59 protein-coding genes (2 of these 59 running past the window's edge) are annotated in these 53457 nt (G+C 63.4%); 33 read left to right on the top strand and 26 right to left on the bottom strand.

What is annotated here, in order from left to right:
- The 12 genes in view from AC07VS_RS15160 to AC07VS_RS15215 are tightly spaced (at most 32 nt apart) and all read left to right on the top strand, a layout consistent with a single transcriptional unit that may run on beyond the window.
- On the top strand, window positions 1–175 hold the final stretch of the coding sequence (locus tag AC07VS_RS15160) for a hypothetical protein (protein ID WP_494751357.1). 311 nt of this gene lie to the left of the window's left edge; only the last 175 of its 486 coding nucleotides appear in the window; its start codon lies off the left edge, out of view; it ends in the stop codon at window positions 173–175.
- Window positions 166–1119, top strand: a complete 954-nt coding sequence (locus tag AC07VS_RS15165; protein ID WP_494751358.1) for an AAA family ATPase — start codon at window positions 166–168, stop codon at window positions 1117–1119. Before AC07VS_RS15160 ends, AC07VS_RS15165 begins: the two co-directional genes overlap by 10 nt.
- Window positions 1116–1553: a hypothetical protein gene (locus AC07VS_RS15170; RefSeq protein ID WP_494751359.1), complete on the top strand. Its 438-nt coding sequence runs from the start codon at window positions 1116–1118 to the stop codon at window positions 1551–1553. Before AC07VS_RS15165 ends, AC07VS_RS15170 begins: the two co-directional genes overlap by 4 nt.
- On the top strand, window positions 1528–1767 hold the full coding sequence (locus AC07VS_RS15175; RefSeq protein ID WP_494751360.1) for a helix-turn-helix transcriptional regulator: 240 nt from the start codon (window positions 1528–1530) through the stop codon (window positions 1765–1767). Before AC07VS_RS15170 ends, AC07VS_RS15175 begins: the two co-directional genes overlap by 26 nt.
- Window positions 1767–2204, top strand: a complete 438-nt coding sequence (locus AC07VS_RS15180) for a hypothetical protein (protein WP_494751361.1) — start codon at window positions 1767–1769, stop codon at window positions 2202–2204. The genes AC07VS_RS15175 and AC07VS_RS15180 overlap by 1 nt, the downstream gene beginning before the upstream one ends.
- Window positions 2204–2638: a hypothetical protein gene (locus AC07VS_RS15185; protein WP_494751362.1), complete on the top strand. Its 435-nt coding sequence runs from the start codon at window positions 2204–2206 to the stop codon at window positions 2636–2638. The genes AC07VS_RS15180 and AC07VS_RS15185 overlap by 1 nt, the downstream gene beginning before the upstream one ends.
- Window position 2639: 1 nt before the next feature.
- Window positions 2640–3383: a hypothetical protein gene (locus tag AC07VS_RS15190; RefSeq protein ID WP_494751363.1), complete on the top strand. Its 744-nt coding sequence runs from the start codon at window positions 2640–2642 to the stop codon at window positions 3381–3383.
- Window positions 3383–3787, top strand: coding sequence for a hypothetical protein (locus AC07VS_RS15195; protein ID WP_494751364.1), 405 nt, complete (start codon window positions 3383–3385; stop codon window positions 3785–3787). The genes AC07VS_RS15190 and AC07VS_RS15195 overlap by 1 nt, the downstream gene beginning before the upstream one ends.
- Window positions 3788–3802: 15 nt before the next feature.
- Window positions 3803–5179, top strand: coding sequence for a hypothetical protein (locus tag AC07VS_RS15200; RefSeq protein ID WP_494751365.1), 1377 nt, complete (start codon window positions 3803–3805; stop codon window positions 5177–5179).
- Between the two features lie 2 nt (window positions 5180–5181).
- On the top strand, window positions 5182–7359 hold the full coding sequence (locus tag AC07VS_RS15205; RefSeq protein WP_494751366.1) for a hypothetical protein: 2178 nt from the start codon (window positions 5182–5184) through the stop codon (window positions 7357–7359).
- Window positions 7360–7391: 32 nt separating this feature from the next.
- Window positions 7392–7814, top strand: coding sequence for a DUF5681 domain-containing protein (locus AC07VS_RS15210; protein WP_494751395.1), 423 nt, complete (start codon window positions 7392–7394; stop codon window positions 7812–7814).
- Window positions 7798–8043, top strand: coding sequence for a hypothetical protein (locus tag AC07VS_RS15215; RefSeq protein ID WP_494751367.1), 246 nt, complete (start codon window positions 7798–7800; stop codon window positions 8041–8043). Before AC07VS_RS15210 ends, AC07VS_RS15215 begins: the two co-directional genes overlap by 17 nt.
- A gap of 88 nt (window positions 8044–8131) precedes the next feature.
- On the opposite strand, the gene AC07VS_RS15220 is transcribed toward AC07VS_RS15215, so the two are convergent.
- Window positions 8132–8494, bottom strand: a complete 363-nt coding sequence (locus tag AC07VS_RS15220) for a hypothetical protein (RefSeq protein ID WP_494751368.1) — start codon at window positions 8492–8494, stop codon at window positions 8132–8134.
- Window positions 8495–8607: 113 nt separating this feature from the next.
- Entirely contained in the window at window positions 8608–9216 is a 609-nt protein-coding gene (locus AC07VS_RS15225; RefSeq protein ID WP_494751369.1) for a hypothetical protein, read from the bottom strand.
- A gap of 499 nt (window positions 9217–9715) precedes the next feature.
- Here AC07VS_RS15225 and AC07VS_RS15230 point away from each other — a divergent pair, with 499 nt between their 5' ends.
- The 3 genes from AC07VS_RS15230 to AC07VS_RS15240 are packed head-to-tail and all read left to right on the top strand — an operon-like array spanning window position 9716 to window position 10490.
- Entirely contained in the window at window positions 9716–9922 is a 207-nt protein-coding gene (locus tag AC07VS_RS15230) for a hypothetical protein (protein ID WP_494751370.1), read from the top strand.
- Complete coding sequence (locus tag AC07VS_RS15235; protein WP_494751371.1) at window positions 9919–10251, top strand: hypothetical protein; 333 nt, start codon at window positions 9919–9921, stop codon at window positions 10249–10251. Before AC07VS_RS15230 ends, AC07VS_RS15235 begins: the two co-directional genes overlap by 4 nt.
- Window positions 10248–10490: a hypothetical protein gene (locus AC07VS_RS15240; RefSeq protein ID WP_494751372.1), complete on the top strand. Its 243-nt coding sequence runs from the start codon at window positions 10248–10250 to the stop codon at window positions 10488–10490. Before AC07VS_RS15235 ends, AC07VS_RS15240 begins: the two co-directional genes overlap by 4 nt.
- 108 nt (window positions 10491–10598) lie before the next feature.
- Here AC07VS_RS15240 and AC07VS_RS15245 read toward each other — a convergent pair whose 3' ends face one another.
- Window positions 10599–10826, bottom strand: coding sequence for a helix-turn-helix transcriptional regulator (locus AC07VS_RS15245; protein WP_494751373.1), 228 nt, complete (start codon window positions 10824–10826; stop codon window positions 10599–10601).
- A 621-nt stretch (window positions 10827–11447) separates the two neighbouring features.
- On the opposite strand from AC07VS_RS15245, the gene AC07VS_RS15250 reads away from it, so the two are divergent.
- The gene (locus AC07VS_RS15250) at window positions 11448–12092 is read left to right on the top strand and encodes a hypothetical protein (protein WP_494751374.1); all 645 of its coding nucleotides are present in this window, start codon (window positions 11448–11450) and stop codon (window positions 12090–12092) included.
- A gap of 1000 nt (window positions 12093–13092) precedes the next feature.
- Here AC07VS_RS15250 and AC07VS_RS15255 read toward each other — a convergent pair.
- The 3 genes from AC07VS_RS15255 to AC07VS_RS15265 all read right to left on the bottom strand — a co-directional run bounded on the left by AC07VS_RS15255 (window position 13093) and on the right by AC07VS_RS15265 (window position 16163).
- The gene (locus tag AC07VS_RS15255; RefSeq protein ID WP_494751375.1) at window positions 13093–13929 is read right to left on the bottom strand and encodes a hypothetical protein; all 837 of its coding nucleotides are present in this window, start codon (window positions 13927–13929) and stop codon (window positions 13093–13095) included.
- Between the two features lie 128 nt (window positions 13930–14057).
- Window positions 14058–14942: an integrase domain-containing protein gene (locus AC07VS_RS15260; protein WP_494751376.1), complete on the bottom strand. Its 885-nt coding sequence runs from the start codon at window positions 14940–14942 to the stop codon at window positions 14058–14060.
- Window positions 14943–15593: 651 nt separating this feature from the next.
- The gene (locus AC07VS_RS15265) at window positions 15594–16163 is read right to left on the bottom strand and encodes a DUF8453 domain-containing protein (protein WP_494751377.1); all 570 of its coding nucleotides are present in this window, start codon (window positions 16161–16163) and stop codon (window positions 15594–15596) included.
- Between the two features lie 268 nt (window positions 16164–16431).
- On the opposite strand from AC07VS_RS15265, the gene AC07VS_RS15270 reads away from it, so the two are divergent.
- From AC07VS_RS15270 to AC07VS_RS15280, 3 genes are all read left to right on the top strand, one after another.
- Complete coding sequence (locus AC07VS_RS15270; RefSeq protein ID WP_494751378.1) at window positions 16432–16848, top strand: hypothetical protein; 417 nt, start codon at window positions 16432–16434, stop codon at window positions 16846–16848.
- Between the two features lie 415 nt (window positions 16849–17263).
- Window positions 17264–18058, top strand: a complete 795-nt coding sequence (locus AC07VS_RS15275; RefSeq protein WP_492347906.1) for a glycosyltransferase family 2 protein — start codon at window positions 17264–17266, stop codon at window positions 18056–18058.
- Between the two features lie 119 nt (window positions 18059–18177).
- Window positions 18178–18990 (top strand): flagellin N-terminal helical domain-containing protein, encoded by an 813-nt coding sequence (locus tag AC07VS_RS15280; protein ID WP_492347907.1) that lies wholly within the window; start codon window positions 18178–18180, stop codon window positions 18988–18990.
- Between the two features lie 19 nt (window positions 18991–19009).
- On the opposite strand, the gene AC07VS_RS15285 is transcribed toward AC07VS_RS15280, so the two are convergent.
- From AC07VS_RS15285 to AC07VS_RS15295, 3 genes are all read right to left on the bottom strand, one after another.
- Window positions 19010–19618, bottom strand: coding sequence for an exosortase H-associated membrane protein (locus tag AC07VS_RS15285; RefSeq protein WP_492347908.1), 609 nt, complete (start codon window positions 19616–19618; stop codon window positions 19010–19012).
- On the bottom strand, window positions 19615–20151 hold the full coding sequence (gene xrtH / locus AC07VS_RS15290) for an exosortase H (protein ID WP_492347909.1): 537 nt from the start codon (window positions 20149–20151) through the stop codon (window positions 19615–19617). The genes AC07VS_RS15285 and xrtH overlap by 4 nt, the downstream gene beginning before the upstream one ends.
- Before the next feature lie 85 nt (window positions 20152–20236).
- Window positions 20237–20707, bottom strand: a complete 471-nt coding sequence (locus tag AC07VS_RS15295; RefSeq protein WP_494656935.1) for a YqaA family protein — start codon at window positions 20705–20707, stop codon at window positions 20237–20239.
- A gap of 169 nt (window positions 20708–20876) precedes the next feature.
- Between AC07VS_RS15295 and dusB the strand changes: the two genes are divergently transcribed.
- The 3 genes from dusB to purH all read left to right on the top strand — a co-directional run bounded on the left by dusB (window position 20877) and on the right by purH (window position 23821).
- Complete coding sequence (gene dusB / locus AC07VS_RS15300; protein WP_492347911.1) at window positions 20877–21929, top strand: tRNA dihydrouridine synthase DusB; 1053 nt, start codon at window positions 20877–20879, stop codon at window positions 21927–21929.
- The gene (locus AC07VS_RS15305) at window positions 21926–22162 is read left to right on the top strand and encodes a Fis family transcriptional regulator (protein ID WP_492347912.1); all 237 of its coding nucleotides are present in this window, start codon (window positions 21926–21928) and stop codon (window positions 22160–22162) included. The genes dusB and AC07VS_RS15305 overlap by 4 nt, the downstream gene beginning before the upstream one ends.
- A gap of 69 nt (window positions 22163–22231) precedes the next feature.
- Complete coding sequence (gene purH, locus AC07VS_RS15310; RefSeq protein ID WP_492347913.1) at window positions 22232–23821, top strand: bifunctional phosphoribosylaminoimidazolecarboxamide formyltransferase/IMP cyclohydrolase; 1590 nt, start codon at window positions 22232–22234, stop codon at window positions 23819–23821.
- 97 nt (window positions 23822–23918) lie between these two features.
- Here the strand turns inward: purH and AC07VS_RS15315 are convergent, their stop codons facing one another.
- Window positions 23919–24818 carry a DMT family transporter gene (locus AC07VS_RS15315; protein ID WP_494751379.1) on the bottom strand — a complete coding sequence of 300 codons (900 nt, stop codon included), beginning with the start codon at window positions 24816–24818 and terminating at the stop codon, window positions 23919–23921.
- Between the two features lie 163 nt (window positions 24819–24981).
- Between AC07VS_RS15315 and AC07VS_RS15320 the strand changes: the two genes are divergently transcribed.
- Both AC07VS_RS15320 and AC07VS_RS15325 read left to right on the top strand, forming a co-directional pair.
- Window positions 24982–25965: a quinone oxidoreductase family protein gene (locus AC07VS_RS15320; protein WP_492347915.1), complete on the top strand. Its 984-nt coding sequence runs from the start codon at window positions 24982–24984 to the stop codon at window positions 25963–25965.
- On the top strand, window positions 25962–26783 hold the full coding sequence (locus AC07VS_RS15325; RefSeq protein ID WP_492347916.1) for an NUDIX hydrolase: 822 nt from the start codon (window positions 25962–25964) through the stop codon (window positions 26781–26783). The genes AC07VS_RS15320 and AC07VS_RS15325 overlap by 4 nt, the downstream gene beginning before the upstream one ends.
- 6 nt (window positions 26784–26789) lie before the next feature.
- Here AC07VS_RS15325 and pip read toward each other — a convergent pair whose 3' ends face one another.
- Window positions 26790–27746 (bottom strand): prolyl aminopeptidase, encoded by a 957-nt coding sequence (pip, locus tag AC07VS_RS15330; RefSeq protein ID WP_494751380.1) that lies wholly within the window; start codon window positions 27744–27746, stop codon window positions 26790–26792.
- 69 nt (window positions 27747–27815) lie between these two features.
- Complete coding sequence (locus tag AC07VS_RS15335; protein WP_492347918.1) at window positions 27816–28724, bottom strand: LysR family transcriptional regulator; 909 nt, start codon at window positions 28722–28724, stop codon at window positions 27816–27818.
- 113 nt (window positions 28725–28837) lie between these two features.
- Between AC07VS_RS15335 and AC07VS_RS15340 the strand changes: the two genes are divergently transcribed.
- Both AC07VS_RS15340 and AC07VS_RS15345 read left to right on the top strand, forming a co-directional pair.
- On the top strand, window positions 28838–29821 hold the full coding sequence (locus AC07VS_RS15340; RefSeq protein ID WP_492347919.1) for a bile acid:sodium symporter family protein: 984 nt from the start codon (window positions 28838–28840) through the stop codon (window positions 29819–29821).
- A gap of 124 nt (window positions 29822–29945) precedes the next feature.
- Window positions 29946–30866, top strand: a complete 921-nt coding sequence (locus AC07VS_RS15345) for an SMP-30/gluconolactonase/LRE family protein (protein WP_492347920.1) — start codon at window positions 29946–29948, stop codon at window positions 30864–30866.
- An 8-nt stretch (window positions 30867–30874) separates the two neighbouring features.
- Here the strand turns inward: AC07VS_RS15345 and AC07VS_RS15350 are convergent, their stop codons facing one another.
- From AC07VS_RS15350 to AC07VS_RS15390, 9 genes are all read right to left on the bottom strand, one after another.
- A complete protein-coding gene (locus AC07VS_RS15350) occupies window positions 30875–31699 on the bottom strand; it encodes a phosphodiesterase (protein WP_494751381.1) in 825 nt (274 codons plus the stop codon).
- Window positions 31700–31740: 41 nt separating this feature from the next.
- Window positions 31741–32802: an ABC transporter ATP-binding protein gene (locus tag AC07VS_RS15355; protein ID WP_492347922.1), complete on the bottom strand. Its 1062-nt coding sequence runs from the start codon at window positions 32800–32802 to the stop codon at window positions 31741–31743.
- On the bottom strand, window positions 32792–33589 hold the full coding sequence (locus tag AC07VS_RS15360; RefSeq protein ID WP_494751382.1) for an ABC transporter permease: 798 nt from the start codon (window positions 33587–33589) through the stop codon (window positions 32792–32794). The genes AC07VS_RS15355 and AC07VS_RS15360 overlap by 11 nt, the downstream gene beginning before the upstream one ends.
- Window positions 33590–33593: 4 nt before the next feature.
- Window positions 33594–34430, bottom strand: a complete 837-nt coding sequence (locus tag AC07VS_RS15365) for an ABC transporter permease (protein WP_494656932.1) — start codon at window positions 34428–34430, stop codon at window positions 33594–33596.
- A gap of 21 nt (window positions 34431–34451) precedes the next feature.
- Window positions 34452–35465 (bottom strand): ABC transporter substrate-binding protein, encoded by a 1014-nt coding sequence (locus AC07VS_RS15370; RefSeq protein WP_494751383.1) that lies wholly within the window; start codon window positions 35463–35465, stop codon window positions 34452–34454.
- A 45-nt stretch (window positions 35466–35510) separates the two neighbouring features.
- Window positions 35511–36521 carry a LacI family DNA-binding transcriptional regulator gene (locus AC07VS_RS15375; RefSeq protein ID WP_494751384.1) on the bottom strand — a complete coding sequence of 337 codons (1011 nt, stop codon included), beginning with the start codon at window positions 36519–36521 and terminating at the stop codon, window positions 35511–35513.
- A 118-nt stretch (window positions 36522–36639) separates the two neighbouring features.
- Window positions 36640–37158, bottom strand: coding sequence for a signal peptidase II (lspA, locus tag AC07VS_RS15380; protein WP_492348123.1), 519 nt, complete (start codon window positions 37156–37158; stop codon window positions 36640–36642).
- Window positions 37159–37202: 44 nt separating this feature from the next.
- Window positions 37203–40049: an isoleucine--tRNA ligase gene (gene ileS, locus AC07VS_RS15385; RefSeq protein ID WP_494751385.1), complete on the bottom strand. Its 2847-nt coding sequence runs from the start codon at window positions 40047–40049 to the stop codon at window positions 37203–37205.
- A gap of 117 nt (window positions 40050–40166) precedes the next feature.
- Window positions 40167–41177 carry a bifunctional riboflavin kinase/FAD synthetase gene (locus tag AC07VS_RS15390; RefSeq protein ID WP_492347928.1) on the bottom strand — a complete coding sequence of 337 codons (1011 nt, stop codon included), beginning with the start codon at window positions 41175–41177 and terminating at the stop codon, window positions 40167–40169.
- 177 nt (window positions 41178–41354) lie between these two features.
- Here AC07VS_RS15390 and AC07VS_RS15395 point away from each other — a divergent pair, with 177 nt between their 5' ends.
- A complete protein-coding gene (locus tag AC07VS_RS15395; protein ID WP_494656930.1) occupies window positions 41355–41915 on the top strand; it encodes an HNH endonuclease in 561 nt (186 codons plus the stop codon).
- 70 nt (window positions 41916–41985) lie between these two features.
- Here the strand turns inward: AC07VS_RS15395 and AC07VS_RS15400 are convergent, their stop codons facing one another.
- The 4 genes from AC07VS_RS15400 to AC07VS_RS15415 all read right to left on the bottom strand — a co-directional run bounded on the left by AC07VS_RS15400 (window position 41986) and on the right by AC07VS_RS15415 (window position 46563).
- Entirely contained in the window at window positions 41986–43410 is a 1425-nt protein-coding gene (locus AC07VS_RS15400; protein WP_492347930.1) for an alpha/beta fold hydrolase, read from the bottom strand.
- A 96-nt stretch (window positions 43411–43506) separates the two neighbouring features.
- Window positions 43507–44622, bottom strand: coding sequence for an acyl-CoA dehydrogenase family protein (locus AC07VS_RS15405; RefSeq protein ID WP_492347931.1), 1116 nt, complete (start codon window positions 44620–44622; stop codon window positions 43507–43509).
- Between the two features lie 12 nt (window positions 44623–44634).
- On the bottom strand, window positions 44635–45813 hold the full coding sequence (locus AC07VS_RS15410; protein WP_492347932.1) for an acyl-CoA dehydrogenase family protein: 1179 nt from the start codon (window positions 45811–45813) through the stop codon (window positions 44635–44637).
- 81 nt (window positions 45814–45894) lie between these two features.
- Window positions 45895–46563: a YceH family protein gene (locus tag AC07VS_RS15415; RefSeq protein ID WP_494656926.1), complete on the bottom strand. Its 669-nt coding sequence runs from the start codon at window positions 46561–46563 to the stop codon at window positions 45895–45897.
- A gap of 184 nt (window positions 46564–46747) precedes the next feature.
- Between AC07VS_RS15415 and purN the strand changes: the two genes are divergently transcribed.
- From purN to AC07VS_RS15430, 3 genes are all read left to right on the top strand, one after another.
- Window positions 46748–47350 (top strand): phosphoribosylglycinamide formyltransferase, encoded by a 603-nt coding sequence (gene purN / locus AC07VS_RS15420; protein WP_492347934.1) that lies wholly within the window; start codon window positions 46748–46750, stop codon window positions 47348–47350.
- Between the two features lie 383 nt (window positions 47351–47733).
- The gene (locus AC07VS_RS15425; RefSeq protein WP_492347936.1) at window positions 47734–48468 is read left to right on the top strand and encodes a response regulator; all 735 of its coding nucleotides are present in this window, start codon (window positions 47734–47736) and stop codon (window positions 48466–48468) included.
- Window positions 48469–48566: 98 nt separating this feature from the next.
- Entirely contained in the window at window positions 48567–49667 is a 1101-nt protein-coding gene (locus AC07VS_RS15430; protein WP_494751386.1) for an ATP-binding protein, read from the top strand.
- A 3-nt stretch (window positions 49668–49670) separates the two neighbouring features.
- Here the strand turns inward: AC07VS_RS15430 and AC07VS_RS15435 are convergent, their stop codons facing one another.
- Complete coding sequence (locus AC07VS_RS15435) at window positions 49671–49934, bottom strand: DUF1653 domain-containing protein (RefSeq protein ID WP_492347938.1); 264 nt, start codon at window positions 49932–49934, stop codon at window positions 49671–49673.
- 78 nt (window positions 49935–50012) lie between these two features.
- On the opposite strand from AC07VS_RS15435, the gene AC07VS_RS15440 reads away from it, so the two are divergent.
- The 3 genes from AC07VS_RS15440 to AC07VS_RS15450 form a co-directional block, all read left to right on the top strand.
- Window positions 50013–51281, top strand: a complete 1269-nt coding sequence (locus tag AC07VS_RS15440) for an RsmB/NOP family class I SAM-dependent RNA methyltransferase (protein WP_492347939.1) — start codon at window positions 50013–50015, stop codon at window positions 51279–51281.
- A gap of 172 nt (window positions 51282–51453) precedes the next feature.
- Entirely contained in the window at window positions 51454–52656 is a 1203-nt protein-coding gene (locus tag AC07VS_RS15445; RefSeq protein ID WP_492347940.1) for a DesA family fatty acid desaturase, read from the top strand.
- A 553-nt stretch (window positions 52657–53209) separates the two neighbouring features.
- Window positions 53210–53457, top strand: partial view of an aminotransferase-like domain-containing protein gene (locus tag AC07VS_RS15450; RefSeq protein ID WP_494751387.1) — the 5' portion only. Its footprint extends 1258 nt past the window's final position; 248 of the gene's 1506 nt are visible here — the first part of the coding sequence; it begins with the start codon at window positions 53210–53212; its stop codon lies off the right edge, out of view.

Here is a 53457-nt window from a genome sequence, read left to right on the forward strand (position 1 = left end):
TGGCCGGATCGTTAGCACCCGCTGGCCCCAGGCCTTTGTGGATGACTGGTTGGGCACCCACACCCTGCACAGTGAGCTTGCCGAAATCAAAGCTCAGGCCGCTGCGGAAGCAAAGCGCAAGGCCGAAGAGGCCGCAATCGAAGCCGCGTTTGAAGTGGAGGCCGTATGGAGCTGATCCCCGACACCATCGACCTGACCAGCTACATGGCTGAGCCTGGCTTTCAGGCGTCTGTGCGCAGTGCTGCGGATTTCGCCGAGTTGGTGAAGGCAGACCTTGACCCCAACAAGCCCGCCGACACCGCGCCTGGCCTCCTGTCAGTCCGAAAGGCCAAGGGCTTGATCCACTTCCGACCGGGTGAGGTCACGGTCTGGACCGGCTACAACGGTCATCGTAAAAGTATGTTCACCAGTCAGGTGGCTATCGACCTTGCCGCCCAGGGGCAGCGGGTGCTGATCGTGAGCCTGGAAATGCTCCCTTGGCGCACCATGTCTCGGATGACTCGCCAAGCCTGCGGCATGGCTCAGCCAGCCCTCGGGTTGATCGATCGCTTCCACGACTGGACGAACGGACGCCTTTGGCTGTTCGACCATGTGGGCCGCATCGCGCCTGATCGTGCCCTGGCTCTGTGCCGCTACTTCGCCGACGACCTCAAGGGTGCTCACGTCTTCCTGGACTCTTGGATGATGGTCTGCGCCTCCGAGGAGAACCTGGACGAACAAAAGCAGTTCAGCACTGACCTGTGCCGCCTCGCTCAAGAGACGGGCCTGCATGTCCACGTCATTGCCCACTGCAAGAAGCCGGGCGGCAACTCAGGTGAGGACAAGCCTCCGGGTCGCTACGACATCCGGGGCTCGGGCGCGATCAGCGATCAGGCCGCCAACATCCTGAGCGTCTGGATGAACAAAGCGAAGTTCGCCAAGCTGGAGACGCATCCGGGCGACATGGACGCCCTGGCCGAGCCTTGTGCTGTCGTTCGCTGTGACAAACAGCGTAATGGTGCCTGGGAAGGATCGCTCAAGCTCTGGCTTGATCCGGCCAGCCTGCGTTTCTGCGACGACAGGACTTCTCCTGTGACGCCGTTCAAGTTCCTTCGTGAGCAGCAAGGAGTTTCGGAATGAAAGCAGATCGCCCCCTTGGAATCGCCGGCTTGATCAATGGCCTCCTGATCAAGTCCCCTGAGGAGCATGAAGCCTCGCCTGCTCGCCGCAAGGGTCGACCAAAGACCCGCACGAAATCGCACTACGAAGCTATTTGGCAGGAGTACGAGGCAATGCAGGCGTGGTTTCTCCGTGAGTTTGGCAGGGCCCAGAAGTCAGACCGCGAGTTGATCACCCAGTACGTGGCTAGCCAGTACGAGGCTAACGGCTTGAGGGTCAGCCGGGCTTGGTCAAACGAGGCGCAAGCCCGCATCAAGACCATGAGAAATGAGCTCGGCATTGCTCGTCGGTGCCTTGAATCTGTCCCTAAAAATGAGCTTTTACCGGGATGCGTTGGCAACGATATTGAAGGACAGAAAGGAACACTTCATGTCCAACCGCGCCGCATGCTCTGAGTTGCAAATCATCCGAATGGCCAAGCTGCCCGCCAAGGTTGGCTTGTCCAAGTCGGAGATCAGAAGCCGTATCAAGGACGGCGACTTTCCCAAGCCGATTCCGATGGGGCCGCGAGCAATGGGCTTCCTTGCCCATGAAATCGATCATTGGATCAATCAGCTTGTGATGGCCGCACGCAGTCCCGCGAAGCTGAGCCAAGCGGGGGCTCATTGATGACCGAGCAAACCAAGCCCCTGGCATCGATCGGCTTCCTGGCTGAGGTCGCCGCGAAAGACGCACCCAAGCTCTACCGCCCCCACGAAATCCCCAAGGTTTCAGATGAGGCTGTTGCGGCTCTGGCAAAGGCTCCTACAAGCCGACCAGGTGTCAGCGCGACCTTTGCGCTGTTTGAATGCTCGGCTGATCGGTTCCAACTCTGGCGGTCTGGCGATGTCTGGGCTGTGACCCTGGTCCGCGACGATCCGAACCTGGGCCGCTTCCTGCAGATCGAGATGGCATCAGCTGCGATCACTGGCCCCTTGCGAATCGCCATGGAGGAGCTGGGCAAGGACCTCGGCTGCCTTTCGATCATCTCGGCGGGCGTCGATATGGCTGAAGGCGAGGCTTCAGGCTTCTCTCCTGTGGCCACCGTCACCAGGAAGGCCTTGTGATGAATGACCTCTCTGTCCGGGATGAGGTTTTCAGGAAGGTAGATGCGCTGGAAACCTCGATCCATGAACTGCCTGCAGTCGAGATTCCGGTAACGCATCACTTCTCAAAAGACGTATACGCCCGCGAGATCTTCATCCCGAAAGGGACCGTCCTGACCGGAAAGATCCACAAGTACACCAACCTCAACATCATGAGCCAAGGCGAACTGTCGGTGCTCATGGAGGACGGAACGGTGCAGCGCATCAAGGCTCCTTTCACGGTCGTTTCGCCGCCCGGTACTCGCCGTGTGGCTTATGCCCACGAGGACACCATCTGGACAACCATCCACGGCACCGATGAAACAGACGTTGATGCCATCGAAATGCAATTCGTCGCCCAAACCGGGGACGCCTACAAATTGTTTCTTGAAGAACAACTGAAGATCGGAACTTGATATGGCATGGACAGCAGTAGCGGGAGCGGCAACGGCCACATTGGGCGGTGCGCTTCTTGGTGGCGCCAGTTCTGGTGGTACACAAACGAACTCCCAGGCACCTTGGGCACCTGTTCAGCCCTGGCTGCAAAACAACATCACCACTGGCCAGAATCTCCAGAACTGGTACCAGTCCCATCCCCTGAACTCCATGCAACAGCAGGGGTATCAGAACTTGGCCGGTAACCTGGACAACTGGAATAGCTCGACCGCACCGGCATTGCAGGCTGTGGCCAATCGACTGATGGGGTCGAACTACTCGCGCACCATCGGTCAATCCAACTACCAGCAGCCCTCAATTGGTACTCAGTTCCAATCTGGCGGCATGCAGGGCGGCGGTATGCAAGGTGGTGGCATGCAGGGCGCTATGGGTGGTTACATGGCTGGTCTGCCTGCTGGTGGTCCTCAATGGGGTAATGGCCCAAGCTACGGCCAAGCCATGGGCAACAACTCGACGATGAGCATGGGCGGCAATCAAGGCGGTTTGCTTGGCCCTGCGATTCAGCAGCAATTCACCCAGCCGCAAATGGATGTGACTCAGGGCCAGGGGTTGTATGGGCTGCTGAACTGGTCTGACCTGATGCCCGATGTCAACAAGCTCAACAAGGACGCCCAAGCCGTAGCTAACTCAAAGAAACCCAAAGCAGACGACTCGACTTCTACGACCAACCAATGGGTGGACAACACTGGCGGCGGGGGTATGTGATGAACGAAAGCCAAGCTCTGACAGGTCTTATCCCACGGCTCCTCCAGCCCCATGAAGTTGAAGCCATCCAGGCTGAAGCAATCCATGCCCTGGAGAACGATTTGATCAAGCGAGGTGGCCCGCCACCAGCCAGCTGGGTGAATGACTGCAAAAAGGAGAACCCTTTCCTTTGGCGTCACGGCGACAACTGGGCCATGACGGAATTGAAGGTTGATTCCCACCGAGGTCGATTCGCTGAGTTGATCGCCTCCAGTGGCCCCATAGACCCAAGCCTGCTGCTGGCAATCGAAGAATGGGCAAGGGATCACCAATGCAATTGCCTGATTCACTGGACCTTCAACCTGGCAAATCCGCCTGTCGCTGACTTCACCGTCATCGGCGCAATCCTTCAAAAAGAACTCTGAACACCAAGGAACCACATGCCCGGACTTCTCGATTTTCTCGACACCCCTGATGGCCGTCTTGGCCTGGGTCTTCTTGCTGCAGCTGGCCCCACGCGTCAACCGACCAGCGTCGGCCAACGGCTATTCCAAGGTATGCAGATGGGCAAGGACATGCAGGACTCCGCCGACGAAGCCGCATGGAAGAAGACACAGCGCGCACGCCAAGAACAAGCTTGGTCGGATCAGGACCAAATCAACGGATTGGCGAAGCAGTTCTACAACCCCGCCAAGCCTGCACTGGCTCCGCTGATGGGTGATTCGCTGTTGCCTCAGGACTTGCAAACGGGCATCCTGCCCAGCGCCGGCCGACCTGGGGCCCCTGCATCATTCGACATGCGAGGCTTTGCGAATGCCGCCGCAGGCATTAACCCGAGCCTGGCTGCACCCTACTTAGCGGCCATCCAGAAGGACAACCCCATCAGCAAGGTTGATCCTGAAAAGTTCACCCCCGGCAGCCTGCAGCGCTTTCATCAGACCAACAACTTCAGCGATCTGCAACCGGTTACCCAACTGAGCAACGTTGACGGGACTCTGGTAGATCTGCGAGACGCCGGAAACGTGAACCGAACGATCAACGATGTGAACCAACCGTTCATGCGCGGCAGCAATGGGCAGCCGGTCCCGAATATGGCCTATCAACAGTTCGCCATGGGAAAGGCACGGGCAGGTGCGCCAAACACCTCGGTGAGCATCGCAGGCCCCGAGAACCAATACAACAAGGACATTGGTGCTGGTCTGGCAAAGGATGGCTTGGATCTGGTTTCCCAGGCCCGTCAGGCTCCTGATGTGGTTCGGAATGCCCAGATGATCCGGGATGCTCTGCAAAACGGGGCTATCACTGGCACAGGCGCAAAGGCCCGGCTCGCGATTGAGCAGGCCATGGCCACGGCAGGCTTGACCGGCGAAGGGCGAGCAGCAAACACCCAGGCGCTGATTTCAGGGCTGGCAAATACGACCCTTGCAGGCGTGAAGGCCTCTGGCCTGGGCGCAGGGAATGGGTTCACCGACAAGGACCGCGATTTTCTGGAAGCTGCCCGAAGCGGCACGATTGAGAACACCCCGCAGAACATCCTGCGTGTGGCCGACCTCTCGGAGCGTGCGGCAGTCATCACGCACCAAAAGGGCTCGGCGGTTCTCGGCCGGTGGAAGACCGATCCAGCCCTGCGCAACGTCGCACAAGACACCTCGATTGATCCGCTCCCATCCCGCCAGCTCAGGCCCAAGAGTGGCCAGCAGGGCCCCGGCTCCAAGTCCGTGGCTCTGGAAGATGGAACAAAGGTCATCGCCATCCGAGGCGAGGACGGAAATTACTACGTAACCCGAGGCGGCAAGCGCTACCGGGTGGAGGAATAAGCATGGCTCGACTCGTTGAAGTTTCTGACGACGCCAACACTAAGGACACCATAAGGGTTTCAAGTGGCGCACGCCTTGTCCCCGTCGATGACGAGCCCGCTGCAGTCACGGCAGGACGTTCATTGAACAACTCGATGGGGGCCCTTCCTCGCCAACTTGGACTCACTGCCCGATATGCGCTGGAAGGCCCCGCCGAAGCACTCCAAGTGATCACCGAGCCCATCCGGCAGCACGTCACCGACCCGATTGCCCGCTTCTTCGGTGGACAGTCCGGCCGTCCGCTGGGGCAAGAGGCAACCCGCCTGGCTGATGCCATTGGGCTGCCAAAACCGGAAGGGGCGAATGAAAGGGTTGTTGGAGACGCCGCCCGCCTGATGGCTGGCTCCGTGGCTGGCAGCGGTTTGGTCAGCGGTGCCGGTCGATTGGCCGGGAGTGTCGCGCAGAGCTTGCCGAATGCGGCACCCGCCATGCTCCGGGCTCGATTGGTTGCGGCTGAGCCTGCACTGCAAGAGGCTGGGGCTGTAACGGCGCCCTTGCTGACCGCATCGGCTGGGGCTGGGCTGGCGTCCGGTGCCTCGCGAGAGGCTGGTGGCTCTGAATGGGGACAGGCAGGCGCAGCAGCGCTCGGGGCGTTGGCCGGTGGTGCGGTGCCCAGCTTGGCCGGGAAAGCCGCCCAGATGGGGCGCGGTGTTCTCAACGCCGGCATGAGTACCCAAGAAATGGATGCGCGAATCAGCGCTGCACTGGGCCGGGCCGGTATGGAATATGACCAGGTGCCGGAGCGAGTCCGTCAGGGGCTGCGTCAAGAACTTGGATCGGCCTTGAAGACAGGACAGGACCTTTCCGGGGACGCTGTACGCCGCCTGGCTGAGTTCAAGATGGTCGGTGTCACTCCGACCCGGGGCATGATCACCCAAGATCCCGTGCAGATCACCCGAGAGCGCAACCTGGCCAAGATGGGGGCGAACTCCATGGATGGCAGCTTGCACAGCCTTGCTCAGTTGGAGAACACCAACAACCGTGCTCTGATCCAGGGCCTGAACCAGGCAGGAGCAGATCGGGGTGATCCCTTCCGGGCTGGAGAACAGGTCATCGGTGCGATCCAGGGGCGCGACCAAGCCTGGAAACAAGCCGTATCGGGCCTCTACAACCAGGCCAGGGCAATGCCTGGGGGTGACGTGCCCCTGAACCGCGCAGAGGTTGTGAATGCCGTTTATGACCGCCTGAGCCGGGAAAACAAGCTGCACTTCCTGCCCGAGGGCATCAGCAACATGCTGGACACCATCAGCCAAGGGCAGATTACGCGGAACGGTCAGACCTTCCATGTGCCATTCACGGCCAACACTCTGGACAACTTGCTAACCGACATCGCGACGGCCCAACGAGGGACCTCGGACGGCAACGTCAAAGCAGCACTGAAGCTGGCCCGAGATGCAATTGGCGAGGTGGGCATCAAGCCGCTCAAGTCAGAAATGGGCGGTAGCCAGGTGGTCAACCAAGCCACTGCGGATGCGCTGAAGGCTGCCGACGGTTCGGCCGGCCAGTTCATGGACGCACTGAACCAAGCACGCAGCGAGGCCGCAAAGCGCTTCTCCTGGCAGGAAAGTGCGAAGCCCATTGAGGCCGCTCTGGGTGGTGGTCAGCCTGACAAGTTCGTGCAGAGGTTCGTGGTCAACGGGAGCTTGGCTGATGCCAAAGCCATTGCCGACAACGCCCCCAAAGCCCAGATCCGAGAGGCAATCCTGGCGCACCTGAAGGCAGACGCCTTGAGTGGAAAAGCCGATGAGGTTGGGAACTTCAGCGCTTCGGCATTCAACCGCTCGATGCAGAAGATCGGGGATCGCAAGCTGTCCTTGTTCTTCACCCCTGAGGAACTGGGCCGGCTGAAGATGACCGGCCGTGTCTCTGCCCTGGCCCAGAACCAGCCGGCAGGATCAGCGGTGAACAACAGCAACTCCGGTGCGTTGCTCCTGGGGCGCGGGTTGGATCTGCTGGACAAGATGCCGATTGCCGGCCCCATGTTGAGCCCTGCGCTTCGAAACATCGACATCGCCATGCGGAGCAGCCGGGCGATGAACCTGACGCCCGGTCTGGTCAAAACAAACCAGATGGTCCCGGCAACAAGTGGGCTGCTCGGGCCGTCGATGTACGAGGTTGGGTTGCTCTCTGAGCACCGCTAAGGCACTGATTGAGCAGGAAGAAAGCAGAAACGATGACTGGGAAAAGAAAGCCTCAGCAATGGGTCCCTGGGCAGTCCGGTAACCCCGCAGGACGTCCTAAGGGGGCTGGAAAGATCGGTGAATGGCGTGCAGCCCTGGCGGAGCACGTCCCCGACATCATGAAAAAGCTGGTCGAGCAGGCAAAGGCCGGTGACCCGGTTGCCGCCCGCCTGATCCTTGAGCGCGCATTGCCCGCTGTGAAGCCCGTAGAACAGCCTGTGAGTCTCGATCTGCCAGAAGGAAGCCTCACGGACCAGGGACGGGCGTTATTGGCTTCTGTGGCCTCTGGTGTCCTCTCGCCTGGACAGGGAGCCCAGCTCATGACGGCACTGGGAAGCCTCAGCAAGATCGCAGAAATTGACGAACTCGCGGCCCGGATCGCCGCATTGGAGAAGCACCATGAACGCACTGCTTAAACGGATTGAGGCCCTGGAGTTTCGAGCAGGCGGGGTCAACGACAGCGAACCGATGTTTGTTCACCTGGTCGCAATGGATGCTGATGAGAATTCCGAGATCACGAGGATATGGCAGGGCGATCGTTCATGGGATCGCCTGCCCGATGAGTCCGAAGAGGCATTCAAGTCCCGGGCCATCTCCGAAACAACCCAAGCACCGAACTGCGTGAAGGTGTTGATGGCGAGCTAATGAAGCCGTCCGGCACTTCCGAACGTGCCTAGTGCTTCAAATGAGGCTAGGCTTTCCCTTAGATGCATCGGCCTTCGGTCGTTTTCCTCTACTTGAACGTCTTGGGATTGACCCGTCGCATGTGATCCTCATGCTGATTGCAGAGGTCCATTACCGTTGTCCATTCATTTATTTCAAAAGCTCGATTGAGGGTCCCGTCAAGTCGAATCAAGTCAAAAGTTATAAAACCAGCTGGAAACGGCCCTTCACACACTATCTCTGCGTTTTGGTTTGGTTTTAGTCGGACTTTCGATTTGACCTCAGCAGCCTTCCAGGTGGAGGCCAGGACAGATTTAAGTGGATTATGCTTCGCCTTCGGATCATTAATTTCCACCAAAGCCTTTTGCGTGTTGTAACCGGCCATTGATTGAGCACACGCCAAAGCAAGCACTCCCGCGATTATAATTTTCATATATCCCTCCAAGTTAAGAAAAAGTGTACCATCCGGCAGCATATATCGAGCATGTAGCTCACCTTAAAATCATTAAAGCCCGAGTGATTTTTGGGTATAAATATTTCTCCGCACTATTTTAATTCTACTGACCTCATTAGTTTCAAGGCGCAAGCGCCTATCGATAAAACTGTTTCGTCAGACCTAACCCTCACTACATCATCACCAACAACCTTTGTTTCTGAAACTTTTGCATCGATTTCGGCAATTAAGTCTTGGGATTTAGATGCTCGATTGAAACCGACTTCGAGCATTCCTATTTCAAGGAGGCCCTTCCATGCAGCCAAGACTTCTTGACTGATTGGGTACACAAACATGGCATAGCCTGGCGTGTCTGATGCAATTCGCAATAAAGGTTTTGCGAGGTCGCCATTCCTAGCAGCAATGTACGCGCTCGTTGGCGCCCAAGTGGGCCCAGCGTCCAAGGTTGCAAGATCGAGATGTTGAACGCCAACTTTCAAGACAAACCTTAGCGTGTCAGTCTCTTTCCTGAGCATCAAAGCGCCCGTTGCACGGTAAAACCCAGCTTTGCTCGTCGTGTTGTCTCGACCAATGACAGAAAAGTCGAAGCCACAGCCTTTCAAGTCACCCGCGACACTCGACTTTTGGAAGTTGGCATACAGCGTACCGACAAACTTGTTGGCCAGGTCCGCGGTGCTCTGCGCCTGGGCAATTGTGGCCATGAGCAGTCCAGCGAGCGGGATCCACTTCATACATCCTCCCCTTCACAACCAAACATCAACATGCACGCGGGGCATGAGTGCCCTCTCGTAGTGCCTCTCTGATGCTACAGAACAAATCGCGACATCGACAGAGTCCGGCCTCTGAGCAGCGAAGACCCAAGTTTAAAAAGGGCCTTGCAATTTATTGATTTGGAATTACCATATCAAACATGGACAACAAACAAACATCACGCGGCGGTGCCGGCAGAGGACAGGGGCGAAAGCCACTTGTGGACGGTTCGCCCATGGTGCCGGTGTCACTCAAGATGACCGCAGATCAAAAGGAAAAGCTTGCCCGATTGGGCGGCGCGCCTTGGGTCCGGGGTCAGATTGATCAGGCACCGGAACCGGTTGATCCATCGCCAACCCCGAAGGCGGAATAGAGGGGAATTCAGACGGCGGCAAAGATGATTGGACCCATCAATGCCACCTGACCAAGCATCACTGAACAGGAGTGACTATGGCTGCTGCCAATTTTATCTGCTCGCCCCAAAAGGGCATCATCGACCCGGTGCAATTGCACCTCCAGGCGGTCAACGCTCTGTCCCGCTGCTTGTATGAGTTGCGAAATCAGGAAACCAGCTATGACCGTGCGTCTGGTCATGCCTCCTACGCACTTGATCTGGTGCGTACCCTGAACCAACTCACTCAAGGGGCTAAGGCATGAGCATGCAAACCACTGCTGAGAATCTGGACAACACGGCAGGCCGCCTGATGACCATGAGCCAACAATTGAAGTTGCTCGCATTCGCGGCCGAGGCCCGGCGCACTCTTGAGGGAATCAATGACTTGACCCGTCTTGTTCCGGAATTGGAGGGAACTCTTGCTGGCGGGGTTACGGCGTGGAAATGCTGGAGTGGATTCGAAGACGTGTCGGGCTCGCTTCTTCAGTCATTGGCGCACGAAGCTGAGGAGCTTTTCAACTTGGTTGATGACGCCACAGCAGGTGTGAGAGCCCAAGCAGCCAAGGCCGCCAGCCGGAGCAGAGCGCAATGACCACCGACGTACAACCTGGCCCCGAGCGGGTCGGCATCGCACTTGATGCGGTCTACCAAACCGAAGCTATCGTGAATGCACTGGAGGCTCTTGCGAAAGATTACGACCCGTCAGCCATGCCTCTATTGCTGGTGAGCATGTGCAAGCGCATCGGTGACTTGAACGGCGTGATCATGTCGGCACTTGGGGATGAAATGATCACCACCAATCAGATGCGGTCAACCCTCGGTAACGTCTGATTCCTCGCTACGCCGAACGACCCCTCAGGCATACGCAGGAGGGGCTCATTGCATTTTTTGTGGGTAGTGCCCCGACTGATCGTCCCGAGCGTTACCCGGCAGAGCTGATCACCGATCCAGCTCCCAGGCCACAACATCACTCAAGAGGAATTTCCCATCCTTCCCAGGGCGAGGGAAGTGAACATCGTCCTTGAGTCGATTCCAGATGGTTTGCCGTGACACCCCCATGCGTTCTGCCAACTGATCCCTTGTGAGTCGTGCACCCATCAGAGTGGAAAGCTGATTGAAGGCTTTGGCCAGGGTGTCGATTCGATTCAGAAGTTCTACCTCGTTCATGTCTTTCTCCAAAGAATGCCCCATCTGGGGCGCACCGTTGAATAGGTGACATCCGTCCTTCGGACGTCACTGAACGCGCCCAACGTACTGCGCGTGCAACTTGAGATTTGGTGATGTGGCCGAACGGTAGGCATGCTGCTATCGTGAGCATTGGCGCAGTGAACGTCTACCCATTAACCAATGGGTGTGGGTTGATGCGCTCGTCCATCGCCAAGTAGTAGGTCGCTCTTTTGGAGGTCTGCATGAATACGGGCCTGGATTGGCATTGTTCGTTCTAGTCTGCCTGGTCCGGTTCGGGCACTGCGCAACGAACTCCGAACAGAGATCGCTCAGGCAACTCCTCCGGGATGGTCGGCACTGCTGTCCTGAATGGGCGTTGTTTGGCTCCTAGGGGTGTGAGGTTCTGGAGGTGTAGGCCAGCCGCGCCTGTTCGGGGACGCGCACGCCTTGCTGCGCCGCCTCATGGCCTGTGCCTTGGGCATCCAGGGCATCGCTGTGCCTCCATTGCTTGGGTGGCCCTGACGCCTCGGTTCAGCCCGGAGCTGCGTATTCGACATGTTTGTTCGCACAGCAGGTGATAAATTCCAACCCATAAAGACAACATGTCACTTAGGGAGGGCAATGAAACATCTGGTTCTACTTTCGCTGTCGCTGTCGCTCGTCACCGGCTGCCAGACCATGCAGGGGACGACCTCTGCGCCCCAACCGCGTTCGGTTAATCCATCAGCTGCCTGTTACGGGACCTTCGACACCAACCCGAGATTTGCCGTGCTGCTACCCCGCCTTGGCTCACTCTCGCGCTATGACCGCGCCACCGTTGAGATGATGGCCAGCAAAGACCTACCGACCCCGGAGGAGAAGGAGGCGCTGCGCCAATGGGGCTTTGCCCGGCAACTGTGTGCCCAATCAGGAGAGAAGTTCATGGCTGCGGCTCCACAGTGGGCACAAAACGCGGTGGCTAAATCGAACGCTGGCCTGCTGCTCGCCATCGCCAAGCTCTATGGGGGCGACTTCAATTACGGACAGTTCATTGCCGAGCGGACCAGGCTGAGTCAGGAAGCCCGGGCCACGGCTGAGGTGAATCAGCGGCAAGACGCCCAGCAGAACATCGTCGCCCAACGCCTGGAGGAGGAGCGGAGACGCAACGCTCAGGCGGAGACCGATCGTGCCTTGCTGATGTTGCAGGCCGCCCAGCCGGTGCCCAGGGCCCCAGTCAATTGCACCTCGCAACAGCTCGGAAACACAATTCAAACTAATTGCAATTGAGGAATCTGATGGACTTGGAACAGCGTGTTCCCCGGCTGGCCACTGAACCGCTATCGAACCAAGGGCAGCACTGGGCGCCTTTTTAGGGACCCTGTGAATTGATTGGAAATCAACTCGGATCAGTTTCCACAAGGATTCACCCGGCCAAGTGCCAGGTTTCCTATTGGTGCCTCTCAACCCTTGTGACTGGCGCACTTCCCATTGTCTTTGCGGTACCCAGGCCCACCGCGTGAGCCGCAACCCCGGCGACCACCACGAGCCTCTGCCTGAGTTGCGAGTGCGGCAAGCAGAACGGCCAGCAAGCCACCACCAATTTGTCTGCGCTTCATTGCTTGATCCCTTCCTTGCCGGTGTAGGGGGTCACATTGCCTATGTGTGAGCAGTTGTTCTGTTGGGCCTGTTGTTTGACATGCCGCCCTAGACGGGAAGTGCTTTCTAGAAGTTGCCTAACGACGTGTATGCGCGTATCCTGTCAAGGACCGGCTCGTTGCCGATGGGTGTTGCTTTTGTCAAGCCCTCGAATTTTGATGATTCCATAACGCGTGCTAAGATAGAGGGCTTTGCTTCTTTTGGGGGCGATTTGCGTTCCAATTCGAGGCTTAGGCACGTTGCGCTTGCGTTATGGTGATGCACATACCGTTGTAAGGAGTTTTTATGACAAACACTAACCTTCTGATCGGCGCTGCCGTTTGCACGCCGTCACCTACCGCGCGTGTTGATGTTCATTCCGTTGCTGGAGTGTCCAGGGCCGGCGGAGTGTGGTTGAGTGACGTGCATTTTACTTCGGTGGTAAATCCTGCGCCCAATGCCTCGCCTGTCTACACGCCATCTTCAAGAACTGTACGCATTGAGTTACACAGCTCTTAAAAGACCAGGATCTTCTAATGTACGCACCCACTGGGTGCGTTTTTTTGTTCCCTTTGATTTTCGAATTAACTGTCGTTTGAAGGTTTTTTAAATATGCCTTCTATTAATGAAGCGGACTCTGTCTAATATTTCTTTACTCCTGTGTGACTATGTAGTCAGCCCAGCTGACATGAAGTGTACGAGTGAAGATTTTTAAATCAAGCTCGCATGCTCGCCCGTCGATATAATGGGCTATACATGGTGGATTGGGCGATTCAAGATCCTGTAATGAAAAAGTGCCGCCTTCCCTAATGCCGACAGCGTCTGCTGTAGCTACGTCACGAACAATGCAGGGAATATATTTCGCGCCTCGTTTTCCAAATGCGACAGCTCTGTGGTAGCCGTTGTGTAAATAGCACTTACCATTAAATCTGACCACATGTGAAAACGGTAGGCCTAGCCCGATTTGCATTCCGGCAAATTGTCCATGCATAAAACCATATTGCTGCATCTGCAAGTTGAGGCTTCTTGATGTAATCATCATGGAGCCGGGCGAGTTTGAGATTGCTAGACTTTCTGTTGCAGGATTGAGTGGCAGACAGGTATTTAGTAATTCGGTGAGTGATGGGACGCCGTTAGTTCCATTATTGTGGTGCTCTGATCGATTGATATCGACGGTTGGCTGGAAGGCAAGTAGCTTCTCAATTTCCACCATTTGGTATGTAGCACCTAACAGCGAACTTTGTAGTGCGGGTTGCACCCATTGTTGATTTAGTAGGTTCGCTACATGCGTTGTCGCTTCGGGTGGCAAAGCTTGAATATCGGGCAGTCCAGCGTTCTGAACTGGCGTAGAAAGTTTGGCGGCGGCATTGTGCCAAATGGTTCTTTTTGCATCATGGCTCTGATCGGAAAGAACGCAAGCTGCCGTTAAATGATTAATGCCGCGATTCTCATCGAAAAATCCAAGTAATGAAAGTCCTGGTGTCGGCATTGTTTGATCTCCAACCTCATGTGTCAAACTTATATCTTAACGCTGAATTTTGTCGAATCCAGCATTAGGGCTTGGTCATAGGTTGCAGACGACTTGGATGGTGAGTTTGGGTTGTGATCGAAGACGGGCTATGGATAGCATGGGCCGCCGCCTCGTAGGTAGATCTGTTTGCAGTACCGACCACGCCCATCCCCGTGCCCCAAGTCTAGCGATAGGCGGGTCAATGTTTCATTTTCATCACCGCTGATGTCTCTCAGTTTTGAGTACTGCTCTTGAGCCCAGGTATACCGAAGTGCGTGAGGTGCTTCGGCACCCTTGAAGCCAACTCTCGCCATCTCTCTCGAGTAGGCCTTTACCGCGCCCTCAAGGCTGGTGGATTCAATCAGGGAGCCCTCGTGTGTCTTCGCAATGGCTAAGGCCTTTGCAATGGATCTTGCCGCGTTAAGCGTTGATTCCTGGCACACAAACACCACCCTGCGTGGCTTTCCGCCCTTCGTTCCGGTTGAGACGCTGAGGTGGCCATATTCGGCAAGCTCCCTGGCCCAACTTGCGAGCGATCCGCCCGAGCGTATGGCCTCCAGAGTGCGCAACCCTATGTTGAGTTGAAGTTGTGCAGCTTCTCTGAAACCAGGCCGCAGGAGTGCGATTCGGCGTTCTGCTTCAATCCTTTCAACGGCAATGTGAGTTCCGTTCCTGCTTGCTCCGGCGAGTCCAAGCGCTGCGTTCGAAATGCGGGCGTCGTGTGAAAACTTCTCGCGGCCAACTTCCCTCAGTGCACAGCGGAGATGAGCCATGAGGTTTTGTCCTGAGCGTTGGCTAAGGCCCTTCCCAAGCATGTGCGCCATGAGCCTTTCTACGTGCTCAACCTTCACCCCCGCAAACGAAGTGAGTTGAATGTTCAGCTGCGTTTTGAACGTTGATTTGATTGAGTGCAGAGCAGCGTCCCGTGCAACTTTGGTCAGCGTGGATCCGCCTGCATTGCGGACAATCCTTGCAATTTCGTCGTTCGTCATGTGCCTTTGAACCTGTGATGAAAAACAGCCAAGCGGGGGAGGTGCTACAGACCGATCAAATTGATGACCGGCAAAAATGCAGCTACCTCCCCCTGGGTGTGTTGAGGTTCATGGGGCTCATCAGACGCGCCTAAGCACGCTGCCAACCTAATCGGTTGGTGGACTCCCTGCCAGGGCCTGGCTAGGGCTCTGGAACTGCATCATGGATTGAAATTGGCAGCGTCACTTGGACAGACGCTTTGGAGTTCGGCGCGGGTGCTCGTGCTCAGGCTTTTTTCAAATGGCGTCACTACGACATCCGATAGGGCGCGGGAGCGCAAAAATTCCAGGTGGCAGGCCGTGCGGAGATGAGGCGCGATTGCGCAATGCAGTTCCGATCAGTCGTCGGAACCGTGATGGGGAATGGTCGGCGACAACTCACCCAGTCAAGGGAGGTGGCGCAACATCAAGGCCTAAAAGGGCAGGGCAGGAGGACCATAAGGCCACCCTAATGAAAGGCGGGACGGGCCCGCAACTCGCCGATTTGGCGTAGTGATCGAATCCTAACTGCTGCTCCGAGATGAGGCAAGAAACATGGATTGACTGTTTGAGCGCCGCCTCCTCCTCATGATCGAGTCTTACCCCGCGACTGCTTCTGATGATCGGGGTATGTCACCTCCACTTCTCCGCGACCTTGCGAAGCAACTCGAGTTCGTCAACGATTGGATCGCGTTCGCCTTCACTACCGATGAAAGGCCGGAGGTCGATACGATGGCTCTCAGTTACCGTTTTGTCGGCGAAACGGTAGGTTGCCGTGACCGAAAATTGTTGAGGGAGAAGTGAGGCCTCTGCGTCGTGCGCAAAGATGACGAAGCCTTGAGCCAACGCGAAGATGAGATTCCCACCTGGCGGGAGGCTTTGTATTTCATCTGTAAACGCTGGTTTGGTGCGTAGGTTGTGATCGGCTCGGTTCTTTTCCCCAAATTGAAAAAAGTCTTTGTCCATGGATAACCGCAGTTTTTCCGCGCTAGTTCGACCGGTGTTCTCGATGCGTAGATATAGGACCGTTGTGTGGGGTCTTACAAACGGAGAAATGCTGACGTATGGCCTTAACATTGCCTCGGATTGCTCGCGAACTGCTTGCACAGATGCTTCGCTCGCCTTTGCCATTTTGTGAGTTAGATATACGTAAATTCCCGTGATGATGACAAGAATGGCCGTGAGGTAGTCGCTGATTGTCATGGTTGCGTCCTGATGGCTGAGCAAACGGGGGCAAAAATTTCATGGTGCTTTGCCCTGGTGAAGTTTTAGGAATTTATACGGAGTTGGATAAGAAATAAGTTGTGCTAGTGCCACGTTTCGATTTGAGCAATGTGCCGAGAGTACATTTGGTAAAACTATGCAGCATCTACTAAATATTGTTGGAACTGGTCATCACTATCAATTTTGAGTAGGGGCCAAGTATGGTGCCTATGCCTGCACCAGCGAAGACCATTCTAGATTTAAGGCCATGTTGAGTGAGCTTGCCATGTTAATTGGCGCTGACGCTATTGCAGAGGAACTCAGCGAGCAAGCGATGAGTGAGGTCGAATGCACAGCTTCCGTTCCTCAGTTGGTTGCAAATGAACTCAATCTTAGCCACCTCTTTTGTGATCCCAATAGGGCAGAGCGTCAACAACTCGGAATTTATGATGACAACTCCATCCAAGTTGCTCAATTTCCGAAAATTCTTGATGAGCCTACTGTTAAGAGTCGCATTGCAGAGAGTTGGAGCCGTCGCGAGAACGAGTGGATACGACGCCTTCGTGGGCTGGAGGCGTCGAGATTAATTTTTATTTGCGGATCAGAGCACTTAACCACCTTTGTTCCGCTTGCGCTTCAGAATGGCTTTGATGTGTCTGTCGTACACAAAAATTGGCAGGCATAGCCTACGCCGCGACCTGGCAGTCCATGGCACACTAAATCTCGTTCAGTCGTCTCAGAAGGTGGCCGAAAAGGTCTGAACACATGCGGCGGGGCGCTTCGTTGTTGTGTTTTGGAGTCTTGCGACGTGGGGCAAATGTCTGCACGGCCACACTAGCTTGATGGGGTCGGGCCACGGCCACAATTCCGAAACCGGGTATGAAACCGGGTATAAATTTCAAGGAAATAGGTCAGATGCTATACAGAGCAAGGCTTTTATGAGACTATGGCGGTTCAACGTCTGATCCCGTTCCCCACGGACTGACCACGAAGCCGCACCCTGGTGCGGCTTTGTCGTTTTCAGGGGACGCCCGGGTGAGCGGCTTGGCAAGACCGGTCGCTGACAGGGCATTCTTTGCACCGTCTGATCTGCCCACACCATGAGCCCTTCTTTGCCCGACCTCACCCTCATCATCCCCACCTTCCGCCGCGAGGGCTTGCTGCTGGAGGCTTTGCACAGCGCGCTGGCGGTGCCGGGGCTGGCCCTGGAGGTGCTGGTCATCGACGACAGCCCCGAGGGTGGAGCTCGGGCTGTGGTTCAGGCCCTGGGGGATCCCCGGGTGCAGTACCTGCAGCAGGTGCCACCCAGTGGAGGCCGTCCGGCGGTGTTGCGCAATCGGGGGGCTCAACTTGCCCGGGGACGGCTGTTGTATTTCCTGGACGACGACGATCACGCCATCCCGGAGGCCCTCGCTGAGGCCTGCAGGCGTCTCGATGGCACTGCTTGCGGGGTGGCGATCGGTTTGCCCCGGCCTTTTGGGGCGGTGCCTGCCCGGGTCGAAGAGGAGCGCCGCTATTTCGAAGGGGCCGCTCGTTTCCTGGCTCGTCACCCCTCACGTTGGGCGGTGACCGCGCGACTGCTCTTCGGTCATGCCCTGGTGGTTTGCAGTACCTATGTCGTCCGCCGTGATGCCTTTCTGGCCGTGGGCGGCTTCCTCACCGACATGGCGGTCTACGAAGACATCGACCTGTGCATGCGCGTGGTACGCCAGGCCGGGCATCTGCACCTCGGGCAGGCCATTGTGGAGCGACGGGTGGGCGGCCCCAGCCTGATCAGTCAATCGACCCAGGCCCAGATGCTCGATGCCTATCGCCTGTCGCAGGCGCACTACCGCAGCCAGCGTGGGCCGATTGAAACCCTGGCCCTCAAGCTCTTGAACCGTGGCCTGGCCTGAGGCGTCGGGGCACGGTGATCAGCGAAGGGTGATCGACGCAAAGGCCGCTTGGCTGGTGTTTCGAGGGGCAAAGGCCGATAATTCGGTCAAATTAACCGGCTGTCCGCTGCGAATTCGCCATGAACGCCATCAACTCTTCTACCCCCAACGGCTTGCTTGCGGCCCAATCGGCGTCACTCACGCGGCTGCAGTCGCTGGGGCAGAAGCTGTCGTCGGGCCGGGCGATCAACTCGGCGCTGGACAACGCAGCCGGCCTGGCCCAGTCCAGTTCCTTCAGTGTTCAGCTGTCGAGCACGGCCGTGGCCATGCAGGGCTTGCAGGATGGCAGCTCTCTGTTGCAGACCGCGTCCGGGGCCTTGGGTGAGGTCAGTTCCAACCTGCAGCAGCTCAATGATCTGGCCGTGCAGGCCGGCAACGGCAGCCTGTCGGCCAGCGACCGGCAGGCCCTGCAGGCGCAAGCCAGCCAGCTCACCCAGAACCTCAACCAGATTTCGGGCAACACCCAGTTCAATGGCCAGAACCTGCTGGACGGCAGTTTCAGCGCCAGCCTGCAGACGGGCCCCAATGCGGGCGACACGCAGAGCCTGAGCCTGGGCAGTGTGTCGGCCAATGCCCTGGGGGTGGGTGGCATCGACCTCACCAGCAGCAGCGGGCAGGCCAGCGCCATGCAGGCCATCGGCCAGGCGCTGCAACAGGTGAATGACCAGCAGGCGGGGGTGGGGGCGTCGCAGTCCGGGCTGCAGGCCAATTTCGATCAGCTCAGTGCGCAGTCCGGGGCCTTGGCGTCGTCAAATGCCAGCCTCAGCGATGCCGACCTGGCCCAGTCTGCCTCCAGTTTTTCTCAGGAGCAGGTGCGCCAGACGGCTGCCACCCGCATGCTGTCGCTGTACCAGTCGATGCAGAAGGACACGCTCAGCCTGCTGCCCAAGTGAGGGGGCTGCCCGGGGGCTTTCAATCCTGGTCGCCCGCGCTCAGGGCGCCTTCCACCAGCACCTGATGGATCAGGCGCCGGTCCAGGGCCAGCCAGATCAGGATCGGGGCCAGCGTGGGCAGCAGCAAGAAACCAATCTGGTAGGCCGCGCCGATCAGGTTGACGTCGAAGGCATCGAACCGAGTCTGGCTGCGAGTGGCCTCACCGGCCTGCACCGCCACCTGCAGCAGCCAGGTGAAGCACACCCCCCAGGCCTGAAAGGGCAGCAGGGCGACTGCACCGGCCGGGATCTTCCACCACCAGCCCTTGGCCCGCACGGCCAGGAACAGCGCGGCCAGCAAGGGGATGCCATAGGCGTAGGTGAGCACGTTGGCCTCGGGGGCCACATCGGCCAGGCGCCCGCCGGGCATCTTCACACTGAGGCCGGTCAGCAGCACCTGCTGGGTGCCATGCAGTTCAGAGCCCTGGGCCCAGAACGGAAACACGGCCTTCATGGCCCATTCGGCCAGCCAGGCCGGGGCCACGGCCACGTAATTGCGCCCCAGGTACCACAGCGCCAGGCAGGGGATCAGCCACAGCAGGGCGCGCAGAAAAAAGCCGCTGATGACGCTGTGCGAAGCCCGCTTCATGAGGCGGCCCCGGTAGCGGTCCCGGCATGGGCCTGCAGGTGTTCACGGCGGAAATCCTGGCGTGCCACCCAGCGCATCCAGACCAGCCAGACCACCACCACGTCAAGCATGATCAGGGCCTGCCACAGGTAAAGGTGGGCAAATTCGAAGGCCTGGGCGTTCCAGCCTGCCAAGTAGAACAGGGTGATGATGCGCACCAGGTTCACCATCTGGATGGCGACAAAACCGATCCCGATGCCCACCAGCTTGTAGCGCCAGCGGGCCGGGTACGCCGTGAGGGCCGCCAGCAGGATCAGGCAGGCTTCGACACCGTTGCAGCCGGCTTCGATGGACACGCCCATGCCCGTCTTGGCGTTTTGCAGCACCTTGCCGTACGAGACCACATTGGCGTCCACCGCCTGCACCAGAAAGGCGCTGGCCGAGGCCAGAAAGGTTGTCCAGGGCACGATCAGCCACTGTTGGATCGGCGGGGTCAACTCACCCACGAACAAGACCACCAGCAACACCAGGAAGATCGAGAAGAAACGCAGCATGGACAGGTCGCTCTTGAAGGGGGGTGTGAGTTCAGTTCAAGCCGGCACTGTAACTCAGACGCCTGCCCCTGGCCGGTGCTTGCGATCAGCCTGGAAACAGTTTCATCAGCACCGTGGTCATGGCCAGATAACGCAGGCCCTTGCCCAGCAGCATCCAGCCCACGCAGGGCCAGAACGGCAGGCGCAGCCAGCCGGCCACGGCACACAGCGGGTCGCCCAGCAAAGGCAGCCAGCTCAGCAGACAGGCCTTGGGCCCCAGGCGCTGCAGCCAGCCCAGCACGCGCAGGTGGTGGGGGGAGCGGTGATAGTGGTCGGCCACCCGATGGGCGCCATAGCCCATCCACCAGTCCAGCGCGCCACCCAGGGTGTTGCCCAGGGTGGCCACCGCGATGGCGGGCCAGAACAGCTCGGGGTTGAGCTTGAGCAGGCCGAACAGGGCCGGCTCCGAGCCCAGGGGCAGCAAGGTGGCCGAGATGAACGACACCACAAACAAGGTGCCCAGGCCGTATTGGGGCAGGGCCAGAAGGGCGAGCAGAGAGTCGAGCCAGGCTTGCATGGGGCCCAGTATAGGCAGGCGCCGCGTGCGCCAGATCGACAGCCGGCAAGCTCACGGAGCGCGCATTTCAATTGCTGAAATTTTGAGCAGCTACAATCGTGCCTCATTTTTCAGCATGCCGTTGCCGACGGCCCCCATTTCCCCTCCACCCATCCCCCCTGCTTGACCCATGCAGATCGGACACCTGTCGCTTGAAAATACGCTGTTTGTCGCCCCCATGGCGGGGGTGACGGACCGGCCTTTCCGTCAGTTGTGCAAATCGCTGGGGGCCGGCTATGCGGTGAGTGAGATGGTCACCTCGCGCCGTGATTTGTGGAACTCCCTGAAGACGTCCCGCCGCGCCAATCACGAGGGCGAGAAAGAGCCGATCGCGGTGCAGATCGCCGGCACCGAGCCCCAGATGATGGCCGATGCCGCGGTCTACAACATCGAGCGCGGTGCCCAGGTCATCGACATCAACATGGGCTGCCCGGCCAAGAAGGTGTGCAACAAATGGGCCGGTTCGGCCCTGATGCAGGACGAGGCCCTGGCCCTGTCCATCGCCGAGGCCGTGGTGCAGGCCTGCCTGCCCCACGGTGTGCCGGTCACCCTCAAGATGCGCACCGGCTGGTGCCAGACGCACAAGAATGCGGTGGTGCTGGCGCGGGCCTTCGAGTCGGCAGGCATCCAGATGTTGACCGTGCATGGCCGCACCCGTGAGCAGGGCTACAAGGGCCAGGCCGAGTACGACACCATTGCCGCCGTCAAGGCAGCGGTGCAGGTGCCTGTGGTGGCCAACGGTGACATCGACAGCCCGCACAAGGCGGCCGAGGTCCTGGCCTATACCGGTGCCGACGCCTTGATGATCGGGCGGGCGGCCCAGGGCCGCCCCTGGATCTTCCGCGAGATCGGGCACTACCTGAGCACAGGCACCCTGCTGGCCCCACCTTTGGTGGCCGAGGTGCGTCGCCTGCTGCTGGAGCACCTGCAAGACCATTACGCGCTGTACGGTGAATTCACCGGCGTGCGTTCGGCCCGCAAGCACATCGGCTGGTACGTGAAAGGCCTGCCTGACGGCGAAGCCTTCCGCACCCGCATCAATGGCCTGGAAGACAGCGCCGCCCAAACGGCGGCTGTCGCTGATTATTTCGACGCCCTGGGAGACCGCATGGAGCGCTTGCCGGACAGCCCGGCTGCCGCCCTGGCCGGCGAGGACGAAGAACCCCTGGAAACCGCTGCATGAGCAACAAGAACATTGAAGACTGTGTCCGTGACAACCTGCTGGCGTATTTTCGCGATCTGCACGGCGAAGAGCCCCATGGCATGCACGAGATGCTGATCCGCCTGGTCGAGAAACCGCTGCTGGAGGTGGTGATGGCCCAGGCCGAGCACAACCAGTCGCGCGCGGCCGAGTGGCTGGGCCTGAACCGCAACACCCTGCGCAAGAAGTTGATCGAGCACGAACTGCTCAAGTAAAGAACCCGGCCCAGCGCCCCGGCCAGAGCCGCCTCCCCCTTTTTCCTATCCAAAACTGAAGACCCTCGCATGAACGCACTTCTTTCTGTTTCCGACAAGACCGGCATCGTCGAATTGGCCCGGGAACTGCACGCCCTCGGCATCAAGCTGATCTCTACCGGCGGCACTGCCAAGCTGCTGGCCGAACAAGGCTTGCCGGTCACCGAGGTGGCCGAGGTGACGGCCTTCCCTGAAATGCTGGACGGCCGTGTCAAGACCCTGCACCCCAAGGTGCACGGTGGCCTGCTGGCCCGCCGCGACCTGCCCGAGCACATGGCCGCCCTGGCCGCACACGGCATCGACACCATCGACCTGCTGGTGGTCAACCTGTACCCGTTCGAAGCCACCGTGGCCAAGCCGGGCTGCACCCTGGAAGACGCGATCGAAAACATCGACATCGGTGGCCCCGCCATGGTGCGCAGCGCGGCCAAGAACTGGAAGGACGTGGGCGTGTTGACCGACGCCTCGCAGTACGCCGGCGTGGTGGCCGAACTCAAGGCCAACGGCAACAAGCTCAGCGACAAGACCCGCTTCGGCCTGTCGGTGGCTGCCTTCAACCGCATCAGCAACTACGACGGCGCCATCAGCGACTACCTGTCGGCCTTGAACTTCGAGGAAGGCAACAACACCCCCTCCAAGCAACTGTTCCCGGCCCAGAGCAATGGCCGTTTCATCAAGCTGCAAGACCTGCGCTACGGCGAGAACCCCCACCAGCAGGCCGCCTTCTACCGTGACCTGTACCCCGCACCGGGCTCGCTGGTCACCGCCGAGCAGCTGCAGGGCAAAGAGCTCAGCTACAACAACATCGCCGACGCCGATGCGGCCTGGGAGTGCGTCAAGAGTTTTGACGTGCCGGCCTGCGTGATCGTCAAGCACGCCAACCCCTGCGGCGTGGCCGTGGGCAGCGGTCCGCTCGAGGCCTACAGCAAGGCCTTCCAGACCGATCCCACCTCGGCTTTTGGCGGCATCATTGCCTTCAACCGCACCCTCGATGCCGCAGCGGCCCAGCAGGTCAGCAAGCAGTTTGTCGAGGTGCTGATGGCGCCCGACTTCACGCCTGAAGCGCTGGAAGTCTTCAAGACCAAGGTCAATGTGCGCATCCTGAAGATCGCGCTGCCGGCCGGTGGTGCCACTGCCTGGGACAAGGGCCAGAACCTGATGGACGTCAAGCGCATCGGCTCGGGCCTGCTGATCCAGAGCGCCGACAACCACGAGCTGCAACTGACTGACCTCAAGGTCGTCACCACCAAGCAACCCAGCGCCGAAGAGCTGCAAGACCTGCTGTTCGCCTGGAAGGTGGCCAAGTTCGTCAAGAGCAACGCCATCGTCTTCTGCAAGGGTGGCATGACCATGGGCGTGGGCGCCGGCCAGATGAGCCGCCTCGACTCGGCCCGCATCGCCAGCATCAAGGCCGGCCATGCGAACCTGAGCCTGCAAGGCACGGCCGTGGCCAGCGATGCCTTCTTCCCGTTCCGCGATGGCCTCGATGTGGTGGTGGACGCGGGTGCCACCTGCGTCATCCAGCCCGGTGGCTCGATGCGCGACCAGGAAGTGATCGACGCGGCCAACGAGCGTGGCGTGGCCATGGTCTTCAGCGGCGTGCGCCACTTCCGCCATTGATCAGGGATTGATCGCAGCAGGGCTTCGGGGCCTTCAGCCCCCACAACCTGCCCAGCGCCCTGCAGCCTCACGGTTGCAGGGCGTTTTTTCTGGGCGTTCAGCGTCGGGCCGACACCACGATGCCGCCCACGATGAAGGCGAACGCCACCGCGTGGTACAGGTGCGGGTGTTCGCCCAGGAACAGCGTGGACATCAGGGCGGCAAACAAAGGCGTGAGGTTGATGAAAAACCCCGCCACCCCGGGGCCGGCCTGTTGCACCCCACTGCCCCAGCAGCGGTAGGCCAGCAGGGCAGGGCCCACGGCGATGAAGGCCAGCGCGGCCAGCAGCGGCCAGCCCCAGCTGATGTGGGCGGGGGTCAGCAGCCACTCACCGCCCGCGAACAGGCCCGACCAGCCCAGGCCGAACACCATCTGGGCGATCAGAAACCCCGACCAGTCCTGGCGCAGGCCGGGTGGCTCGGCGGTGCGCACCAGCAGCCAGCTGTAAAACGACCAGGCGATCGTGGCCAGCAGCATGAACAGGTCGCCCGCCACCAGCTTGAAAGCCATCAGCTGGGCCCATTCGCCGCGGCTCAGCACCAGCACCACCCCCACGATGGACAGCAGGGCGCCCAACAACTGCTGGCGCACCACCGGCACGCCAAAGAACAGCGCGCCCACACTCAGCATCCACACCGGCATGCTCGATCCCACCAGCGTGGCATTGATCGGGGTGGAGGTCTGCAGCGCCAGGTACTGCAGGGCGTTGTAGCAGCCCACCCCCAACAGGCCCAGCACGCTGTAGCGCCGCCAATGGGCCCACAAGGGGCTGTCGCGGCGCAGGGTGCGGCCCGCCAGCGGCAGCAGCAGGACGAAGGCGATGGCCCAGCGCAGCAGGTTCAACGTCATGGGCGGCACCAGCTCATGCACCAGCCGGCCCACCACGGCATTGCCCGCCCAAAGCAGGGGGGGCAGGGTGAGCAGGGCGATGGTCGAGGGGCTGAGTCGGTGTTGCATGGGGGCGCACTTTACAGGGCCGGCGCCGGCCTTGCGCCCAGACCTCTGCACACCCCGCCGATTCGTGGCACCATTTCGCCCGGTTTGGCCTGCACCGCAGCTGCTGGATGCAGCGGCCGTCCTCAACTTCGTTCCCTTCGCCCCCCGCAACCGGAGACATCCCATGACCCGCGCCGTACGCATTGACCAGCCTGGTGGTCCTGAACAACTCAAGATCGTGAATGTGGACGTGGGCCAGCCCGGCCCCGGCGAGATCCGCATCCGCCACCATGCGGTGGGCCTGAACTACATCGATGTGTACCAGCGCACTGGCCTGTACCCCTTCCCCATGCCGCTTCAGCTCGGCATGGAAGGCTCAGGCGTGGTCGAATCCGTGGGCGAGGGCGTGACCCACCTGCGCGCTGGCGACCGTGCCGCCTACGCGGCCAACCCGCCGGGCAGCTATTCAGAGGTGCGCGTGATGCCGGCCCGCAACGTGTGCAAGTTGCCCGACGACATCTCGTTCGAGACCGGCGCCGCCATGATGCTCAAGGGCCTCACCGCCCAGTACCTGCTCAAGAAGACCCGCCCGGTGGAAGGCCTGCAGCCCGGCGACTTCGTGCTGTTCCATGCTGCTGCCGGCGGGGTCGGCCTGATCGCCTGCCAATGGGCCAAGGCCCTGGGCCTGCAGCTGATCGGCACGGCGGGCTCCGACGCCAAGTGTGCCCTGGCCAAGGCCAACGGTGCAGCCCACGTGATCAACTACAGCACCGAAGATTTTGCCGCCCGCGTCAAGGAGATCACCGGCGGCCAGGGCGTCAAGGTGGTGTACGACTCGGTGGGCAAGGACACCTGGGACAAATCCCTCGACTGCCTGCGTCCCTTCGGCCTGATGGCCAGCTTCGGCAACGCCTCCGGTCCGGTCGCACCCTTCGCCCCCGGCATGCTGGGCGCCAAGGGCTCGCTGTATGTCACGCGCCAGACCCTGTTCACCCACATCGCCACCCGCGAAAGCAACCAGGCCATGGCCGATGACTTGTTCGAGGTGGTGCGCAGCGGTCAGGTGAAGATCCACATCGAGCAGCGCTACCGCCTTGAAGACGTGCAGCAGGCGCACCGCGACCTCGAAGCCCGCAAGACCACGGGCTGCACCATCCTCACGCTGTGAACCCCGGCAAGCCTTCGAGTCCGCCCTGGCTGCTGGACCTGCGTGCACAGGCCCGCCAGGCGCCACGTCGCCCTCGTCTGCCTTTGGTGGCGGCGGGGCACACCCTCGGCTCGGTCGAAGACGGTGTGCTGGCCAGTCTGCCGGGCGCGGCCGGCCTGGGCTTGTCGCGCCAACTGGATGAGCGTGGCCCGAGCTGGCACCTGCAGGCCGAGGCCTCCGAGGCTGGCCTGAGTGCTGCCCTGCAAACGTTGGCCCTGGCCCTGCGGGCGGCTGGTCGCTGTGGCCCCTGGCGCAACGAACAATTGGCGGTGGTTGGGGCCCAGGGGCAGCGCCTGGGCACCATCGAGCGTGGTGCGGTGCGCGTGCTCGGCCTGGCCACGCAGGCCGTGCACCTGGTGGGGCTGGCCCCCGACGGGCGCCACTGGGTGCAGCAGCGCGCCCACGACAAACCCAACGACCCCGGGATGTGGGACACCTTGATGGGCGGCATGGTCTCGGCTGCCGACACCCTGCACGAGGCCCTGGCCCGCGAAACCTGGGAGGAAGCCGGCCTGCATGTCGAGCAGATGGCCGCCCTGAGCCATGGGGGGCATGTCGAATTTGCGCGCCCCAGCGCCGAGGGGGGTGGCTGCGGCTACATGGTCGAGCGCATCGACTGGTTTGTCGGCCAGGTGCCGGACGGGCGTCCGCCCGAGAACCAGGATGGCGAGGTGGCCCAGTTCGCCCTGCTCACCCGCGATGAACTGGTCCAGCGGGTGGCGGCCGGCGAATTCACCCTGGAAGCCAGCTTGATCATTGCGGCCAGCCTGGGGCTGTAGCCGAATTCAGCGCTGGGCGAAGCGATCGGTGGCGGCCAGCAACTGATCCTGGATGCCGGGTTCGGTCCAGGCATGGCCGGCCCCCTCGATCAGGTGGAACTCCGAGCCGGGCCAGGCCTGGTGCAGGGCGTGCGCGTAACGTGCCGGGCAAGGCATGTCATAGCGGCCATGCACGATCACCCCCGGGATGCCCGCCAGGCGATGGGCCTCGCGCAGCAGTTGCCCGTCTTCCAACCAGGCGCCGTGCATGAAATAGTGGTTCTCCAGCCGGGCGAAGGCCAGGGCAAAGTGGGCATCGGCATGCTGGTCGTGGTTGGTTGGGCTGGGCAGCAGGGTGATGGTCTCGCCCTCCCAAAGGCTCCAGGCCAGGGCCGCTTCCTGCTGGCGGGCCGGGTCCGGGCCGGTCAGCAGGCGGTGGTAGGCCGCCATCATGTGGCCGCGTTCGGCCTCCGGTATCGGGGCCTGGAAGCGCGCCCATTTCTCGGGAAACATCTCCGACACCCCGTACTGGTAGTACCAGTCCAGCTCGGCCCGGGTCACGGTGTAGACCCCGCGCAGCACCAACTCGCTCACGCGCTGCGGGTGCTTCTGCGCATAGGCCAGCGCCAGGGTCGAGCCCCACGAGCCCCCGAACACCAGCCAGCGCTCGGTGCCGGGACGCAACTGCCGCAGGGCCTCGATGTCGTCCACCAGGTGCCAGGTGGTGTTGGCCTCCAGGCCCGCATGCGGCGTGGAGCGGCCGCAGCCGCGCTGGTCAAACAGCAGCAGGTCGTAACGCGCCGGGTCGAACAGCCGCCGGTGCTCGGGCGAGATGCCCCCGCCCGGGCCGCCATGCAGAAACACCGCCGGCTTGGCGCCCGGGGTGCCCACGCGCTCGTAGTAGACGCGGTGGCCGTCGCCCACGTCGAGCAGGCCGGTTTCATAGGGGTCGATGGCGGGGTAGAGGGGGCGGGGTGGGGGCATGGGGCGAGGCTTGGGAGTAGCTGGTGCGGTGTGAGCCTGCAAGTATCGCCTCGTACGCGCTGGTCGCATTCAGACCGCCGGCACGGCTTGGCGCTGCCGTGCCACGTCGCGGATCAGCTCCCACGCGGCCTGGGCCAGGGGCGACAGGGCGCGGTTGCGGCGGTGCACCAGCATGATGTCGCGGTCCACCCGGGGCAGCAGGGGGCGCACGGCCAGGCCATTCAGGCCTTCGGGGGGCAGGGCCAGGTGGGGGACCACCGACAGGCCCAGGCCGGCCTCGACCATGCGGAAGATGGTGGTGGGGTGGCCCACGTCCTGGGCGTTTTCGGCCACCACCCCCTGGGCTTCCAGGGCCCGGTCGATCAGGCGTCGGCTGCCGGAGGCGTGGTCCAGCAGCACCAGCGATTCGCCGGCCAGGTCGCGCCAGTGCACCTGGGCCTGCCGGGCCAGGGCGTGGCCGGGCGGGCAGACCAGGCAGAAGGGCTCGGACAGGATGGGCTCGCAGTGCAGGTCCTCGCGTTCACCGGGGTCGATCACCACCCCGAAATCGACCTCGCCCGAACGCACGCTGTCCAGCACATCGTGCTGGATGCGGTCCAGCAAGGTCAGTTGCAGGCCGGGCCATTGGCGCCGGCACAGCGCGATGCATTCGGGCATCAGGTTGGCCGACAGGGTGGGGCTGCTGGCCACGCGCACCCGCCCCCGGCGTTCAGTGGCCATGCCCTGCACGTCCAGCAAGGTGTTGTCCAGCTCCTCCAGCACGCGCTCCAGGCGGGCCGCCAGCTTGCGGCCGGCCTCGGTCAGCTCGACCTCGCGCGTGGTGCGGTTCAGCAGTTTCAGGCCGAGTTGGGCTTCCAGTTCGGTGATGCAGCGGCTCACCGCGGGCTGGGTCAGGCCGATCAACTGGCCGCTGCGGCTGAAGTTGCGGGTGAGGGCCACGGAGCGGAACACCTCCAGTTGACGCAGGGTGACATTCATGAGTGCACATGATAAATCCATCAGTGAAATGCATTTCACTTTTGAATCGGGCTCAGGCCTAATCGCCCACCTGGGCTCGGCATGGCGCGGGGCCCACCCCCTTTGGAGGCCGCATGGCGCGTTCCCGATTCCTTCCCGACAACTACACCTTCGCCATCCTGGGCACCGTGGTGCTGGCCAGCGTGCTGCCGGCCTCGGGCCAGGTGGCCCAGGGCTTCGAGTGGCTCACCGTGGCCGCGGTCAGTCTGCTGTTCTTTCTGCACGGCGCCAAACTCTCGCGTGACGCGGTGCTGGCCGGCATCAGCCACTGGCGCCTTCACCTGGTGGTGGTGGCCAGCACCTTTGTGCTGTTTCCGCTGCTGGGTTGGGCGCTGCGGCCCGTGCTGCAGCCGCTGGTGACGCCCGATCTGTACCTGGGCGTGCTGTTCCTGTGTGCCCTGCCGGCCACGGTGCAGTCGGCCATTGCTTTCACGGCAGTGGCCCGCGGCAACATGCCGGCCGCCATCTGCAGTGCCTCGGCCTCCACCCTGATGGGCATCTTCATCACCCCGCTGCTGGTGGGCCTGTTGCTGCAGCGCCATGCGGCCGGGGGGGATCCGCTGGCCGCCATCGGCCACATCATGCTGCAGTTGCTGGTGCCTTTTTTGGCGGGCCACCTGCTGCGCCCCTGGATCGGCGACTTCGTCAAGAAGCGTGCCGCCATGCTCAAGTATGTGGACCAGGGCTCCATCCTGCTGGTGGTCTACACGGCTTTCAGCGCCGCCGTGATCCAGGGCCTGTGGAAGGACATGCCGCTCACCTCGCTGCTGGGCTTGCTGGTGGTGTGTGCCGTGATCCTGGCCCTGGCCCTGGCCAGCACGACCTTGCTGGCCCGCAAGCTCGGCTTCTCGAAGGAGGACGAGATCACCATCGTGTTCTGTGGCTCCAAGAAAAGCCTGGCCAGCGGCGTGCCCATGGCCAAGGTGCTGTTCGCTTCGGGCACCGTCGGGGCCATCGTGTTGCCCCTGATGCTGTTCCACCAGATGCAGTTGATGGTGTGTGCGGTGCTGGCCCAGCGCTACGCCAGCCGGGCCCAAATCGCCAACGACGAGCACTGAAGCCGTCCGGGTGTCTTCGGGCTCCCCGTGTCGCCTGACGGACTGACACCCGGGAGGCCTCTCCTTACAACGGTGGCGCTGCGGCTGTTCGCAGCGCGACATCATTTGCAGGGAGACAACACCCATGGCGATCGAACTCGAACTCACATGCCTGGCCTCAGGCCTTCAATTTCCCGAGGGGCCTGTGCTGCTGCCCGACGGGCATCTTTTGCTCACCGAGATCCAGCGCGGCACACTGAGCCGCATCACGCCGCAGGGTGAGGTGCAGGTGGTGGCCGAGCTGGGGGGCGGCCCGAACGGCGTGGCCATCGGCCCCGATGGGGCGGCCTATGTGACGAACAACGGGGGCTCGTTCCGTTTTCACGCGGTCGATGGGCTGAACATCCCGGGCGCCACGCCGCCCGAGCACCAGGGCGGCAGCATCCAGCGGGTCGACCTGGCCACCGGCGAGGTGCGCACCCTGTACACCCATTGCGAGGGCCAGCGCCTGATCGGCCCCAACGACCTGGTCTTCGACCGCCAGGGGGGCTTCTGGTTCACCGACCATGGCTGCGGCAACGAGCACTCACGCCAGTTCGGCGGTCTGTATTACGCCCTGCCCGATGGCTCGCGCATCGTGCGCGCCGGCCCGCCGCTGCTGGCCCCCAACGGCGTGGGCCTGTCGCCCGACGAGAAAGTGGTCTATGTGGCCGACACCTACCTGGGCCGGCTTTGGGCCTTCGATGTGCTGTCGCCCGGCGTGGTGCAGACGGTGTCGCCGTTCCAGCCGGCGCGGGTGGTGGCCAACCTGCCGGGTTGCCAGTTTCTGGACAGCCTGGCCGTGCAGGGCGACGGCAAGGTGTGCGTGGCCACCATCCTCAATGGCGGCATCACGGTGTTTGACCCGGCCACGGGCCTGACCGAGCATGCCGCGGTGCCCGACCTGATCTGCACCAACCTGTGTTTTGGCGGGCCCGACCTGCGCGATGTCTGGATCACCGCCTCCGGCACGGGCAAGGTGTACCGCGGCCGTTGGCCCAGCCCGGGCTTGAAGCTCAATTTCTGATCCGTCGATCAGTCAATCAGTTGCCCGCCGTCGTGAAACGGGTAAGGGCCCGGGTAGTTGCCGCTGGCCACGGTATGGCTGATCAGCACGCCGGCCTCGCTCCAGGCGTGCAGGCCGAAGCCCGGGGGCTCGAGTGTCCAGGCCGAGGCTGCGTCGGGCGCCAGGTCCAGGCAAACCTGGTGGGCCGGTGACGGCACGGTCTGCGCCAGCGTGCCGCCAAAACGCACCTGGATGCTGCGGTGCAGGTGGCCGCAGATGACCCGCTGCACCTGGGGGTGGCGCGCCACCAGGGCCTCCAGCTCGGCGGCACCCTGAAGCAGGCCGATCCGGTCCATGTGACCGATCAGGGTCTGGAACGGCGGGTGGTGCAGGGCCAGGATCACCGGGCGCTGGGCTTGCCGCTCCAGCTCGTCGGCCAGCCAGGCCAGCCGTTGTGGGCACAGCGCGCCATGGCTGGCGCCGGGCACCACGGTGTCGAGGGCGATGACTTGCAGCGGGCCCACCGGCACGCTGTACTGCACAAAGCCCTCGGTGCCCAGGTAGGCGTGCTCAGGAAAGCTCGCGCGCAGCTGGTCTCGGTCGTCGTGGTTGCCGGGCAGCAGGTACACCGGCATGGGCAAGGGGGCCAGCAGCTTGGCCAGGTGCTCGTATTCGGCCGCCCGGCCGAAGTCGGTCAGGTCGCCGGTGATCACCACGGCCTGGGGCGCTTGCGGCAGGCGCAGCAGGGTCTGGACGGCCTGGGCCAGGTAGGGGGCGGTGTCGAGGCGGCCATAAGCCAGGCGGCCGGGCTCGCGGATGTGCAGATCGGACAGTTGGGCCAACAAGGTGTTCATGGGGGGCAAGGCATCGGTCGGGTGGGGGAGGGGCAGACCGCTCAGGCGCTGACGGCTTCGGCCGGCATCAGGCTCTGGGGGGCGACACGAACCCCGACGGTATCACCGGCGCGGGCCGGGTGATCGCGGTCCACGTCGACCGAGATCAGCGGCTGGTGCGGCAGGCTGAGGCTGAGCTGCACGCGCTCACCCAGAAAGCGCCGTTGCATCACCTGGGCCTCGGCCACGTCGGGGCGGGCCTCGCACAGCTCGATGTCTTCGGGGCGCAGCAGCAACTGGGGCTGATCACCCCAGACGGGGGGGCAGGGCAGTTCGATCCGGCCCAGCTTCAGCACGTGGCGGCGGCGGGCGTCTTCGTCGCGCTGCAGCCGGTTCACGCGGCCCAGAAAAGTGGCCACAAAGGGGTGCTCCGGGCGGCGGTAAAGGGTTTCACCGTCGCCCACCTGCACGATGCGCCCGGCCTGCATGACGGCCAGGCGATCGGCAATGGCCAGGGCTTCCTGCTGGTCATGGGTGACGTGTACCGCGGTGATGTGCAGGCGACGCAGCAGTTCGGCCAGTTCGTCGCGCAACTGCTCCTTGAGCTTGGCGTCCAGGGCGGTCAGCGGTTCGTCCAGCAGCAGCACGCGCGGGCGCACGGCCACGGCGCGTGCCAGGGCCACGCGCTGGCGCTGGCCGCCCGAGAGTTCGGCCGGGCGCCGGTGCTCCAGCCCGTTCAGGCGCACCAGATCGACCAGTTCGCCCACCACGCGCCGCTGCTCGGCCACCGGGGTGCCGCGCAGGCGCAGGCCGTAGCCGATGTTGGCCGCCACCGTCATGTGCGGAAACAGCGCGTAATGCTGAAACACCATGCCGATGCCGCGCCGTTCGATCGGCAGCCGGGTGACGTCGGTGTCGCCAAACAGCAGGCGACTGCCCTCATCGGGCAATTCCAGCCCGGCGATCAGGCGCAGCAGCGTGGTCTTGCCGCAACCCGAGGGGCCCAGCAGCGCCAGCACTTCGCCGGGTTCGATGGTCAGGGTGGTGGGGTGCAGGCCACGGGTGCCGTCGGGGTAGGTTTTGGCGCATTGGACGATGTCCACGCGCGTGCGTTCAAGTTCCAAGGTGTTTCTCCATCAGGCGACCCAGGCCCTGCAGGCCCCACAGCACCGGCAGGATCACCAGCAGGAAGACCAGGGTGTAGGCCGAGCCCACCTCCAGGCGCATCGAGGCGTAGCTGTCGGCCAGGCCCACGGGCAGGGTTCGGGTCAAAGGGGTGTGCAGCATCCAGGTGAGGTTGAATTCACCCACCGAGAGCGTGAAGACCATCAGGCAGCCCGACACGATGGCCGGCAGCACGGCGGGCACCAGCACGCCCAGAAAGCGTTGGTCGAAGCGCGCGCCCAGCGAGCGGGCCGCTTCTTCGAGCGAGCGCAGCTCATCGCGCTGAAAGGCGGCGCCCACCGTGCGCACCATGAAGGGCAGGGTGAAGACGATGTGGCCGATCAGCACAAAGCCATAGCTCTGGCGCAGGCCCTGCCAGGCGCCATAGGTGAGGATCAGTGCCAGTGCACTGGCCAGGCCGGGCACGGCCACCGGGAGGGTCAGCAGCTCTTCCAACAAGCGGGCCCAGCGCGAGCGGCTGCGCGCCAGCGCGTAGGCACAGGGCACACCCAGCAGCAGGCAGGCCAGCACACAGGTGCCCGCCAGGCCCAGCGAGGCCAGCACCGTGCTGCCATAGGTGTCCCAGACCTCGCCCAGCCAACGGGTGGTGAGGCCGCTTTTCAGGCCCCGGGGGTAGTTGTTGAGCAGGCCGGCCAGCACTGACAGGGCCATCGGGGCCAGCATGAACAGGGCGACCAGGGCCGTCAGTGCCAGCAGCAGGGGGGAGGTGGATCGCGCGTGGCGCATGGCATCAGGCTCCGGCAAGGGGCGCTTTGTGGGCGTTGCGGGCGTCGGGGCCCAGTTTTCGGGCCAGCCACAGCACGCCCCAGGTCATCGCGCCCAGGCTCAGCGAGAGGCTGGCCGCCAGCGCGAAGTTGGCGTAGTTGGTGAACTCGTTGTAGATCGTGATGGGCAGCACCTCGTACTGGCTGGCCAGCGTGAAGGCGGTGCCGAAGGCCCCCATGGCGGTGGCAAAGACCATGGCGCCACAGGCCACGGTGGTGGGGGCCAGCTCGGGCCACCAGACATCGCACACCACGCGCCAGGGGCCTGCGCCGAGCGAGCGGGCGGCCTCTTCCAGGGCCGGGTCCATGGCGCCTGCGGCGGCGGTGTAGCTGCCGATGGCCCGCGGCAGCGAAAAGTACAGGTAGGCCAGGAACAAGCCACCCAGCCCGTAGGCCAGGGTCACGCGGCCCGCACCCAGGGCTTCGGTCAGGTCGGCCACCAGGCCCTGGCGCCCGCCCAGCAAGATCATGAAGAAGCCGATGATCACGCCCGGAAACGACAGCGGCAGCGTCAGCAGCGACAGCAGCAGCCCCCGCCCCGCAAAGCGCCGCCGCGCCAGGGTCACGCCCACACCTGCGCCCAGCGCCAGGGTGGCTGCGGTCACCACCAGTGACAGGCCCAGGGTCTGCAGCAGGCTTTTCAGGTAGCGGGCCTCGGTCAGCACGGCGAAGTAGGTGGCCCAGCCCTTTTGGGCGGGCAGGGCCACGAGTTGCAGCACGGGCAGCAACCAGAAGGCGGCAAAGAAGGCCAGCGCCGGTGCGGCGCAGGCCAGCCTCAGGGCCTGGGGGGACAGTGTGGGCATGGTGAGGCCGTGGTGGAGGGCTTACTGGGCTTCTTTGAGGTAGCGCTCGGAGAAGGCCTTCTGCACGGCCGCCATCTTGGCGTAGTCGATCGTCCGGGCGCGGGCGTACTCGCTGGCGGGCAGGAAGCGGGCCTGCACCTCTTTGCTCATGGCACTGGCCCGCACCGGGCGCAGGTAGGCGTTGGCCCACAGGGCCTGGCCTTCGTCCGACAGCACGAAGTCGAGCACCTTGCGGCCGTTGTCGGCGTGCGGGGCGTTGGCCACCAGGCTCATCACATAGGGCACCACCAGCGTGCCTTCGGCTGGGATCACGAACTGCACATTGGCCTGGTCCTTGTACTTGGCGCGGTAGGCATTGAAGTCGTAGTCAAGCAGGATCGCGATCTCACCCGACAGCACGCGGGCGTACGAGGTCTGCTTGGGCACGATGGGCTCGTTTTTCTGCAGGGCCTTGAAGTAATCGATGGCCGGTCCGAAGTTGTCCAGCGAGCCGCCGCGGGCCTGGTTGATGGCCACGGCACCCACGTAGCCCACAAAGGCCGAGGCCGGATCGAGGTAGCCGATCAGGCCCTTGTAGTCGGGCTTGAGCAGGTCGGCCCACGACCTGGGCACCGGCTTGCCCTTGAGCGCATCCACATTGACCATGAAGCCCAGCGTGCCCGAGTGGATGGTGAACCAGTGGCCTTGCGGGTCTTTCAGGCCCTCGGGGATGTCGGCCCAGGCCGCCGGCTTGTAGCTGGCCACCACGCCTTCTTTCTGGGCCTGGATGGCAAAGGTGACGCCGAGGTAGGTCACATCGGCCACCGGGCTGGCTTTTTCGGCCACCAACTGGGCCAGCGACTGGCCCGAGTTCTTGTTGTCGGGCGGCACGGTGACGCCGGTCTTGGCCTTGATGGCCTTGATCTGGCTGCCCCAGTCGGCCCATTCGGTCGGGCAGTTGTAGCAGATGGCGTTCTGGGCCAGGGCCAGGGTGCTGGCGGCCAGGCCGGCGGCCAGGACGCTGGCACGCAGCAAGGGGGTGATGAGTTGTCGCATCGGTTCACTCCAGGGTTGTGAAAAGAGAGAGGTAAAGAGAAGGTGTCAAGAGGCCAGGGGTTGGTCGGGCGAGGCGCAGGTCTCGCCCACCCGGAAGCCATGGGCCAGGCTGCGGCTGCCGCTGGGCGGCGGTGGCAGGCCTTCCTGCAGGGCCTGCAGCAGCCATTCGACGCTTTGGCGTCCCAGCTCGGCATTGGGTTGGGTGATGGTGCTCAGGCGCAGGCTCAGGTCTTCGCCCAGGGCGATGCCGTCAAAGCCCACCACACTGAGCTGGCCGGGCACCGACAGTCCGGCCAGGCGGGCGGCGCGCAGGCAGCGCAGGGCCAGCAGGTCGTTGGAGCCGATCAGGGCGGTGGGCCGGTGCGGCCCGCGCAGGTGTTCGATCAGGGTGTGCTGGCTGGGCTCCAGAAAGGGCACCTCCAGCACCGGGGCCGGGTTCAGGCCGGCGGCGCGCATGCCGGCAGCGTAACCACGGCAGCGTTGCTGGGCGCGGTCGGAGGCGGTGCGCTGGCCGCTGACCATGGTGATGTGCCGGTGTCCTTGCTGCACCAGCCGGCCCACCAGGGCCGCCACCGCCTGTTCACCATCCACCGACACGCAGGGGTGGGCCGGGTGGCGGTTGTAGCAGAGCACATAGGGGTGGCCCAGGGCCTGCAAGCGCCGCAGCGCGGACGACTCGGCCGGGTCGCTGACCACCAGGATCATGCCGTCCACATTGCCCGCCAGCAGGCTGGCCACGGCCTGCTCCTCGTGGGGCAGGCGGTAGTCGGTGGTCAGCGGCACGATGGCATGCCCTGCCGCGCTGGCGGCGCTGGCAATGCCCTGCAGGCACTCGGCGAACACCGGGTTGACCAGGGTGGGCAGCACCACGCCCAGCGTGCGGCTGCGCTGCGTGCGCAGGGTGCGGGCACTGGCGTTGGGCAGGTAGCCCGTGTCTTGGGCGGCTTGCTCGACGAGGGCCCGGGTCTCGGGGGCCACCTTGGCGGGCAGGTTGAACACCCGCGACACCGTGGCCACCGACACCCCGGCCCGGCGAGCCACTTCCTGGATGCTCATGGGGGCTGGAGATTCAATGTAAACGTTTACATTGAACCGTCAGCGTGTGACGAGGTGATGACGGGAAGAGGAAAAAACGAGAAAGCCCGATCCGGTCGCCGGATCGGGGCTGGGGCGTTCAGCGCCCGCGCTTCACGCGCAGCAACTCATCGAGCACCAGGCAGATGGCGCCCAGGGTGATGGCACTGTCGGCAATGTTGAAGGCCGGGAAGTAGCCACCCGGGAACATGGGGGCCAGAAAGTCCCAGTGGAACTGCAGAAAGTCGACCACATAGCCATGCAGCAGCCGGTCCACCACGTTGCCGATGGCCCCGCCCAGGATGCTGGACAGGGCAAACGAGAACAGGCGTTGGCCGCTGTGCTGACGCAGCTGCCACAGGATGAAGCCAGCGGCGGTCAGCCCGATGCCGGTGAACAGCCAGCGCTGCCAGCCCGCCGCGGTTGCCAGGAACGAGAAGGCTGCACCGGTGTTGTGGGCCCGCACGATGTTGAAGAAGCTCAGCACGGTGGTGCTGTCGTGCAGGTGGTAGTAGCCCAGGATCAGCACCTTGGTGAACTGGTCCACGATCAGCACGATCAGCGCCCAGGCCAGCCAGGGCAGCAGGGCCCCCAGGGGGCCGCCCCCTGTCTTCACCATCTGGGCCTTCGGGGCACCGCCGCCCTTGCCGCGTGGCGCAGCCATCAGGCGAAGGCCCGGCTTTCGCCAGCCCCATGCAGGTTGCTGTCACAGCGGCCGCACAGGGTCGGGTGGGCGGGGTTGCTGCCCACATCGTCACGGTAGTGCCAGCAGCGTTCGCACTTGGCGGCGCTGGAGGGCGTGACGCTGGCGCTGGGTTCGCTGTCGGCGGCGGCCTCGGTCAGGCTGGCAGCCGAGGTGATGAAGACGAACTTCAGGTCGTCGCCCAGGCTTTGCAGGGCGGCCAGCAAGTCGCTGCCCGCCGGCACGGCCAGGTTCACATTGGCCTGCAGCGAGGCGCCCACCTGGCCGGCCGAGCGCAGGGCTTCGATTTCCTTGTTGACCACTTCACGGGCGGCACGAATGCGGTCCCATTTGTCGAGCAGGGCGGCTTCGGTGGCGCCGAAGTTCCAGTAGGTGTCGATGAAGATCGATTCGGAGTGGCCCACCAGCTTCCAGGCCTCTTCGGCCGTGAAGCTGAGGAACGGTGCCATCCAGCGCAGCATGGCCTGGGTGATCTGGTACAGCACCGTCTGGGCGCTGCGGCGTGCCAGGCTCTTGGGCGCGGTGGTGTAGAGGCGGTCTTTCAGCACGTCGAGGTAGAAGGCGCCGAGGTCTTCCGAGCAGTAGACCTGCAGCTTGGCCACCACGGGGTGGAACTCGTACTTTTCGTAGTGCGCCAGGATGGTGTCCTGCAGCTGGGCCGCGCGGGCCAGGGCATAGCGGTCGATCTCCAGCAACTGGTCGGCCGGCACGCTGTCGGTGGCGGGGTTGAAGTCGCTGGTGTTGGCCAGCAGGAAACGCAGGGTGTTGCGGATGCGGCGGTAGCTGTCGACCACGCGGGCCAGCACCTTGTCGTCACCGGCGATGTCGCCCGAGTAATCGCTGGCGGCCACCCACAGTCGGATGATCTCGGCGCCCAGCTTCTTGCTGACCTCATCGGGCTCGATGCCGTTGCCCAGCGACTTGCTCATCTTGCGGCCCTGGCTGTCCACCGTGAAGCCGTGGGTCAGCAGCCCGCGGTAGGGCGCGCGACCTTCGACGGCCGAAGCCAGCAGCAGCGAGGAGTGGAACCAGCCGCGGTGCTGGTCATGGCCTTCGAGGTACAGGTCGGCCTCGGGGCCGCTTTCGTGGTGAGCGGCCGGGTGGGTGCCGCGCAGCACATGCGAGAAGGTCGAACCCGAGTCAAACCACACCTCCAGGATGTCGCTGCTCTTGGTGTAGTGCGGCGCGTCTTCGGCGCTCAGGATGTCTTCGACCGTGACGCGGCTCCAGGCCTCGATGCCACCTTGCTCGATCAGCGCGATGGCGCGGTCGATGATGGCCATGGTGTCGGGGTGCAGCTCGCCGCTGTCCTTGTGCAGGAAGAAGGGCAGGGGCACGCCCCAACTGCGCTGGCGGCTGATGCACCAGTCGGGGCGGCCGGCAATCATGTCGTGCAGGCGGGTCTTGCCGTTCTCGGGGTAGAAGCTGGTCTGTTCGACCGCGGCCAGGGCGATCTGGCGCAGGGTCTGCGGGGCCTTGTCGGTGGTGAAAACGCCCTCGCCTTCGTCCATGCGCACAAACCACTGCGCGGCGGCGCGGTAGATCACCGGCGTCTTGTGGCGCCAGCAGTGCGGGTAGCTGTGGACGATGTCGTGGGTGGCGAACAGGCGGCCGGCGCTGCGCAGGGCCTCGATGATCACCGGCACGGCCTTCCAGATGTGCTGGCCGCCGAACAGCGGGAAATCGGCCGCGTAGGTGCCGTTGCCCTGAACCGGGTTCAGGATGTCGTCATAGGCCATGCCATGGGCGACGCAGCTGTTGAAGTCATCCACGCCATAGGCGGGCGACGAGTGCACCAGACCGGTGCCGTCGTCGGCGGTGGCGTAGTCCGCCAGGTACACCGGGCTGAAGCGGGCGTAGCCGGGGTCGACGTCGTACAGCGGGTGCTTGAAGTTGATCAGGCCCAGGTTCTTGCCCAGGGTGGTGGCCAGCACCTCGCCGTTCAGGGCGTAGCGCTCCATGCACTTCTCGACCAGCGAGGCGGCCAGCACCAGCAGGCCACGCTCGGTCTTGACCAGGGCGTAGTCCAGTTCGGGGTTCAGGTTCAGGGCCTGGTTGGCCGGGATGGTCCAGGCGGTGGTGGTCCAGATCACGGCAAAGGCGGGCTGGTCCAGGGCCGCCAGCCCGAAGGCCGCGGCCAGCTTGGCGGGCTCGGCGCACTCGAAGGCCACGTCCAGGGTGGTGCTCTTCTTGTCGGCGTATTCGATCTCGAACTCGGCCAGCGAGCTGCCGCAGTCAAAGCACCAGTACACGGGCTTGAGGCCGCGGTAGACGAAGCCGCGCTCCATCACGCGCTTCAAGACACGCAACTCGCCGGCCTCGTTGGCGTAGTTCATGGTCTTGTAGGGGTTGTCCCATTCGCCCAGCACACCCAGGCGCTTGAAACCGGCCATCTGGATGCCGATCTGTTCATTGGCGAAGGCGCGGCTCTTGGCCTGCATGTCGTCGCGGCTGAGGTTGCGCCCGAACTTCTTTTCGATCGCGTTTTCGATCGGCAGGCCGTGGCAGTCCCAGCCCGGCACGTACATGGCGTCCATGCCCTTGAGCTGGCGCGCCTTGACGATCATGTCCTTGAGGATCTTGTTGACCGCGTGACCCATGTGGATCTGGCCGTTGGCATAGGGTGGGCCGTCGTGCAGGATGAACTTCGGGGCACCGCAGCGGGCGTCGCGCAGCTTTTTGTAGATGCCTTTGTCCTCCCAGTCCTGCACCCAGCCCGGCTCGCGCTTGGGCAGGTCGCCCCGCATCGGGAAGGGGGTATCGGGCAGGTTCAGGGTGCTGCGGAAATCAGGGGTTTGTTCAGCCATGGCTTTGTGTTGGATGGGGCATTGACAGGCTCAAACCCGGGCGCGGCCCGGTACGGGGAGAAGTCAGCCGTTTGCCCTGAGCCTGTTCCAAGGGGCGCGCAGCACGGTGTGCCGGCGTTAAATTCGGTCGCGGGTGGTCTGGCGATGGGTCTCTGCGTGCATGGACGCCAGAAACCGGCGAGCGTCATCGCAGTCCTGGTTGATGCCCTTCATCAGGGCGTCCAGACCGTCGTACTTGAGCTCGTCATGCAGTTTGTGCAGCAGTTCCACGCGGACAATTTTACCGTAGCCCCCGTCGGCACCCAGCGAGGCAGGCCAATCGAAGCAATGGGTCTCCAGCAGGACGCGTCCGCCATTGACGTCATTCGGGTCCAGGGACGGGCGCACACCCAGGTTGGCAACGCCCTCGACAGGGCGTTCGACCAGCCCATGCACGCGCACCACGAAGATGCCGCTGGCGGCGGGTTTCCAGTGCGAAAAGCGCAGGTTCAGGGTGCGGAAACCCAGCTCACGCCCCAGTTTGCGGCCATGCACCACATGACCGCTGATGGCATAGGTGCGGCCCAGCAGGCGGCCCACCGCCTCCAGGTCGCCGCGGCCCAGGGCCTCGCGCACGGCGGAGCTGGACACCCGCAGCCCGCGCACCTCGTAGCTGTTCATGCGCGCCACATCAAAGCCGCGCGCCGATCCGCTGGCGTCCAGCAGGGCGTAGTCCCCGGCGCGCTTGGCACCGAAACGGAAGTCGTCGCCCACCAGCACGTAGCGCACGCCCAGCCCTCGGATCAGCACATCGTCGATGAAGCCCTCGGGGGGCTGGCTGGCCAGCCGGGCATCAAAGGGCAGCACCACGGTCTGGTCTATGCCGCAGCGGGCCAGTTCTTCGAGCTTGTCGCGCAGGGTGCCGATGCGCGCCGGTGCCAGCTCGGCCCGGCCGGTGGCAGCTGCAAAGTAGTCGCGCGGGTGGGGCTCGAAGGTCAGCACGCAACTGGGCACGCCGCGGTGCTGGGCCTCGTTGCGCAGCAAGGCCAGCATGGCCTGATGGCCGCGGTGCACGCCGTCGAAGTTGCCGATGGTGAGCGCGCAGGCAGGGGCAATGCCCGGGTGCTGGAAGCCGCGGAATATCTTCATTGGAATGTTATCTTTTTGATAGCAAGGGGTGCCCGTCAGTCAAGCGCCTGAAGCCAAATTGTCATGAAAACAGGTTATATTGTGCGGCAGCAGGCGCGGCTTCGATGCAAATCGCTGCGGCTGCTCCCGAGATCTGCGTTCCAAGTCAGTGGTTTTCAACCCTTGTAGGAGTGTCACTTGAAGGTCTTGAAGCTGTCCGCCCAGGGCTTGCCCCAGTCCTGGATCACCCTGGAGCAGGCCGTGATTCATTACGCGGCCGGCGAAGTCCGATGGGAGTCCGGCGCCCAGATCGCGGTGTTCCGCGGCGGGCACAATGCCATCACGGGCGAGCAGTCGCAGATCGTGGTCAACAGCATCATCGGCACCAAGGGTGTGCCCAACATCAGCCCTTTTCAGTTGCGCCCGGGCCTGACCAACAGCAAACTCTTTGCACGTGACCGCAATGTGTGCGCCTACTGCGGCGAGCATTTCCATGAAACCGAGCTGACCCGCGAGCACATCGTGCCCTTCGCCCAGAACGGTGTCGACACCTGGATGAATGTGGTCACGGCCTGCAAGGCCTGCAACCACCGCAAGAGCCATCGCACCCCTGAGCAGGCCCGCATGCCCCTGCTTTACGCCCCCTATGTGCCCAGCCTGTGGGAAGACTTCATCCTGCGCAACCGGCGCATCCTGTCGGACCAGATGGAGTTCCTGATGGCGCATGTGCCCAAATCCTCTCGCCTGAGTGCGCATTGAGCGGTATCTTGGCTTGTGCTGAAGCCAGCGTGCGCTGGGCAAAAAGCCCGCGCACGTGGCTTTCGAGACCTCAGTAGGTGAGCTCCAGCACGGTCAGGTGCCCCGCTTCTGCGGGCCAGTTGCGCCCGGCCACGGTTTCTCCATTGAACTGACCCACGACCGCCCGCTGTGCCTGCGCGGGCAGGTGCAGCCGTGCCGATGAGGCGCCCGCCGTGCCACTGGACGGCACGCCGGGCAGGCTGGCTTGTCCATCCAGGCTCAGGCTGTCGCGGCGCGGGTCAAAGTACCCGCGTGGGCGGGTGAATACCACCACGCTGCCGGGCTGTCGGGCTTCTGTTTCAGCCAGCCGCTCAGCCCGCAGGTGCACCCAGTCGCTGGAGCGGGCAAAGGGGCTGCGGTAGAGGTGGGTGGTGGCGTAGCCCGGTGCGCTGATCACAAATTCGTAGGCCTGCCCCGCTTCGGCGGTGAAGGGGCCCCACAGGCCGTCGCTGCCCACGGTCTTTTGATGCACCGGGGCGCCCTGGCGCAGCCCTGTTTCAGCGCCCACCGCGTAGATTTCAAGCTTGGCCCCGGGCAGGGGCAGGTTGTTGGTGTAGCTGCCGCTGGCGGGGTCGAGCGGGTTCAGGCCCAGGCCGGTGATCTTGCCCTGCAGCACCGGTCGGGTTTGCATGGCAATGCCCTGGCGGCGCGGGGCCTCCCCGGTGAGAAAGCGCCACATGGCCTCGAAGGCGGGGCGCGAATAGGCGGTTTCGCGGTGGTCCACGCCTGGGATGATCACGTTCTCGGCCCCCTTGAGTTCGGGGCCGGCGGCCGTCACGAAGGTGGGCTGGCCGGGGCGGCCGATCCAGACCCCGTCGGGCGAGGCGAATTTGTCGTTGTGGTCGGACCGGATGGTGAGCCAGCGGGTGGGGCCGTCCACCTCGTCACCGGCCGGGTTGCGGGGGCGGTTGAGCTCACTCAGGAAGGGGCCTGTGCCCGAGAACTCGTTGCCTTCGCGAAAGCCGGGAATCGCCCACACGCCGTGGTTGGGCGTGCCCCCCAGGATGGCGTGGCTGACGGTGCGCTGGCCCCCACCATGGCGGATGTAGTTGCGGATGGCGTTGCCGCCCCGCGAGTTGCCGATCAGCACCACCTGGGTGCTGCCGGTGGCTTGCAGCACCCGCTCGACCTCGGCCTTCAGGAAGGCCATGTGCTCGGCGCTGGAGCTGCGACCGGGTTGAGGCTTGGCATCGTCGTCACGGGCCAGGGGGTAGGGCAGATCGATGGCGAACAGGCGGTCGGCAGGCCAACCTTCGGTCTCGAAGCGCCAGGCCGTGGTGATCCACAGGGCGGCCGTGTCGCCATTGCCGTGCACGAAGACGATGGGCGGGCGAGGTGTCGCTGGGGGCGCCAGGCTGGCGCAGCCCGACAGGGCGCCCAGAGCCAGCGCGCTGCCGGACAGTCCGAGGAAGCCGCGGCGTGACAGAGGGGCTTGATGCGGGGTGGTGCGGGGCATGACAAGGTTCCTGAAATTAAAAATGGCCCGCTGCGAGGGGCAACGGGCCATGTTGATGCCGTGATTTGACGGCGCTGTGGCAAGAACCGGGCGGGCTCAGGCAAAAACGCCGGCCGTGTCCTGCATGCGGCTGGACACCTCACCCAATTGGTGCAGGCTGTCGCCGAAAGTCATCTCGAGTTGGGTGAGCTTCTTGAAGTAGTGGCTCACGATGTACTCGTCGGTCACGCCGATGCCGCCATGCAGCTGCACGGCTTGCTGGCCCACAAAGCGCATCGACTGGCCCAACTGGTACTTGGCCCGTGCCATGGCGGCGCGGCGTTCGGCGGTCGGGGCATTGAGCTTGAGTGCGGCGTAATAGCTCATCGAGCGCGCCAGCTCCAGCTGCATCTTGATGTCGGCCACGCGGTGGCGCAGGGCCTGGAAGCTGGAGATCACCACATTGAACTGCTTGCGCGTGTTCATGTACTCGACCGTCACGGCCAGGGTCTTGTCCATCACGCCCACGGCTTCGGCACAGGCGGCGGCGATGCCGATGTCCACGGCATGCTCCAGGGCGGTCTGGCCGTCGGCGGTGACCAGGGTGGCCGGGGCGTTGCTGAGGCTCAGCTCAGCCGCACGACCACCGTCCTGGGTGCTGTAGCCCCGGGCACTGACGCCGGCAGCCTGGCGCTCGACCAGGAACAGCGCGGTTTGGCCGTTGAGCTGGGCCGGCACCAGGAAGGCGTCGGCCTGGTCGCCTGCAGGCACCAGGCTCTTGTGGCCGCTGACCGTGTGGCCTGCGCCGGCGGCCACGGCGGTGGCTTCGGTCGCGTCCAGTCGGTAACGGGCCTTGCGCTCCTGATGGGCCAGCACCACCAGGGCTTCGCCCGAGCCAATGCGGGGCAGCCAGGCCGCCTTGAGTTCGGCGCCGGCGTAGTGGGCCAGCACCGCGCCCGAGATCAGGGCGTGGGCGAAGGGCTCGATCACGATGCCGCGGCCCAGTTCCTCGAGCACCACCATGCCCTCGACCGGGCCCATGCCCAGGCCGCCATCGGCCTCGGGGATGTACAGGCCGGTCAGGCCCAGTTCGGCCAGTTCGCCGTAGGCCTCGCGCGAGAATCCACCGCTGTTGGCAATGCCGCGGCGGCGCTCGAAGTCGTAGCCCTTGTCAACCCATTTGCGCACGGCGTCGCGGAGTTGTTCCTGGTCGTCGGTGAAATCGAAATCCATGTGTGTCTCCTCTCAGCCCAGCACCGTCTGCGCGACGATGTTGCGTTGCACTTCGTTAGAGCCGCCGTAGATGGTGGTCTTGCGCATGTTGAAGTAGGTGGATGCCAGGGGCGCGCAGTAGGCGGCGCCCACGTGCTCGCCCTGCCAGCCGGCGTCCATGGCCTCGTGGATGTAGGGCAGGCTGTAGGGGCCGGCGGCCAGCATCATGAGTTCGGAGTAGCGTTGCTGGATCTCGCTGCCGCGGATCTTCAACAGACCGGCGATGTCGAGCGAGTTCTTGCCCGATTTCTCGGCCGACAGCACGCGCAGCACCAGCATTTCGAGGGCCACCACATCGACCTCCAGCTTGGCGATCTCGTCACGGAAGCGCAGGTCGTCGTACACGCCTTCGGCCTTGGCGATGCGCTTGAGGCGTTCGAGTTCGCGCTTGGCACGGTTCACGTCGGCGATGTTGGTGCGTTCGTGGCTCAGCAGGTGCTTGGCGTAGGTCCAGCCCTTGTTCTCTTCGCCGATCAGGTTCTCGGCCGGCACTTCGACGTTGTCGAACCAGACCTCGTTGACCTCATGGTCGCCATCGAGCAGCTTGATGGGGCGCACGGTCACACCGGGCGACTTCATGTCGATCAGCAGGAAGCTGATGCCGGTCTGCGGCTTGCCTTCGTTGCTGGTGCGCACCAGGCAGAAGATCCATTCGCCATACTGACCCAGCGTGGTCCAGGTCTTCTGGCCGTTGACGATGAACTTGTCGCCACGGCGCTCGGCGCGGGTCTTGACCGAGGCCAGGTCCGAGCCCGAGCCCGGTTCGCTGTAGCCCTGGCTCCACCACACTTCGCCGCTCGCAATGCCGGGCAGGAAGCGCTGTTGCTGTTCGGCGTTGCCAAAGGCCATGATCACGGGGGCCACCATCACCGGGCCGAAGGGCACGACGCGGGGGGCGCCGGCCAGGGCGCATTCTTCTTCGAAAAGGTGCTTTTGCACGGCATTCCAGCCGGGGCCGCCGAATTCCTTGGGCCAGGCATGGCCCAGCCAGCCTTTCTTGCCAAGAATCTTGGCCCAACGTTGCATGTCGTCACGGGTCAGGCGCAGCGCGTTGTGCACCTTGTGTGACAGGTCGGCGGGCAGGTTTTCCTTGACCCAGGCACGAATCTCTTCGCGGAACTTCTGTTCTTCAGGGGTGAATGCCAAATCCATGGGGTTGTCTCCGAATGAAGCTTTTTGTCGTCCGACCGAGGCGTCGGAAGGCAACCCGCGATTTTTAGCACGGTCGTTCGATCAGCCCTGTCCGGGGTGTGACAAGCCCAGTTGTTCGCACAGTTTTTCCAGGGTGGCGCGCAGCGTGGCCACCTCGGCCTCCAGCACCTCGACCCGGGCCTGCAGCGCCGGGCTGGCGGCCGGCGCCGTGCCTGCGGCCGGGGTGCTCAGCAGGGACTCATCCACCGGTCCGCACAGCAGGTGGGCCCAGCGGGCTTCGCGCGAGCCCGGTGCACGGGGCAACTTGAGCACCAGCGGCCCACCTTTTTCGCTGGAGCGCTCCTGCAGTTCCTCCAGAAAGCCTTCGACCGAGGAAATGTCGGCAAACCGGTGCCAGCGCTCGCTGTTGATGCGCAGCTCGCCTGCGGTCTGGGGGCCGCGCAGCATCAGCAGGCCGAGCAGCACGGCGGATTGATCCGGCACTTCAAGCACGCGCTTGAAGTTGTGTTCGTAGCGCGAGGCCCGTCCGCCACTGGTTTCGAACACCAGCGACAGGTGCTTGAGTTCATCAAGCGCCTCCTGGGCTTCGGCATCGCTGAGCTGCATCAGGGGTTCTCGGCTGGTCTTCTGGTTGCAGCCCGAGACCACGGCATTGAGGGTCAGAGGGTAGCTGTCGGGCACGGTGCGCGCCTTTTCCATCAAGGTGCCCAGGACGCGGGCTTCGGTGGGGCTGAGGGGGCGAAGAGGCATGGTGGGGGTCCTGAAACAGAGTTCGGTGCAGCGGCCAGGGCGACAGGGCCGGGCCTGCTGGTGGCATGCCGGATTTTGCCTGCAGCGGGCGGGGCGCGGGTCGAACGGCCGTCGCCTGGTTCGCTCTGGGATAATCGCGGGCTGTTTCCAGAGGGCTCCGGCATGCCGCGGGCCCGTCCCATCCATGAAAAACATCGTGATCCTGATCTCCGGCGGCGGCTCGAACATGAAGGCGCTGGTCCGCGCCGCGCAGCGCGAGAACTGGGCGCAACGCCATGGCGCACGTGTCGTGGCCGTGATCAGCAACAAGGCCGATTCGGCCGGTTTGGCGTGGGCGCAGGCGCAGGGCCTGGCCACCGCTGTCCTGAGCCACCGCGACTTCGCGAGCCGCGAGGCCTTTGATGCGCAGCTGGCGCAAATGATCGACCAGCATGAGCCAGCACTGGTCTTGCTGGCCGGGTTCATGCGCATCCTCACGCCCGGTTTTGTGGCTCACTATGCAGGCCGCCTGATCAACATCCACCCCTCTTTGCTGCCGGCTTTCACGGGGTTGAACACGCATCAACGCGCCATCGAGGCAGGCTGTTGCTTTGCGGGTGCCACGGTGCACCGCGTGACGGCCGAACTCGATCACGGCGAAATTCTGGGCCAGGCCGTGGTGCCGGTGCTGCCCTCGGACCAGCCTGAGCAGCTGGCCGCCCGGGTCCTGAGCCAAGAGCATCAGCTGTACCCGGCCGTGGTGGCGCGGCTTCTGGCGCGTCAGGTTCAGGCCGATGCGCTGAGCTGAGGCCCGATGTCGTTCCAGCCGGGCATGCGGGCCTGGTCCTCGCACGGCGTCGGGGTGTTGTGACCGGCGCCGTTGTGGCTGCCTGTGGTGTGGGCGCCGTTGTCGGCGTTGCAGCGGGTTGCCTGCAGATTTGGGCAGCTCGATTTGCCGTCAATTCGCAGTCAATGCACAGCGTCGTTCAGGGGGCTGATTTCGAGGTTTGGCTGCCTGGGTAAAGCCAGTGTTGGGGCGGTGTATCAGCCTTGATACGAAAGGCTTTTCAAAGCTTTGAAAAGCGGGGGTAAAGAAGTTGGGCAACCGTTTCCAAGGGCTAACGGGCTGCTTACACTGCCGCCACAAAACGCCTCTTTCATCGCCTCCCCCTTTGCCTCTTTCGACGACCCATGCAACACATTTTGGTGGTGGACGATGACGCAGACATCACCACCTTGCTGGCTCAGTACCTGGGCCGTTTCGGATTCACGGTGCACACGGCTGCCGACGGTGAGTCCATGCGAGCACGCCTCAACAGCCACCCCATCGATCTGGTCGTGCTGGACCTCATGCTGCCCGGTGTGGATGGTTTGGCGCTGACGCGCGAACTGCGCGCCCGCTCCTCGCGCCTGCCCATCATCATGCTCACGGCCCGAGGCAATGCCTATGACCGCGTGCTGGGCCTGGAGATGGGGGCTGACGACTACATGAGCAAGCCCTTCGAGCCGCGAGAGCTGGTGGCGCGCATCCAGACGGTGCTGCGGCGCAGCGCTGCGGGTGCCACTTCGGTGCCCCAGGCCGTCGAGGCCGAGGTGGTGCATTTCGATGGCTGGTCGCTTTACCGCATGGAGCGCCATCTGGTGTCGCCAGAGGGGGTGGTCATCCCTTTGTCGAATGCAGAGTTCCGCTTGCTGTGTACCTTCCTGGGCATGCCCCGGCGCATCTTCAGTCGCGACCAACTCATGGAGCAGGCGCGGGGGCGCGCCATGGACGCCTTTGAGCGCAGCATCGATTTGCTGGTGTCCCGGCTGCGGCAGAAGCTGTCGGACGACCCTCGCGAACCGCGCCTGATCAAGACCGTGCGAGGGGCGGGTTACCTGCTCAACGTGCGTTCCGTGCAGGGTCACGTCGGATGGCAGCGCTGAGGCCGGCAAACCCCAAGCAAGACGCGCGAGGCCAGGGCACTGGCGCGCCGCAGGCGGTGCTGTCAGCGCCTGCCTGGCGGCGATGGTTGTACCGTCGGGTGCCGAGCACCTTGTTCGGCCGCCTGGCCTTGTTGTTGTTTGTGGCAGTGCTGGCCAGCCATGTTCTGGCACTCACGCTGATGTTCAACCTGCACGACCTCACCGGGCATGGCCCGCCGCCACCGCCGCAGGTGCTTCAGGAGGCCGCTGGCGAGCCCTCGGCGCAGGCTGGGGAGCGGCGTCCACCTCGGGCTCCGGGCGAGCCAGGCCGACGTGAGCCACCTGGCCCGCCCAGCCTCTGGGATGCCGGTTTGCTGCTGGACATCGGTGTGCGGCTGGCGGCCTTGATGGTGGCGGCCTGGGTGGGTGCGCGCTGGCTGTCCAAACCCATCGACCGACTGGCGCTGGCGGCCCGCGAACTGGGCAAGAACATCGATCGTCCGCCCTTGTCCGAAGATGGCCCGGCCGAATGCAAGGAGGCGATCCAGGTGTTCAACCAGATGCAGGCCCGCATCCGCCAGCAGCTGGAGGAGCGCGATCGTTTCGTGGCCGCGGTGTCGCACGATTTGCGCACGCCCCTGACCCGCTTGCGCCTGCGTGCAGAAACCCTGGAGAGCAGCGAGGACCGCCGGCAGTTCGGCCGCGACATCGTCGAGATGGATGAAATGATCACGGCCACGCTGGATCACCTGCGCGGGGTGGCCGACCCGGAACCCATGGTTCCGCTGGACGTGAAGGCCCTGGTGGACAGCCTGGCGGACGACCAGCAGGCCTGTGGCCACTGGGTGCCCGTGCATGGGCGCGCGGGTTTGCTGCCGGCCCAGGCCGGGGCCTTGCGCCGTTGTGTGGGCAATCTGATCGGCAATGCAATCCGCTATGGCGGTCAGACCGAGGTGTTTCTGTGGGACACGGGGGATGAGGTCGGCATCGAGGTGCGCGACCATGGCCCCGGGCTGCCCGAGGCCGAGCTGGAGCGAGTGATGGCCCCTTTCTACCGTGTGGAGGGGTCGCGCAACCGGCACCATGGCGGGGTGGGTTTGGGGCTGTCGATTGCGCGCGACATCGTGGCCCGCCACCAAGGCAGTCTGCAGTTGCGCAACGCTCAGGGCGGTGGCCTGTTGGCCATCGTGGTGTTGCCGCGCCCGCAGGCGGCCCACTGAGGCTCAGGCCGCTGCGGGGTCGGCCTCGTCGACAGGCGAAAAGCGCGGCACCGACCGGCCTCCGATGTCGACGAGTTCCAGGAACATGGCGGCGGGCCTCACCCACAGCCCCTGTTGCCCGTAGAGGGCCCGGTACAGCGTCAGGGGTTCCAGCGTCTCGCTGTGGCGCACGGTGTCGATGACCCGGTACAGGCCCCCGCGGTAGTGCCGGTAAAGCCCGGGTGGAACGCGCGGGCTGAGTTCGGGTAGATCTGAGTCGTCAGGCATGGGGTTTGTCGGCATGAAGGGGCCGGGCAGTATGCCGCAATGGCCGTGCATCCGGGCAAGCGTGGGAAAATGCAGTCTATGCACCCTAAAGCCCTGTTGGATGCCTGCGCCGAACTGGTCAGGCTCTCCCTTCTTTTCGACCACCCCGCTGACTCGGTGGTGTCCCGTTTTTTCCGTGATCACCGCAACCTCGGTCCCCGCGAACGCGCCACGCTGGCCGAGACCACCTACAACGTGCTGCGCCAGAAGTTGCGCTTCGAATACCTGGCCCGCTCCGGCTCCGGTCCGAAGGAGCGCCGGTTGGCCATTCTGGGCTTTCATGGCCCGCGCGATTTCGTCAAGAGCGCGTTGACCGATCAAGAGCGCAACTGGCTCGATGCCTGCGACGCAGTCACCGACGCTGATCTGATGGAGCCGCATCGGCACAACCTGCCCGAGTGGCTGGCGGCGCCGCTCAAGGCCCAGGTCGGCGAGGGCTTCTGGGCCCTGGCTGCCAGCATGAACCAGGGCGCACCCCTGGATTTGCGGGTGAACGCCCTGGCCGACAAGCGCGAGGCGGTGCAAAAGGAGCTCAAGACCGCCGGCATCAAGGCCGAGCCCACGCCTTATTCGCCCTGGGGCCTGCGTGTCGATGGCAAGCCGGCCCTGACCAAGCTCGATGCCTTCACCCGCGGCGCCATCGAGGTGCAGGATGAGGGCAGCCAACTGCTGGCCCTGCTGCTGGATGCCCACCGTGGCGAGATGGTGGTTGATTTCTGTGCCGGCGCCGGGGGCAAGACCCTGGCCATCGGGGCCAGCATGCGCAACACGGGGCGTCTGTATGCCTTTGACACCTCGGGCCATCGCCTGGATGCGCTCAAGCCCCGCCTGGCCCGCAGCGGGCTGTCGAATGTGCACCCCGCTGCGATTGCCCACGAGCGCGATGACCGCATCAAACGCCTGGCCGGCAAGATCGACCGCGTGCTGGTGGATGCTCCTTGCTCCGGCCTGGGGACCCTGCGCCGCAACCCTGATCTGAAATGGCGTCAAAGCCCCAAGGCGATCGAAGAGCTGGTGGTGAAGCAGACGGCGATCCTGCAAAGCGCGGCGCGCCTGCTGAAGCCGGGCGGCCGTCTGGTCTATGCCACCTGCAGCATCCTGCCCCAGGAGAACGAGGCCATTGCCGAGGCCTTTTCGGCGGCCAACCCCGACTTCCTGCCACTGGATGCCGCGCCCACGCTGACCCAGCTGAAGGTGCCGCAGGCCGAATTGCTGTGCACCGGTGAGGGCGGGCGTTATCTGCGCCTGTGGCCGCACCTGCATGCCACCGACGGCTTCTTTGCCGCCGCCTGGACGAAAAAGCCCTGAGGCGGGGCGGGGCCGGCCGGCCCCGTCAAGGCGGGATAGCAGGGCAATCCATAAGGTTAAAAAAACCGTGTATAGCCTTTGAACGATTAAAATTCGTGCTAGCTGCGTCCTGCAGCTTTGTTGTTTGGGGAGCAGTCCCCATGAATTCCTTCATCGAGGACAAGGTTCATACATGTTTTTACCGGATTGGGCTGTGCTGAATGCGGCCATCGACTGGCTGGGTCACGGCCTTTGGGATCTGACCTGGTGGCAGGTCGTGCTGTACACATTGGTGACCACCCACCTGACCATCTGCGGCGTGACCATCTTCCTGCACCGTTCGCAAGCCCACCGCGCGCTGGATCTGCACCCCATTCCCCAGCATTTCTTCCGCTTCTGGCTGTGGATCGGCACCGGCATGGTGACCAAGCAGTGGGTTGCCATCCACCGCAAGCACCACGCCAAGTGCGAAACCCCGGAAGACCCGCACAGCCCGCAGACCCGCGGCATTGAGACCGTGTTCTGGCAAGGAGCCGAGCTGTACCGAGCCGAAGCCAAGAACACCGAAACCATCGCCCGTTTTGGCCACGGCACACCGGACGACTGGATCGAGCGCAACCTGTATACGCGTTTCAGCTGGCAGGGCGTGGGGCTGATGCTGATCCTGAACCTGGCCATGTTTGGCGCTTTGGGCGCCACCGTGTGGGCTGTTCAGATGCTTTGGATCCCGATCACTGCGGCAGGCATCATCAATGGCATCGGCCACTACTGGGGTTACCGCAACTTCGAGGCGCCAGACGCCAGCACCAACATCTCGCCGATCGGGATCATCATTGGTGGCGAAGAACTGCACAACAACCACCACACCTACCCGACCTCGGCCAAATTCGCGGTCAAGCCCTATGAGTTCGATATTGGCTGGGTCTACATCAGCCTGATGTCCAAGATTGGATGGGCCAAGGTCAAGAAGACGCCGCCCAAGCTGCAACTCGGCGACATCCGTCCGGTGGCCGACGAAAAGACGCTGGAGGCCTTGATCGCCAACCGCTACGAGGTCATGGCTGGTTACGCTCGCGGCGTTCGCCAGGAGCTGGCGGCGCTCAAGGTCAAGCAAGGTGATGCCCGTCTGCTGGATGCCGCCCGCCGCTGGCTGCACCGTGATGCCGAAAAGGTGCCTGCTGCAGCCCAGCCCGAGCTCGCACAGGCACGTGCTGCCTACCCGGCGCTCGACAAAATGGTGGTGATGCGCGAAGAACTGCGCCAGCTGTGGCTCAACACCTCGCAGTCGCGCGAACAACTGACACGCGATCTGCAGGCCTGGTGCCGCCGTGCCGAAGAGAGCGGCATTGCCGCCCTGCGCGATTTTTCGATCAGGTTGCGCGCCGCCCAGGCCTGATCGCTGTCAGCCAGTTCGTCAAGAGCCGCCCCCAGGTCATCAGGCCGGGGCGGCTTTTTTGTGGCCGGATCGGGTTGGCGGCGACTGCTTGGTGCGCCTCATTTTCGGCAGCCATGTGCCACCGGCCGCGGCAGGCGGAGGCCCCGAGGTTGTGCAGGCTGACCCAGCCTGTGCCTGGGCAGCGCCAGCCTTGAGCGGCCTGTAGCTGAAGTGGCTGACCCCGGTCGGGTTGGCCTGGGTACAGCAGGATTTGCAGCGGCCCGTTCAGTCCTCGCAATTCGCTGCCTTCAGTCACCCACATCAGGCGCTGGCCTGAAGGTTCGAGCGACAGGGTGTGCTGAGACGAGGGCGCACGCGTTGGAGGTCGGGCTGCAAGGGAAGGGGGGGTGTCGTTCTTCATGCCTTCAGCGTAGGGCGCCGACGTCTCGCCCAACAGGCACAGCAGGGCGAAGCTGGAGGCGCATCAGATCTGAAAAATCAGGGCTGTTACGGTAGCAACGATGGCTTTCTGTATCTGTTGTGCTCTGGTGCCTTGGGGCATCATGGTCACCTCATGTCCGATTTACAGACCCGCCGGCTCGCCGAGCCCTTTCCGCTTTATCGGCAGGTGGCCGATCACTACCACCAGGCGATCCGGCAAGGGGTTCTGGGCGCCGGCACCCGCATGCCCTCCGTTCGCGAGCTGATGCAGCGCCATGACGTGAGCTTGAGCACCGCTTTGCAGGCCTTGCGCACGCTGGAGTCCCTGGGCTGTGTGCAGGCGCGGCCTCGGGTCGGGTATTTTGTGTGCGAAGGCCCTCA

The sequence above is a fragment of the Curvibacter sp. GW821-FHT01G03 genome, assembly GCF_059422285.1.

What these genes read in the sequence shown, in the direction of transcription:
- AC07VS_RS15165 (WP_494751358.1), top strand. Translation starts at nt 166, where the DNA reads ATGGAGCTGATCCCCGACACCATCGACCTGACCAGCTACATGGCTGAG.
- AC07VS_RS15170 (WP_494751359.1), top strand. Translation starts at nt 1,116, where the DNA reads ATGAAAGCAGATCGCCCCCTTGGAATCGCCGGCTTGATCAATGGCCTC.
- AC07VS_RS15175 (WP_494751360.1), top strand. Translation starts at nt 1,528, where the DNA reads ATGTCCAACCGCGCCGCATGCTCTGAGTTGCAAATCATCCGAATGGCC.
- AC07VS_RS15180 (WP_494751361.1), top strand. Translation starts at nt 1,767, where the DNA reads ATGACCGAGCAAACCAAGCCCCTGGCATCGATCGGCTTCCTGGCTGAG.
- AC07VS_RS15185 (WP_494751362.1), top strand. Translation starts at nt 2,204, where the DNA reads ATGAATGACCTCTCTGTCCGGGATGAGGTTTTCAGGAAGGTAGATGCG.
- AC07VS_RS15190 (WP_494751363.1), top strand. Translation starts at nt 2,640, where the DNA reads ATGGCATGGACAGCAGTAGCGGGAGCGGCAACGGCCACATTGGGCGGT.
- AC07VS_RS15195 (WP_494751364.1), top strand. Translation starts at nt 3,383, where the DNA reads ATGAACGAAAGCCAAGCTCTGACAGGTCTTATCCCACGGCTCCTCCAG.
- AC07VS_RS15200 (WP_494751365.1), top strand. Translation starts at nt 3,803, where the DNA reads ATGCCCGGACTTCTCGATTTTCTCGACACCCCTGATGGCCGTCTTGGC.
- AC07VS_RS15205 (WP_494751366.1), top strand. Translation starts at nt 5,182, where the DNA reads ATGGCTCGACTCGTTGAAGTTTCTGACGACGCCAACACTAAGGACACC.
- AC07VS_RS15210 (WP_494751395.1), top strand. Translation starts at nt 7,392, where the DNA reads ATGACTGGGAAAAGAAAGCCTCAGCAATGGGTCCCTGGGCAGTCCGGT.
- AC07VS_RS15215 (WP_494751367.1), top strand. Translation starts at nt 7,798, where the DNA reads ATGAACGCACTGCTTAAACGGATTGAGGCCCTGGAGTTTCGAGCAGGC.
- AC07VS_RS15220 (WP_494751368.1), bottom strand. Translation starts at nt 8,494, where the DNA reads ATGAAAATTATAATCGCGGGAGTGCTTGCTTTGGCGTGTGCTCAATCA.
- AC07VS_RS15225 (WP_494751369.1), bottom strand. Translation starts at nt 9,216, where the DNA reads ATGGCCACAATTGCCCAGGCGCAGAGCACCGCGGACCTGGCCAACAAG.
- AC07VS_RS15230 (WP_494751370.1), top strand. Translation starts at nt 9,716, where the DNA reads ATGGCTGCTGCCAATTTTATCTGCTCGCCCCAAAAGGGCATCATCGAC.
- AC07VS_RS15235 (WP_494751371.1), top strand. Translation starts at nt 9,919, where the DNA reads ATGAGCATGCAAACCACTGCTGAGAATCTGGACAACACGGCAGGCCGC.
- AC07VS_RS15240 (WP_494751372.1), top strand. Translation starts at nt 10,248, where the DNA reads ATGACCACCGACGTACAACCTGGCCCCGAGCGGGTCGGCATCGCACTT.
- AC07VS_RS15245 (WP_494751373.1), bottom strand. Translation starts at nt 10,826, where the DNA reads ATGAACGAGGTAGAACTTCTGAATCGAATCGACACCCTGGCCAAAGCC.
- AC07VS_RS15250 (WP_494751374.1), top strand. Translation starts at nt 11,448, where the DNA reads ATGAAACATCTGGTTCTACTTTCGCTGTCGCTGTCGCTCGTCACCGGC.
- AC07VS_RS15255 (WP_494751375.1), bottom strand. Translation starts at nt 13,929, where the DNA reads ATGCCGACACCAGGACTTTCATTACTTGGATTTTTCGATGAGAATCGC.
- AC07VS_RS15260 (WP_494751376.1), bottom strand. Translation starts at nt 14,942, where the DNA reads ATGACGAACGACGAAATTGCAAGGATTGTCCGCAATGCAGGCGGATCC.
- AC07VS_RS15265 (WP_494751377.1), bottom strand. Translation starts at nt 16,163, where the DNA reads ATGACAATCAGCGACTACCTCACGGCCATTCTTGTCATCATCACGGGA.
- AC07VS_RS15270 (WP_494751378.1), top strand. Translation starts at nt 16,432, where the DNA reads ATGTTGAGTGAGCTTGCCATGTTAATTGGCGCTGACGCTATTGCAGAG.
- AC07VS_RS15275 (WP_492347906.1), top strand. Translation starts at nt 17,264, where the DNA reads ATGAGCCCTTCTTTGCCCGACCTCACCCTCATCATCCCCACCTTCCGC.
- AC07VS_RS15280 (WP_492347907.1), top strand. Translation starts at nt 18,178, where the DNA reads ATGAACGCCATCAACTCTTCTACCCCCAACGGCTTGCTTGCGGCCCAA.
- AC07VS_RS15285 (WP_492347908.1), bottom strand. Translation starts at nt 19,618, where the DNA reads ATGAAGCGGGCTTCGCACAGCGTCATCAGCGGCTTTTTTCTGCGCGCC.
- xrtH (WP_492347909.1), bottom strand. Translation starts at nt 20,151, where the DNA reads ATGCTGCGTTTCTTCTCGATCTTCCTGGTGTTGCTGGTGGTCTTGTTC.
- AC07VS_RS15295 (WP_494656935.1), bottom strand. Translation starts at nt 20,707, where the DNA reads ATGCAAGCCTGGCTCGACTCTCTGCTCGCCCTTCTGGCCCTGCCCCAA.
- dusB (WP_492347911.1), top strand. Translation starts at nt 20,877, where the DNA reads ATGCAGATCGGACACCTGTCGCTTGAAAATACGCTGTTTGTCGCCCCC.
- AC07VS_RS15305 (WP_492347912.1), top strand. Translation starts at nt 21,926, where the DNA reads ATGAGCAACAAGAACATTGAAGACTGTGTCCGTGACAACCTGCTGGCG.
- purH (WP_492347913.1), top strand. Translation starts at nt 22,232, where the DNA reads ATGAACGCACTTCTTTCTGTTTCCGACAAGACCGGCATCGTCGAATTG.
- AC07VS_RS15315 (WP_494751379.1), bottom strand. Translation starts at nt 24,818, where the DNA reads ATGCAACACCGACTCAGCCCCTCGACCATCGCCCTGCTCACCCTGCCC.
- AC07VS_RS15320 (WP_492347915.1), top strand. Translation starts at nt 24,982, where the DNA reads ATGACCCGCGCCGTACGCATTGACCAGCCTGGTGGTCCTGAACAACTC.
- pip (WP_494751380.1), bottom strand. Translation starts at nt 27,746, where the DNA reads ATGCCCCCACCCCGCCCCCTCTACCCCGCCATCGACCCCTATGAAACC.
- AC07VS_RS15335 (WP_492347918.1), bottom strand. Translation starts at nt 28,724, where the DNA reads ATGAATGTCACCCTGCGTCAACTGGAGGTGTTCCGCTCCGTGGCCCTC.
- AC07VS_RS15340 (WP_492347919.1), top strand. Translation starts at nt 28,838, where the DNA reads ATGGCGCGTTCCCGATTCCTTCCCGACAACTACACCTTCGCCATCCTG.
- AC07VS_RS15345 (WP_492347920.1), top strand. Translation starts at nt 29,946, where the DNA reads ATGGCGATCGAACTCGAACTCACATGCCTGGCCTCAGGCCTTCAATTT.
- AC07VS_RS15350 (WP_494751381.1), bottom strand. Translation starts at nt 31,699, where the DNA reads ATGAACACCTTGTTGGCCCAACTGTCCGATCTGCACATCCGCGAGCCC.
- AC07VS_RS15360 (WP_494751382.1), bottom strand. Translation starts at nt 33,589, where the DNA reads ATGCGCCACGCGCGATCCACCTCCCCCCTGCTGCTGGCACTGACGGCC.
- AC07VS_RS15365 (WP_494656932.1), bottom strand. Translation starts at nt 34,430, where the DNA reads ATGCCCACACTGTCCCCCCAGGCCCTGAGGCTGGCCTGCGCCGCACCG.
- AC07VS_RS15370 (WP_494751383.1), bottom strand. Translation starts at nt 35,465, where the DNA reads ATGCGACAACTCATCACCCCCTTGCTGCGTGCCAGCGTCCTGGCCGCC.
- AC07VS_RS15375 (WP_494751384.1), bottom strand. Translation starts at nt 36,521, where the DNA reads ATGAGCATCCAGGAAGTGGCTCGCCGGGCCGGGGTGTCGGTGGCCACG.
- lspA (WP_492348123.1), bottom strand. Translation starts at nt 37,158, where the DNA reads ATGGTGAAGACAGGGGGCGGCCCCCTGGGGGCCCTGCTGCCCTGGCTG.
- ileS (WP_494751385.1), bottom strand. Translation starts at nt 40,049, where the DNA reads ATGGCTGAACAAACCCCTGATTTCCGCAGCACCCTGAACCTGCCCGAT.
- AC07VS_RS15390 (WP_492347928.1), bottom strand. Translation starts at nt 41,177, where the DNA reads ATGAAGATATTCCGCGGCTTCCAGCACCCGGGCATTGCCCCTGCCTGC.
- AC07VS_RS15400 (WP_492347930.1), bottom strand. Translation starts at nt 43,410, where the DNA reads ATGCCCCGCACCACCCCGCATCAAGCCCCTCTGTCACGCCGCGGCTTC.
- AC07VS_RS15405 (WP_492347931.1), bottom strand. Translation starts at nt 44,622, where the DNA reads ATGGATTTCGATTTCACCGACGACCAGGAACAACTCCGCGACGCCGTG.
- AC07VS_RS15410 (WP_492347932.1), bottom strand. Translation starts at nt 45,813, where the DNA reads ATGGATTTGGCATTCACCCCTGAAGAACAGAAGTTCCGCGAAGAGATT.
- AC07VS_RS15415 (WP_494656926.1), bottom strand. Translation starts at nt 46,563, where the DNA reads ATGCCTCTTCGCCCCCTCAGCCCCACCGAAGCCCGCGTCCTGGGCACC.
- purN (WP_492347934.1), top strand. Translation starts at nt 46,748, where the DNA reads ATGAAAAACATCGTGATCCTGATCTCCGGCGGCGGCTCGAACATGAAG.
- AC07VS_RS15425 (WP_492347936.1), top strand. Translation starts at nt 47,734, where the DNA reads ATGCAACACATTTTGGTGGTGGACGATGACGCAGACATCACCACCTTG.
- AC07VS_RS15435 (WP_492347938.1), bottom strand. Translation starts at nt 49,934, where the DNA reads ATGCCTGACGACTCAGATCTACCCGAACTCAGCCCGCGCGTTCCACCC.
- AC07VS_RS15440 (WP_492347939.1), top strand. Translation starts at nt 50,013, where the DNA reads ATGCACCCTAAAGCCCTGTTGGATGCCTGCGCCGAACTGGTCAGGCTC.
- AC07VS_RS15445 (WP_492347940.1), top strand. Translation starts at nt 51,454, where the DNA reads ATGTTTTTACCGGATTGGGCTGTGCTGAATGCGGCCATCGACTGGCTG.